Raw genomic sequence first — 51,143 nt, 5'->3', positions numbered from 1 at the left:
ATTGAGAATATAAAGAATATAATAAGTAGTGATTTAATTGCGTTTTATTTAGATAAATTTATTGTTGTAGTTTGCCCTCTAAATTAGCGAAAGAGGTTGCTGGCATATCGAAAACATGCAATTATTGTGTTTATTTGTATCTAGAGTCTTTGTACATAAGTTCTTGTTTTCGTATATGAATTATTGTGTTATTAGAATCATTACGTAACTTATATATAACTAATGCAACCAAATAGTAAATAACATTGTAATTTTTAATAGTAAACTTTACATAATATATTCTTAAGGCAACACACAAAGTAAGTCATTGTTAAAAGAAATGGGGTTTGTACTTTGATATGTTTGGTTAAGATTTATGATGTTTTGTACTATTAAACTAGAATGTTTATAATACTTCATACGAAATTCGTTTATCAAAGATTCGAATTCGCTCAGCAATAAAAAGGAACATTATGCAGATTACAAAACTCAAACCATTTACTAAACAAGATTTTGAGCAAATTGGCTTGGAATGGCACACGGACCCAGACAATACAGAATATATTAGCGATGAACTTATCCATATTAGCGAACAAGAGGCAGATGGATACTATGAAGCATGCAATGAACTCTATGATATGTACGTAGAAGCAGCACAGTATGTCATAGATAATAATTTATTCTATGAGCTGGATATACCTAATAGTTTGGTGGATTCTATTGTGCAAAGTTTCAATGAAGACGTGCATTGGCATATTTACGGACGTTTTGATTTAGCAGGTGGGCTTGATGGGCAACAAATTAAGTTACTTGAATTTAATGCTGATACACCAACTATGCTTTATGAAACTTCTGCTGTGCAATATGCGTTATTAAGGGCAAACGGTTATGATGAAAACGCACAGTTCAACAATGTGTATGAAGCAATTTCACAAAATTTTCAACGATTAATTACCTTGAGTGACGATACAAGCAACTTCAATGAAATATATGAGGGGTGGAAGATATTATTCTCTAGTATTCGTGGGAATATAGAAGAAGAAAAGACTGTGCGGTTTTTGCAGGACATGGCTAATAATGCAGGGTTGCAAACGGACTTTTGTTTTGTTGATGAAGTACAATTGAGTCCTAGCGATGGAGTATTCTTTAATAATTGTAATTTTGAATTTTGGTTTAAATTCATTCCATGGGAAAATATTGCTATCGATGAACCAGAGTTAGCTTTGATTGTTAATGATATTATGGCAAACCAAAAAGGTATTTTACTTAACCCGGCTTATACGTTGTTATTTCAAAGTAAGAGAATTTTAAAGATTCTGTGGGATTTGTATCCTAACCATCCTTTGTTGTTACAAACGAGTTATGAACCTTTGGGTAAAAAGCAAGTTAAAAAACATGCTTTTGGCAGAGAAGGAGCTAATACAAGCATTTTAGATTCTCAATGTGCACCTATTAATGCAAAAGATGGTCAATATGCCAATCACAAAGCCGTTTATCAAGAGTTCTATCCCCTTAATTCTTATAATGGCTCATTTTATCAAGCAAATGTCTTCTTTTCTTATGAATCTTGTGGGTTGGGGTTTAGAAAAGGCGGTGAAATTATGGATAATTACTCGAAATTTGTTAGCCATATTATTCGATAGTAGTGTGCTAAGATTATTGCAAATTAATATTGGATTGGTCTTAGAATCTCTATCATATTAGATATTAAGGAGAAGTAGTGCAAAGCAATGTATGTAGCACATCTATTACAGAATCTGTTTCTCAAATCATTGAAGCATTGAAGCAGGGGGCGTTACAATTAGCAAGGCTTTTGGAGACAAGAGAAATACAGTATAGTTCGCATGCTAATGCCAGTGGAGATAATCAATTGCAGATTGATATTGCTGCGGATAATCTTTTTGGAAAGATTCTTTCTAGTTTATCAATCAAGGGTTTTGCTAGTGAGGAGAGGGAAGGAGTTGTGCTTTGTGATATGACGTGTTTTCAGAAATTTGATTCTAATTTACAAAGTGATGATTCCTTGCAACGAGATAAGCAAGACAATATTTTACAAGGAGCATTATTACAAGAATTGCTTTCATCTAATGTATTGATACAGAGTAGCACCATATACACGCTAACTATGCAAGACCTTTTAGTAGCTTTTGATCCTTTGGATGGATCTTCACTTATGGACAGTAACCTTAGTATAGGAAGTATCTTTGGAATCTATGCGCATACTTTTGCTCCGCAGAATCTTATTGCCTCTCTTTATTTTTTGTATGGACCAAGACTTGAGTTGGTAGTTGCTAAAGATTCTCAAAGTTTACATTATTTGTATAACCCCAGTACAGGAACATGGCATTTTATTCAAGAATTGAAATTACAACAAAAAGGTAAAATTAATGCTACTGGAGGCACACAAAAATATTGGGACATAAAGCATTTTGAGCTTGTACAAAGTTTTTTTAGAGAGGGCTATCGATTACGTTATAGTGGTGGTATGGTTCCTGATTTGCATCAGATTTTGTGTAAAGGAGGGGGGATTTTTAGCTATCCTGCCACATCAGATTCTCCCACAGGGAAGCTTAGAAAACTTTTTGAAGTGTATCCTTTTGCGTTGATTTTTGAATATGCTGGTGGAGGAGCTATTGATGGCAAAACACGCCTGCTTGATGGAGATGTGAAAAGTATACATGAGAGTACTCCGTGTTTTTTTGGAAGTCATGAGGAGATACAACGTGTTAGAGAATTTGTATAAGTATTTTGAGAATATGAAATTTATGGTATTGTTTTTTAATCTGCATCCTTACGTTTAACAGCAAGTTTAATTTGTCTTCTTTTGATTATCAAGATAGTATGTTTTGTAGGACTCTATAAACATTGTGAATTGTTTTGTGTCCCAAGTATCACGATGCTAGTCTGTATAGAAATCTACAAAAACATTATTGGTTACTCATCGTACTTCGGGATTCCGCTTGTCGTCTTGAATGATTGACTCTTAGTCGGCATGACTACTTGGAAAAAATAAATATTAGAAAAAGATAGCCTACATGATTATAGGCTATTTGCTTGATGTTGAAGAAATGGGAGTTTAGTGTTTTCTAAAACAATTATAATTTTCTCAAGGTTATTCAATTTTATTACTGGGCAATGAAATAAGTTTTATGATTGCAGTGTTGCTTCCTCTTTACGAATTGCTTGGATGAAATCTCTGTAATGTTTATTCAGCTCCTCTTCTTGTGTTTTGAATTTTTCTTTTTCTTTACATAAGTCTTGTAGAGTGATATGCTCATTTCCGTTTTGTGCCTGCTCGATGATTTGTTCAAAGATTTTCATTTTGCAAAGAATATAAGTGAACATTTTTTGGTCAATATCTGGGAGTTTAGTTGTTGTGGTTTTTTCATTCGGGTTGTATTCGTCTTTACCGCTTCTATTAATTACTCTAGCTGGAATACCTACTGCCGTACAATTATTTGGCACATTCTTAATTACAACAGAGTTAGAGCCAATTTTGACATTTTCTCCTAAAACAATGTCGCCTAGTACTTTAGAGCCAGCTCCAATAATACTATTGTGAAGGACTGTAGGATGACGTTTGGTTTTCTCTAAGCTCACTCCGCCAAGGCTTACTCCTTGATAAATGGTTACATCGTTGCCAATTTGCGCAGTTTCACCAATTACTACACCTATGCCATGGTCAATAAATACACGTCTGCCTATGTATGCAGCAGGGTGTAAATCGATATTTGTAAGAAATTGTGCCCACCCCATGATAATTCTACCCAATAAGTGAAAGCCCCTCTTGTAAAGTCTGTGTGCAATCCTATGATGTACAATGGCAATAAGACCTGGATAATTAAAAAATAATTCTACAAAGTTGTTGTATGCAGGGTCTTTAGTTTTAGGTGTAGCAAAATCTTCTTTAATTTGAAGCCACAAATTTAGATTTTCTTTATGAAGAATATTATTTTGAGAATCTATTTTATCTGATATGATATTTTGATTGTTGATTTTTTGTTTCACTCTATACTCTACTTTGCATTTGTTCTAAAAACTTTTATTATAACTGATTCTATTGTCCATTTTTTAATAATCGATTATTTTTTGCATGATACAATCCAACATATTTTATAACTCAAAGGAGTCTAGAAGAATGAAAAAAATTGCAAATTATGTAGTTTCATATCTATTGTCATGTTGTGTTGTTACGGGGATAGCACAAGCCAGTAAGCTTACTGATATGATAAAAGAGCAAACAGGGCAAGAAACTTCCGTATTAAAAGAGCAGTCATTGCAGCAAGATCCCAATCTCAAACTCGTAACGCTTAAGGAGTCTAAGACTGGGTTTAGAGTATTGGCAGTTACCAACAAACAAGAAAGTTTTTTGCTTGCTGTTACAAGTGCTTTTTTTACTTCTAACGAAGCTGATAGAAATATAATTGTTGCAGAATTTGGATCCGTTACTAATTACAATGCGACGTTTAAAACGCGTGAAGCAGTTAAAAAAGCTATTGCTAGTCTTCCTAAAGATTCTATTATTTATTTGTCAAGCACCAATAAAAATGCAAAAAAAGTTTTTTATATTGTTTCTGATCCAATGTGTCCACATTGTCAAGAAGAGTTTAAACATATCAATGAGAGATTACAGCAAGGAGATGTACGTATGATTCCTGTAGGTTGGATGGGCAAAGATTCTGCGCAGAAAGTTGCAGAAATCTATTCGCTTACAAGAAAAGCAACGACTAATTCTGAAAAAATTAAAATCTTACAACGTATCTATAATCCCCAATATAAACCAAAGCAAATGGATACCAAAATGGTAGAAGAGGTTGTGCACAAACTTATGGGCGAAGGGAAAGTTGAAGGAACGCCATATATTATTGAAGAGGATAAATAGTGTCAAAAATCGTGGGGGTGTTAGATTATAATGTGGGTAACATTGCAAATGTCATGCGCGCTTTAGAATGTTTAAGAGTTCATCAATATATTATAAAAAGGATACAGACTACTCGAGATATTAAGAGCTGCGATAAAATTATACTTCCTGGTGTGGGTGCTTTTAAAACTGCCATGAATAATCTCACTCTCTACGATTTAGATTCTGCTCTTTTGGAATTTGCAGCAAGCGGAAAGTATTTGTTAGGAATCTGTTTAGGTATGCAGTTGCTTTTTGAAAGAAGTTATGAGTTTGGGCTGTATAAAGGGCTGGGGTTAATCAAAGGAGAGGTTGTTTATTTGGGCAATACACCATCTCTCCATGCAAATCTTACGCAAAATGATGTCTCTTGTTCCAACTTTGATTCATTGACTTTGTCAAATGATTCGTTGGTTAGTTGTCGCGTTGACAATATCTCTATAAAGATTCCGCATGTTGGATGGAATAAAAATTTTGTAACAAAAACACACAAGCTTTTATCGAATTTACAAGATGGGTTTTATCTTTATTTTGTGCATAGTTATTGTGTTGCTTGTGAGAATGACTGTGTTGTTGCAGAGTGTGAATACAATAGACGTTTCCCGAGTGTAGTAAGTAGCGATAATGTCTTAGGTATCCAACCGCATCCAGAAAAAAGCTATAAAGATGGATTACGAATCCTCTATAACTTTTTACTATTATAGAAGTAAAGTTAATTGCTCGTTGAAACTTTTGTTAAAATGCTTGAAGATTAACAAATGTTTTGTATATTATTATATTCTACAATAGGCAAGGGAGCAATATGTTGGGATTGAATCCAAAATTTGAAAAGCTTTTAAATTCTTTAAAGCAAACACATGATATAGAGGGTTTAGCCAAGCTTTCTATACGTAATATGGACGATGAAAAAGATTTGCAAGATAATAAAGCCTTTATTAATAATTCCGCGATGCCTACTTCTTCACGTATTGTTCAGAATAATCTTATGCTTGTTGCCCCTAGTTTACTTGCTGCAAATTTTTTACGATTGGAGGAAGAAATAAAAAGTGTCGTTGAGGCTGGGTGTGATTTATTGCATGTTGATGTTATGGATGGGCATTTTGTACCAAACCTTACCATTGGACCCTGTGTATTAATGGAGATTCCAAGACTTTTTAATATTCCTCTTGACATACATCTTATGGTTGAAAATGCAGATACTTTTATTGATTTGTATGCGCCTTTAAGGCCACATTTTATTAGTGTGCATGTAGAATCTGAAAGGCATTTATGTCGCATTATTCAAAAAATACGTTCTTACAACATTAGTCCTGCTGTTGCATTAAATCCCCATACGGATCCGCAGACTTTAAAATATATTCTTAATGATATTGATATGGTGCTTGTTATGAGTGTCAATCCTGGTTTTGGTGGACAGAGTTTTATAGAATCGAGTATAGAAAAAATCGTTGATTTGAAAGAATTAATAATCATGAAGAATGCAAATTGTCTTATTGAAGTTGATGGCGGCGTAAATAACCATAATATTGCAATGCTTAAAAATGTGGGAGTCGATATTGTTGTGGGTGGAAGTTATATTTTTGGGCATAGAGACAGGAAAGAAGCTATCACTTCCCTTAAGATATAATTTTTAGAGATAATCAGTTTAACGAAATGTTCACAAATCCAGCGTAAGTACTAATTATTAAGAATTTGTTTTTGTTGTAATTGTTATTCGGGTAAGTTTTTTAATTACAAGTAGTATCTTTGCCTTTGTAGCATTGCTTTCCCATTCTTTAAATGTTTTTGTTTAAAAATAAAGAATGGAATATTAATGAGCTACTTGCAAATTGAAAGCTTATTTGCAGTGTAGTATTTCTCAAAACTTTAAGGGGAAAGCAAAAAAATAGGTAAACCTTATAATTTATATCGCGCCGTATCACTGTATTTATTCTAATTAAAAGCTAACAAAATGTTGTAATGCCAAGCTTGCATGCCTTCGTATGGGCAGTTTGTAGCTCTTCTCGGTTATCGGCATTAGTCCCCAAAAAGATACAAGCCATAGCATATCCGTTGTCGCATGAGTATCTTGCAAGGTTTTTAGCCCTTTCTCTATCTCGCTCAAAACTACCATATCCTTCAAAATAAATAAGTGATAACGTCATGCAGTCAAATATATATTGCTGCTCACATTTTTTCAGTGCTATATCGTGTGCTTTTATAAATAAGTCATTGCTATTAACAATTGGAATATCTGACTGTGTTGCAAGTATTCCAAGTTTAAGGCAACTTCTGCTATCTTGCTTTTCACAAGATGTATTCAGCAATGAAACTGCTTCTTGTCTTTTTGCCTTAGAACCGTAACCATAGAATCTTTCGTGGTAAATTTCCCCTAGAACAGAACAATCAAATCCTTTAGAATTATCACAAATTTGTTTTGCGTATGATTTCCATTTATCTACATACCAAAGACCTTCTTTGAGATTATCTAGTGTATTGTATTGATTAATTCTCTCTTTATCTTGAATAATAGGAGGCTGCACTACTGTCGCTTGTTTCTTGGTGCAAGAAATATACGTTAGAGCAGATAGCATTATAAAAATTTTTATAATCAGTTGAACACGTTTCACCGCTATTTCCTTATATTGTAATTATATTGTTATTTTTCCAGAGACTTTATCGGATTTTATCATGTTTTTACTGTAATTTACAATTTAAAAATGTATTTGTTTGATTAATTATTCAATTTTACGATTAATTGAGTTTAGCAGAATATTTGTTTTGTTAAAGATTTTTAGTATTAGCATTTAACGGTGTTGTAGATTACATGAATAGATTCGGTTTATGGGCAGAAGGAAAAAGATTGTATGTCTTGTAAGTAGCGATGCGACCTCGAGCGGTACGTTCAATATATCCATTTGCAAGCAAGTAGGGTTCAATAACTTCTTCAATAGTTCCTTCATCTTCACTCATTGCAGCGGCTATTGTATTTAATCCTATGGGTTTACCATTAGCAAATGTGAGCAATTGTAAGTATTTTAAATCTATTTCGTCAAACCCCAATTCATTAACACCAAGTTCATTGAGCGCGTATTTAGTGATATTTTCATCAATAAGCGTTAAGTTATCTACTTCTGCAAAATCGCGCACTCTTCGCAGGAGTCTTAAGGCAATACGAGGTGTTCCACGGGATCGGTTGGCAATTTCATTTGCACTTTCTCTTGTAATGGAATATTTGAATTTTTTGCATGCTTGTACAATGATTTTAGCTAGTTCTTCTTGAGAATAAAACTCAAGTTTTGCGCTTATACCAAACCTATCACGCAGGGGGTTTGAAAGCATGCCAGCCCTTGTTGTTGCGCCAATAAGTGTAAAGGGCTCAAGATTGATTTTTATGGTTTGCGCGCCTGCACCTTGCCCTGTAATAATATCTAGTCGAAAATCTTCCATAGCAGGATAAAGAATCTCTTCAATGGCTGGGCTTAATCGATGAATTTCATCAATAAAGAGAATATCTCCATTGTTTAGATTTGTAAGAATAGCCGCTAAGTCTCCTGCTTTTTCTATTGTAGGGGCAGCACTTACTTTGATATTTGCTCCCATTTCATGGGCAATAATATAGCTTAGTGTAGTCTTGCCAAGACCAGGAGGTCCAAAAAAAAGGACATGATCTAAGCATTCTTTACGTTTTTTACATGCTTGAATAAAGACTTGTAAATTTTTTTTAATTTTGTCTTGTCCAATATAATTTTCCCAGCTTATAGGCCGAAGTAATGTTTCATTGGTTTCATCTTGTGTATTTTTTGTTTGTGTGATGATTCTATCGGTATTTTGATCGAGGATTGAATGTTTTTCCATTTATATCCTTATTGAATATTCCTCTATTTACGTTTTCGTACTTCTATCGCATAATACTTAGATAGGAATTATATTTGCTTGTATCGACATTATTTTTTATTATTTTCGTTTTTCAGTAATCTTCTTAACTTTACATAAAACTTCATCCATTCATCAAGCTCCATGATAGGATGCCCACCCCATTTACTTTTTGGCGGAAGGTTTTTAGAAACGGCCCCTCTTCCTGCTACTTGTGTAAAATCACCAATATGCAAATGTCCTCCTGTTCCAACTTGTCCTCCTAGCACAACATTACGTCCCATGGTTGTTGATCCTGCTAAACCCACTTGTGCAATCAATAACGAATGTTCTCCTACAACTGAATTATGCGCTACGACACAACTATGTCCTATTTTGCTCCCCTGTTTAATGCGTGTTTCTCCAAAAACTGCTCTATCAATTACAGTATTCGCTCCTATTTCTACTTTATCTTCTATGACTGTTTTGCCGCTATGTTCAATTTTTACATGCTGTCCATCTTCTGTCTGCGCATATCCAAAGCCATCACTTCCTATCACACTTCCAGCATGAATAAGAACATGATTGCCAATTTCACTGTTGTGATAGACAACAACATTAGGATAAATTTTACAATGGTCACCAATTGTAACATTGTCGGCTATTACAACATTTGGCATAATGCAAGTATGCGAACCTATCTTGACATTGCAGCCAATTGAGACATTGATACCAATATTAGCAGTTTGATGTATTTGCGAATCATTATAATCACAGCTGACAAAATCTCTTTTTGCAAAAAGTTGTGATAAAAGTGCAAATGCCAGATGTGGGTTGTCGACGACAAGCGGTTGAATATGATGAGGAATTTTATCTCGAAGAGATTCTTTAATAAAGACTGCTCCGGCTTGAGAATTTTGCAAATCTTTTGTGTATTGCGACTGATTAATATAACTTACATGTTGAGAAGTAGCGGATTCTAACGGTGCCAATCCAATGAGTTGAAAGTCTCTTTGTAAAGGCATTTTAAGTTTTATGGATGTGCCAAATGCCTTATCGATAGCTTCTGATAATAGCATGTTTTCTCCTTACAACAAGTGAAACCACTATTATAAGGAAAAACTTTAAATAGATTTAATTATTGTTCGCGGATAACTTGCTGCCTTACGATTGAACATTCTTTTAACCCTGTTACACCCTGTTCAATAAGGGAACGAATCTGTGAATTATGGTATTTGTTATGATTATAAACAACTACACATATTTCATCTCCTTCTTGTAGAAATCTTGTTTCTGCGAGGTGTGTATAGCTAGTTGCGCCAATTGCAATAAGGATTTTTGTCGGTTGATTAGTGCGCCTGATGATGTTACTAAGATTTTCAAGGACGGCATGATCTACTTGCGTATTAAGCTTTTTTGTAATCCAATTTAGCAATTTTTCATAAAAATACTTGTAATGTATGAGTTGTATATCGTCTCCGTATTGGTGTATTTCACCATCAAATAAAAGAAAAGAAGTTAAAGAATAATTATCACAGATTCCACCTTTTTGGAATCTATCAATGGGCAGCTTGTGCCCATATCCCTTTGAGCCTGCAGAAAAATTTTTTTTTTGACTGATTTTTGTTGCGTTTGCATCATTGCGAATTGAAGTATCATCGAATGCCATGAAGAACTGTGGAATAAGAGAGTGTACCTCCCCATTAGTACCATAAACTACCGTACATTCAAGTCCTATTTCTGGTTCTGCTTGCGCGTTTAGAAAAGTATCCTTTGGTAGAATGATATTGTGATTGTTAATGCAATAACGTCCAAGAAAAGTATTATCTTTAGGAATGTAGAAAGGAAATATTCCTTTTGGTGCCCCCTCCTCATCGCTTATTACTTCCTTAAAATCATTCGCTTCCCCCGCCTGTTCCAAGTGGTTAGCAAAATTACCAGCTATCCCGAATCCTAAAAATTCTTCTTGCATATTGTCTCCTTCGTCTCATTGCATGCCTAAATAGGGTAATTATATAAAAAAAATCAAATTGTAGTCTATATTGTTAAGAAAATATCGATTTTATACACTCGATTTTATATTTTCATTTATATAGTTACTTGTTGTAACTGATTTGTGTCTGATGGATGGTTGCATTGATTGATTTTTTAGGGAATGTTCTACTCTGCAAGCTATAAATTTCTGGATGGGAGTTGATTTGCTGTGTGGTAAGGAGTTTTGTTTGTTTATGATGTTGCAGAATCATATTTCTGATTCTTTCAAATTGTTTATGTAACTTAATGTGCGTTGCGTGATTGGTAAAGTTTCCGTATGATTTTTCTTGTAACATAGAAAGTTTAACTTCTGTTATATCGTGTAGTTTTGTGTAGGGTTTTGCTACGAAACCCTGTAAAGATTCGCAATCTTGGAGTCGCAATTTCTCTCTAATGGCGGCATTTTTTTGAATCATTTGATAGAGAGTTGTAGAGTGGTATTTGTTAAATTCTATACAAGCAGCATGAGAATTAAAACCAAAGGCAATTTGTTTTGCATGAATCTTAGAGCGCATAATGATGATAAGATGATAGGCAAGACTTGATGGCAGAAAGATTCTAAGCTGGTTAAGATAATAAGAATCTATAAGAATATTAGCAAATTTACGCGTAGTCGGATCCTTATCTGTAAGTTGTTTGCTAAAATCAGTAGTAAAAATTTCTTTAAAGGTTTTCATTATGAGGATAATAGCACAACTTTGTATAATGTTGTTTTGTATAATGTTGTTTTGCAGCTGTGGATATAAAAAAGATCCTTTTTGGGATAAGCCTGAAAAACCAGATGAATACTTGCTGCCTTGATATTTTCAATAAATAGTATAAATATCGAAATTAATAAATGCTAAAGTCCTAATTATTAGGGCAGTAGTTGAATCGGCAGCCTTGTTAAGGAAACATAAAATGATTAGAAATTATTGTTTTGTTTTTTCTTTTGCATCTTCAGATATGGTTTTAGCAACGTGTAAGATTTTTAGAATTTGCTCATTGGCTTTGAAACTCGCTTGAAATTCGACTCTGCGGGATAATTCATCTGTTGCTAATGGTTTTGCAAAGCTTACGCCGTTGGCACGTAGAAGTCCGATAAGCCATTCTCGTTTATTTGCAATGCTAGGAAGAGAAAAGCAGTATTTTAACACTTGGAATGCTCTTTCTTGACTTAGCTCCGCATTTCCTAGGTATCGCCTCTCTAGTGAGAGTGCACCTTCCCAATCTCTGGAAGTGTGCCCTTCTATTCGAATGTCCTCTATGAAATCACGGTATTTTTCACCATAAAGAATCTTAATATAACGTGGGAAAAAATCATCAAGAATTTTTTGGAATCTTTGTTTGACACGTTTTTGCCCAACATCAAACAGAATATCTTGTTTTTGGAATCGTATTGTTGTGTCTTCATCTATAAACGCATCCCATTTTTTTAGGTCATTTCCGAATTCCTGCATCAGATCTTTATAAAGTTCGTTTTGTAGGTTAGAATAATTCTGCGCTAAGTCCCGTATTTTGTCGTTTTGAATCTCTAACTGTTTTTTGTCATTTTCTAATGTTACCATGAAAGCAATAGCAATCATAATAAAAATCATCATGATTCCAGACATCATATCTGAAATGCTAATCCAGTGACTACTTTTATCTTCCATTAAATCTCTACTTCATTTTGAGTTTAATTGACATTGATAATATCTTTGATACGTTTCAAGAACCATTCATAATTCTTAGCAAAACTTTGTGTCATTTTTTCTAACTTGGAATCGAGTGTTTCTAAGTTATTTCCCAAGTTTTCTTGTAATTGTGAGCTTTGCTGCACTAAAGATTCTATATTCTCTTTAAAATGAACAATAACCTCATTGAGTGCTGTTTTCTGATTATCAAAAAGATTACAATTAGAATCTGTTAATGTTTTAATATTCTCTTTAATTGAAAGTATGGCATTGTTTATTTCAAGGGCAGCGTCTTTTTGATTCTTGATGTTGTTTTGCATACTGGCCTGCATAAGCTTAATATATTGGACACAAAGATTTTTGAAGTATGTATTGAGACTATCGACGTTATTCTTAGAATGGGATTCAAAGTTTTGAATGCTTTGACTAAAGTGCGTAATACTTTTACCTAGAGAATCTAGTGTTTCTTGATTGCTTTGCATGATGGTTTTAAATTGTGTGTGCAATTTATCATTTAAAGATTCAATATGAGTAGCAATATTGTCTTGATACTTTTGCATAAGTTCGGTATTTTCTTTTAGGGTAATTGCAGAGAGATGCTGATTTTCCTTATAGAATCTTTGCATTTCCTTGTATAAGTCTTGTGTTTGGTTTGTTAAATCTCGAGTAATTGCCTCACAGCTTTTTTGCACATTTTGACTGACAAGCTCAAAGTTATTTTTCAACGAATCAAGATTATTGTACATATTGTCGTAGAAAATTTTGCTTTTATTTTCTAAATTTTGCATAATTGTTTCTTGACATTTTAGTGTATTTTGCAACTTTTCTTCATAGAGCTTATTGCTTTGTGTGTGCGTATTTTCTAGCATTTGTAATAGTTCTTGGAATCTATACTGCACTTCTAACGTATTTTTGTTGAGATCGCTTGTGAGAGAATGGGTATTTTTGCTAAGGGATTCCATGATAGCATGAGTATTGTCTGAAAACTTTGTGTAGCTCGTATAGAGATGAGAATCAATTTTTTGTTGCGATTCTATAAGAGTGTTAGAGAGATTGATAGCCTGTGAGTTCAGGCTGCGCACAATAAGCGTATTGTCTTTTTCGAGCATTTCTGAAAGATTGACATAATTGTGTTCCAACATTTTGTTGAATTTGCTTAACATTTGTTGTAAATTTGTATCAAGAGATGTGGTTTGTGTTTGTAAAAATTCGTGCAGAATTTCGCCTTTTTGCGTAAGATTTTCGCGTAAAGCTTCTGTTTGAGTATTGAAGCTTTCATAGAGATTCTGATTCTGTGTTTGTAAGTTTTGCGTGAGATTTTGTGTTTGAGACATGAGGAAAGAGTCGAGATCTTTAGTATGGTTTTGAAAGGAATGTTGTAATTTCTCGTATTGCTCTTGTATGAGTTTTTGAAAGTTATTTTCTGTGTTCTGAAAGTAATGCTGTGATTCTTGCATGATGGTTGTAATGGAGTTTGTTGTCATATTATGTTGAGTTTCAAGATTATTTTTTGTAGTTTGCAACATGGATTCTATATTGTTTTTTAGAGTATTGATTTGGGCTTGCAGGTTAGTATTAGTAAGTTTAATATCAGATTCTATATTTTCTCGATAGGTTGCCTGCAAATCTTGAAGATTATCAATTGTATTTTGTGTGGTTTGCAGGCTTGCAGATTCGATTTTGTTAAGTGCAGCATTGTGGAGATTTTCTAGGTTATTGAGGTTGTCTTTCTGTGATTGCGTTAAGAAATGTTTTGTTGTTTCAATGTTTTCTTGAACTATTGCTAGAATATTTTGCTGCATGTTTGTAAGATTTTCGATGTGTGTGTTTGTGAGTTTAGCTTGAGATTCTATACTATAATTAAGTCCTTGCGTAGTCGAATCAAAATAGACATTTAAGCTTTCTTGCTGTTTTTGCATTGCAGTGTTAGAAATATTGAGAATCTTTTCTTGCAAAGTTTCATAATCTTTCATAATTATTGTTTGAAATTCTTTACAAAGATTCTCGATGCTGCTAGTTATTGTTTGATGATTTTGTGTTAAGGATTCTTGAATATTGTCGTGTATGGAGTGAAACTCTTGCTCCAGATTGTGTAGACATTCTTTGGTAAAATTTTTAAAACCTTCCGTGTTACGATGTAGTTCATCGTGAAAAGTTTGCATAGTTTTAGAAAGATTATCATTCAAAAGTTCAAATTTTTCATTATAAAGCTCATTAGATTTTTGCTGGATAGAATCCATTGACTCTAAGCTTTGTTGTGTATTTTGATAGAGTTTTTCTAACATAGAATCAGCATTTTGCTTCAAGTTATCACCGAGTAGCAATAATGACTTCGCATTCTGTTCTAAATTGTGTTGTGTATGCTGCGCTATGTCGTTGGAAAAATTTGCTGTTTGCTGAAATGATTCAAGAATTTTGGTATTTGTAGATTCAAATATTTGTGTTATTTTATGGTGAGAATCTTGTAGAGAATCTACAATGTTTTGATTCTGAACAATGAGTTTATTATTACTTTCACTCAATCTATGAAGATTATCTTCAAAAAATTCCAGCACTTTGTCTTGATATTTCTTTAGATATTCATGCAAGTCATCTTTGGATTGCGTGAGTGAAACAATAAAGTTTTTGGAGTGCTCTAAAGCCTCGAGGCTGGAATCTTTGAGACTCGCTACTGCTTTAAGTTTTTCTTCAAAACTAGATTCTAATGTAAGCAGATGTTCTAGGGCTTGTTGTAATTGTTGTTGCAAAGTGCTATTTTGTTTATTGTAAGCTTGCATTTCTTCTAAATGGATTTTGTTTGTAAGAATGGATTCTGTACTCTGCTGCATAGCGATTTGTGCATCTTTTAAGGTTTGCTGCATATCAATTAAGAATTGTGTGTTTTGTTCGATGTGCTCTTTGTAATTTTTTTGCCATTCTAAGATATTTTTAGTGGCATGATTTAGCTCTTTGAAGTTCTCTCCAAATTGTTCTTTAAGATTACTATTAAAATCACTAATGACGATTTCTAACGCCCTAATAAGCTCTTTGCTAGCTCCTAATGCAAGCGTTTCTAATGCCTTATGTAATGAAGTATCAATATCCTGTAACATGGTTTTTATATCTGTTTTAAAGTTATCTTGCTTATTGATGGTATTATGAAGTGTTTCTAAGATAGGATTGAGTTTAGTTAATTCTCGTAAATACATCAATTCATCGAACTTGAGGCTTTGATTGGCTATGAAATCTATGGGGCTATGTTCCTCTTTGACTTGTTTGCCTTTTTGATAGATGCTTAGTGCAATGGCTATCCCCATTCCTACAATTGATGTGTAAAAAGCAGTTTTGAGTCCGTCTAGTAAAGTAGGCACGGAGTCTAAGAGGTTTTTTGTATCAAATCCCAAAAGTCCAATAAAAATTCCTACAAACGTCCCTAGTATCCCGATGCTCATAATAAGAGATTTAAAATCTTTGTGTTCATTTTTAATAAAGCTTCTTAAATCCCATACAGCTAAAGCTAGCATCAGAATCGTAAAAACCACATTGATAATCATCTATCCTCTTTTGCTTATAAAGTTTCGTTTATTGTAACACGTTTTTACTAAATTCTTTAATCATGTCTTTCCCACTTTTGCAAATATTTCGTTGTATTGAGATTGTCATGTAGTATGAATTACATAGGGTTTTCTATGATATAATGAATAAATCTTTATATAAAGGGTGATTATGAGTTTCTATCAGAAAATCAAGCCAATACTTTTCAAGATAGACCCAGAAAATGCACATAATCTTATGACAAAATTCATGTTAATTCCGCCTAAAATACCCCTTTTAGAATCTTGTTTAGCAAGACGTTACTGTTCGGTTTATCAGAGTCTTACTCAAAACATTCACGGATTGCATTTTTATAATCCTGTTGGACTTGCAAGTGGTTTTGATAAAAATGGTGAATTTGTGCGAGGTATGGCGGGGATTGGTTTTGGATTTTTAGAACTAGGTAGTGTTACGCAAATGCCTCAAGAAGGGAATCCCAAGCCAAGAGTTTTTCGGCATGTAGTCGAGGAAAGTCTTCAAAATGCTATGGGATTCAATAATATTGGTGTACGAGGTATGATTGCTAATCTTAAAAAGCACTATCCTTTTAGTATTCCTTTGGGTATCAACATTGGAAAAAATAAGAATCTTGTTTTGGCAGATTCTCTTAAAAACTATGAACTGAGTTTGGAAGCATTGAAAGATTATGGAGATTATTTTACTTTCAATCTTTCTTCTCCTAATACCCCCAATTTACGTGATTTGCAAAATGAGAGCTTTGTGGAAGAGCTACTTGCTATGGCAAGAAGCATTACGCAAAAGCCACTTTTTATTAAGATTTCCCCAGATATGGAAATAGATTCCATGTTGGCAGTCTGTCAAAAGGCGATAGAATGTAATGTAAGCGGCATTGTTGCTACAAATACTACTATTGATTATGCCACTGTGAGTCATCCGATACAGAAGGACGGCGTAGGTATCGGCGGTATTAGCGGCAAAGCATTGTGCCAAAAATCTCGTGAGATATTAAGAATTTTAGCGCAGCATTTTTTTGGGAAAACAATCCTTATTTCATTGGGCGGCGTTGGCGATTCCGATGAAGTTTATAAGCGTTTGAAATTGGGTGCATCTCTCGTGCAAATTATGAGTGCTCTTGTTTATCAAGGACCATCATTAATTGCAAGAATTAATAAAGAAGTGCATCAGAAGCTTGTAGCTGACGGTTTTGCCAACATTACAGAAGTGATTGGTAAAGAGATTGCATAACGAGGTTGTTTAAAATGTTTAAAATGTGGAAGATATTATTGTTAGGAGCTATTATGAGTAGTTTAGCGATTTGTAGTGTGTTGCCGCAACATCAAGTTAAGACACTTAGCAACGGTTTGCAAATTGTTGTTATTCCGTTGCACAATAAAAGCAATGTTATTGAAACTAATGTATTTTATAAAGTTGGTTCTCGCAATGAAATTATGGGTAAAAGCGGAATAGCCCACATGTTGGAGCACTTAAATTTTAAAACAACAAAAAATTTGCGCGCAGGTGAATTTGATGAGATTGTGAAGAAAATGGGTGGAACTGATAATGCTTCTACAAGTTTTGATTATACACGTTATTATATTAAATCAAGTGCTCAAAATTTAAGCAAATCTTTAGAACTTTTTGCAGAGCTTATGCAGAATCTTGTATTTGTAGATTCTGAATTTCAATCCGAACGTAATGTGGTTGCCCAGGAGAGACTATGGAGAACAGACAATTCTCCTAGTGGCTATCTTTTTTTTAGATTCTTTAACACTGCCTATGTTTATCATCCATATCATTGGACACCGATTGGTTTTATGAATGATATACAGTCGTGGAAGTTAGAGGATATTCAGGCATTTCATAGTCTTTATTATCAACCGCAAAACGCTATTCTTGTTGTTGCAGGCGACATAGAGGCTTCCGAAGTCTTTCAACAAGCAGAAAAATACTTTGGTGGTATCAAAAATACCCATGAGATTCCGCAAGTTAATGTTACTGAACCAAAGCAGGATGGTGCTAGAGAATCGTATATTAAAAAGGATACAGGCGGGATTGAATGGCTTATGATGGGCTTCAAGATTCCGCAATTTAATCATGATGACCAAATTGCCTTGGAGGCAATTAGTGATATTTTAGGTGGAGGTAAGAGCGCGATTTTACCCACTTTGCTTACTGATAAATTGAAGCTTGCCTCTGCTGTGAATGTTTACAATATGAGCTTAATTGATGAAGGTATGTTTATTATTATTGCAACAGGGAATGCGGGCGTTAAGGCGAACGACTTAAAAGCAGCGATTCTTAAAGAGATTGAAAAGCTTAAAAGGAATCTTGTTACAGAAGACGAATTAAATAAAGTCAAGATTAATACTCGAGCGGCATTTATTTACAGCATGGAAAGTGCTAGCTCTGTGGCTGGACTCTTTGGTTCATATTTTGTACGAGGAGATATTAAACCGCTCTTGCATTATGAAGAGAATCTGCATAATTTGGATTCTCAAAAAATACAACAAGTTGTAAGAAAGTATTTTATTTTAGATAATTCCACAACACTTATTATGACTAAATAAACGTTGTTGCATGTTTGAATGCCCATCTGGCTTGTGCTACTTGTGTGAATGTGATAATTCATCATCGATAATTTGTATCGGAATAGGTTTTGTTGTGTACCCATAATAATACATCCATTCTGTGATGCTTTTATTATGGAAGCTTTTTGCATTATCATTTAATCCGAGTAGTTCAAGTTTATTTGCTAAAGCCTCTTCTTTGGTAAGTGTCAGTCGGTCTAATCCTTTTCTTTCTGCTTCTTGGAGTAATACTATTAGGTTTTGTTGCGCACTTCTATTAGCATATTGAGAGAAATGCGATTGATATTGTGAAATAGCCTGTAAGCTTAGACAAACTATCAACGAAATTACAGCAAAATGAGAAATAAATCTAATCGTTACATTATGATGTTTATTGAGTTGCAGCACGGTTGCAAAAAGTGCGATAAACAATAATATCGTTTCAAATGATACGACATTGACTCTTATTGCACTGAATCCTATGTTGCCTAGAAGTCCTGTAACAAGTAGCGAGAAGATAAAATATTCCTGTTTATTTGCAAGCTTGTTGCGAAGTATCTTATAAAAAAGCACAATGAGATATAAAACACTTATGATAATTATCCATTTGTTTAATGTGGGATTGTTAGAAAAACCGTTTATGATAGAATCTAAAAGACTTGTGTCATGTGTTCCTTCAATTTGCGCTCTGCCTCTTCCAGACAAGAGAGTAAGGATAAAGGCTAGAGGCACTAATATTATTATGAATATTATGCGAAGGAAAATCGCATGAGCAAGACTTACATTCTCACGATATTTGATAAAGTAGTATGCGAGGATAAAAAGAGACAATCCAAAGATAGGTAATGAAGAAGTTTCTGTTACAAAGCATGCAGCATAAGCTAAGAAAAATAAAACACAATATCCACTAATGCTTGGTCTAATAATATAAAACTCTTTGTTATAAAGGAAAAAGTAGGCAATAGGCAAAAAATACAATAAGGAGAATCCCGCTGTACCGACATAGGCTGCTACCGTGTTATAGTGTGCAATATATGAAAAACAATATAAACAGCATAATGAAGAAACTACGAAAATCTTTTGAAAATTTTCCCTGTGATTTAGAATCCAAACTAATAACGATACGCTTATAAAAAGCAAGAAGTAAAAAATAAGATTGAAAAAGGCACTAAAAAACTCCTGTACTCTTAGAGGTGAGAAGCCAAAGGATACGAAGAATTGCCCTAAAGGACGCATGTGAAGTGAGACAAGAATATCGACAAAATGCCTGCCACGTGACCAAAAATTCCCAATAATTTCGTATGGTTGGTAAAATACACGATGCGCATGAGCGTACGACCAATCGTCATCATATATTGAAAAAAGCACACTCGAAGAGACAATCAATAGTGCTATGAATATACAATATAATGCAAATAAGGAAGAAGAAATAAATGTTTCAAGCAAGGGACTTTGTAAATCCTTTTGAATGAATTTTGCAGAATCTATGCGCAGAGGCATCAGGGTGTAAAAAGTAAAAAATACGGCAAACATTCCTAAAACAAGTAAAATAATTATTACGTGGATAATGAATTTGTATCGTAATTTAAGGGTATAAGGAATATGCGCAATGTTTAGAGATTCTAAGTCTAGTTTTTGAAAGCTCGTGAAAATACCAAATTGCGTGTGTTTGTCGCTGTATGTTGCACGAATAAAGACTGGCATGCTTTGATAATTAGGTACAATTTGAAATATATCGCTGTGGCGGAAAAATTTATTCATCTCGATAAATTTAAACCTGTAACTATAAATTTTTATATCCGAATTATTATATAAGGCTTGTTTTTCAATATCTTTAGAAACGTCTTGTAGGGTATGCGACCATAGAGAAATTTTTTGATATAAAGAATCTGTATTGTTTTGTGGATTGTCGTTATGCAAAGAGTTCTTGCAATATTCTTGCGTATTGCTAGGGATTGTGGAGCTTTGAAAGGCAACGTTAAATTGAAATATTCTATTTTGGATTAGAGAATCTGGCGATGTAGATTCTATGCTTTTACAGAGTTCTTTGTGTGCAGCAATAGTGTTTTCTTTGTCTAAACTAATCGAGCCTAGAGCACCGTATCGAGTAGTATTGCCTAACATTGCTAAGAAGGCTAATGTTATAGCAACTATTCCTAATATTGATATATATATATATATCGTAATTTATGTTTCATATTATTCCTTTTGACAACTATAATTATCTCACTATATCACACAATATATAAATACTGATTTAAGTTTTTTTTCTATAATTCGGTTGTCCAATTTATTGAATTTTAAGGAATAAGCATGCAAAGTAAAACAAACAAGAAAGGCGGCATCACACAAATATTCGTTGATTTTATAACAAGCGAATCTTTTGGTGGGATTTTTCTTGCTATTTCTACCGTTTTAGCACTTATAGTAGCTAATTCAAGTCTCGGGCATTTCTATCATGATTTTTTTCATATGCGGTTTGGCTTTCAATTGGATACTTATTTTGTAGGTTTTTCTATTCATGACTGGATTAACGATGTGCTTATGGCATTTTTTTTCTTGTTAGTAGGATTGGAAATCAAACGTGAAATGATTTTTGGTGAGCTTAATTCCTTTTCTAAAGCGGCATTTCCTGCGATAGCTGCTGTTGGCGGTATGATAGTCCCTGGTCTTATTTATTACGGTTTAAATATAGGCACAAATTCTGCGCATGGATTTGGAATCCCTATGGCAACAGATATTGCTTTTGCCTTAGGCGTAATGATGATACTTGGCAAACATATTCCTTTAGCATTAAAGATGTTTTTAGTTACATTGGCGGTAGTTGATGATTTAGGGGCAATTATTGTTATTGCTTTATTTTATGGTGGAGACATTAGTGCATTTTGGCTAGGTGTTTCTGGCGTGATTGTTCTATTATTGCTGATTTGTAATAGCTTGGGCGTGAAGAGTCTTCTTGTATATTTATTTTTTGGGGTATTGCTTTGGTTTTCTGTGCATTTAAGCGGCGTGCATGCGACTATTGCTGCAGTTATTCTTGCCTTTTGTATTCCCGTAAAAGCGAAACGTGATTTTTCACATTTTCAAGATTCTCTTAATCATTGGACAACTAACTATGTCAAAGATTCTAAGCAAAATGTTTTATTAGATTCTGGGCAGTTACATATGATTCATGATATTCAGCAGATTGCGGTTGATGCACAGAATCCACTGTTACGTTTGGAGCATTTTCTACAACCATGGAGTGCCTATTTTATTATGCCGCTATTCGCTTTTGCAAATGCCGGAGTGAGTGTAGCTGGTAATTTCGATTTTAGTATTGATCATATTTTTTGGGGAATATTTTTAGGGTTAGTTGTAGGTAAACCGATTGGAGTATTTCTAGCTACTTTTGCCTGTGAAAAATTCGGTATTGCTAAACGTCCCGATTCTATTAGTTGGGGGCATATACTTGGTGCCGGTATGTTAGCTGGCATTGGTTTTACTATGTCTCTTTTTGTTTCGGCTTTAGCATTTGATATAGAGGAATCCAAAGAATTAGCAAAAGTGAGTATTTTACTTGCTTCTTTTGCCTCATGTGTCATTGGTGTACTTTTTCTACTCTTTTATGGAAAAGTTAAAAAATAATACTTTTATGATACAATTCAATAGTATATGTTTAAGTTATGAGGAGTTTATATGAATCAACTAGAGCCTTTTATTTCATTTGTTCCTCTTGTTGTATTAATTGTGGTTTTTTATTTTTTAGTTTTTCGTCCGCAGCAGCAACAAAAGAAACGTCATATAGAGATGGTTGCTACCCTTAGGAGAGGAGATAAGATTGTTACAAATGGAGGATTTGTATGTGAAGTTATTAAACAAGAAGCTAATTTTATTAATGTCCGTTTGGGAGATAATCAAGTGCGTTTGTCTAAGGATTATGTAGCTTATAAAATCGATGAGTTGTCTGGAGATGAAGATTCTAAATCAGATAAATAATTTACCAAAGAGAATCCATTAAGCTAGCTAAAATAGGATTTATTAATGAAATCAAGATTCATATCAATCTTAGAAGAGATATAAATGATAAAGCGCACTACTACATACAAACCATTTAATTATCGTTTGGCAGTCCTTATCTTTGCAAGTCTTTTTGCCATTATTTTTAGTATTCCTTCATTCTTTCAAGACAAGGAGACTGATAATTTCTTTAGCGATAAGCCTAAGATTACTTTGGGGCTTGATTTGCAGGGTGGCTTAAGTCTCTTGCTCGATGTTGACGTGAAAGCCGCTATTCATAGCCGTTATACCACAATTCTTACTGATATTAGATTTTATACTCAAAGAGAAAAGGTGCCCATCACTAAACTTAAATTAGATGAACATGAAGTCAGCTTTATTCTTTTAGATTCTAATCAAGCATTAAAGCTTCAAGATATTATCAAAGAGATACAGGGCGTAAAAGTAGAGCAAAATGCTAATCAATATATCCTTACTCTTAGCCAAGAAGAAGAGAAAATAATAGAGAGAAGCGCATTAGATCAAGCGATTAACACTATTCGCAATCGATTAGACAAATTTGGATTAGCAGAGCCTAATGTTTCTCGACAAGGCGTTAATCAAATTAGCGTAGAAATGCCGGGCGTAAAGACACAAGAAGAGCAACAGAGGCTCATTGAACTTATCTCAAAAAGTGCTAAGTTAGAGTTTATGGCTGTTGATGAGTCTTTAGCGAGAAGAATGGCAAATGGTGAAGCTATTACCGATGAGGAGGCTGCAAGGCATGACTCAGTGCTCATTCCTTTCGTTGAAGATATGACGGGTAATATCAAACTTCCACTTAAGGCTGTCCCCATTCTTGATGGTAGTGAATTATCAGATGCGCGGACAGCAACAGACGAGAATGGGCAACCAGCTGTAAGTTTTGCATTAAATTCTAAAGGAGCACAGATTTTTAGTGATTTTACAGCATCTAATATTAAGAATAGGCTAGCAATTGTTTTGGATAAAAAGGTTTTTTCAGCTCCTACTATTCAAACAAGAATAGGTGGAGGAAAAGGTATTATTAACGGGAATTTTACTATGCAGAGTGCCAATGATTTAGCTATTGTACTACGTTCAGGAGCACTTCTAGCACCTGTGAAAGTCGTCGAACAACGTAGTGTAGGACCTAGTCTTGGAGCAGATTCTATTCAAGCGGCTTTTATTGCCTTGATTACAGGTTTTATTTTAGTAGTAGGCTTTATGATGACGTATTATTGTGTTGCAGGGGTTTTTGCGTCATTGGTGTTGATTATTAACCTTTTATTAATTATTAGTGTCATGGCATTATTTGGAGCTACACTTACTTTACCAGGTATGGCAGGTATTGTTCTTACTGTAGGTATGGCAGTTGATGCTAATATCATCATTAATGAACGCATAAGAGAAGCACTGCGCGAAGGACAAGGCGTTATTAAATCATTAAAAGTTGGTTATCAAAATGCGTCTAGGGCGATTTTTGATGCAAATATTACTTCTCTGATTGCTTCTATTCTTCTTTATATATATGGCACGGGTACAATTAAGGGGTTTGCAATCACCACGAGCATAGGGATTCTTGCCTCTATCATTACTGCTATCATTGGTACTCATGGTATTTATTTGTGGCTAGAGAATATTATTGACAAAAACAAAAAACTATATTTTTGGTTTGGCGTAAAAGAATCAGACATTCAATTAACACAGAATAGAGTGAAGTAGCAATGGAAGTTTTTAAGCATAATAGGATTTTTGATTTTGTTTCTTGGAGTAAATATGGCTTAATATTATCTATTTTGCTTAGTGTGGTTTCTCTTTATCTTTTTTTTGGTATAGGGTTTAATCTGGGAATAGATTTTGCTGGTGGTAGCGCGGTACAGATTCAAATCAATACAGCTGCCAAAGATAGGCAAATGGATTTCTCTGATAAACAAATCGCTTTAGATTCCAAAAACATTAATTCTTCTGGTATTTTGCACGAAACAACAAACAACAATAATTCCATTATTCAAACGATAAGAGAATTGCTTGAGCAGGATTCACGTTTTAATAATGCGCAAGTTAGTAATTTTGGTAGCAACAAAGAGTTTCTTATTAAGATTCCTTTTCACTCCGATTTGCAATCTACTACATTGGCTAATAGATTGCATGAAATACTTTCACCGATTGGTGAATTTGAGATTCGTAAGCTTGACACTGTTGGACCAAAAGTAGGGGATGAATTGGCTCGCAGTGCAATTATTTCTCTTGTCCTTGCAGTGATTGCGATGATGCTCTATGTGAGTTTTCGTTATGAATGGCGTTTTGCGCTTGCTTCTATTATTGCACTTGTTCATGATGTTATGATTACTGCTGCAAGTGTCATTGTTTTTAAGATTGATTTGAATCTGGAGGTTGTTGCGGCGTTGCTCACATTACTTGGATATTCAATTAATGATACAATTATAGTGTTTGATCGAATTAGAGAAAAAATGCTGCAAGGCAAGAAGATGTCTATTGAGGAAGTAATTAATGAGGCGATTTCTCACACACTTTCCCGCACAATTCTTACTTCGCTTACAATGTTTTTTGTCGTTTTAACGTTGTATGTCTTTGGTGGAAAGATTATTGTAGGTTTTTCACTTCCTCTACTCGTTGGTGTCGTATTTGGTACTTATAGCTCTATGTTTGTTGCGCCGAAGTTGGCTATTTTGTTTGGTTTTTCGATTGAGAAATATTATGCAAGAGAGATACAAAAAGTGAAAAAGGCAGAAGAGAAAGCACGTATGAGAAAGCTTTATGAGGGAGGTAGAGTATAAACAAGTTGCACCGAGTGGTGTAAGTGATAAGATTTAATCAGTATTATTTCTAATATTATAATGTCTATTATTGGGCTTTTGATATATAAAGGAATAATTATTTAAAATTATGATTATTGTAGATTCTATGCAAACAAGAATTATTTGGTTATCTTTAAGGAACTATTAAAAATGAAAATTCAAAAATTTCATAACGCGATTCTTAATTTCAAGAGTTTAATGAAGTAATAAACAAAAAAGGTATTTTGAATCATTTGCAAATAGAGTAAGCATTATATAATGTTGTAAATAAAATAAGCAATTTTACGTAAATGGGATGGAATATTTGTATTTAATTTATAGTATAGAGATTGTAATACGGGAAAGCATTGGTTTAATAGAGCTAAAAGGTAATTTTGAATCAGATGTAATGTAGCTTATAATTACAAAGTCAAATATTTTTCTTGCGGAAATCTTTAGCCACTCAAAACCAAGCAAAATTCTTTGGTGATTCTAAGAATCGTTCAAAGAATTTATGCGCTTATTGTTAATAAACCTGTTTCTTTGCAAAAAACTGCACGTATGAATGAAGTCATGGAAGAAAGTGGAAAAGACAAAAGTAAATGTCAATAATATTTCAAGATTATTAAGTAAAATTTTATAAAATTTAATAGCCTAATAAATAATAGTTAGGCACAATAGATTTCAAATTTGCTTTACTAAAGAAAAGGCAATAATTTTTTGATTCATAATTAGGATAAGAAGTTTTATTAAGTTACCTTTTGGTTGATAGGAGAATTATTTTTAGTTCTGCTAAAATACCTTTTAAGAGAACTTAAGTATTTCTATGATACAATTTAGTAATTTACTAAACAAGGACATTAAGGATGGAAGATAAGCTCTTTACTTTTGCAGGTTTGATTAGCACCGATCATAATTTCATTACTATATTTTATACTATATTGAGTGCTTTAGTTACGTTGGGGATAAGTATATTTGCGGTTAGAAAATTGCAGGCTGTTCCTACAGGAATGCAGAATTTTTATGAATGGATCGTTAGTGGCATGCTTTATGTTGGCAAGGATACATTAGGCGATAAACTCGCAAGGAAATATTTTCCTCTAGCAGGAAGTATAGCCGTTTTTGTTTTTTATTGTAATGTTATTGGCATTATTCCAGGATTTGAAGCCCCTACATCTAGCATTAGCTTTACTCTAGTATTAGCTTTAATTGTCTTTTTTTATTATCATTTTGAAGGGATTCGTGCGAATGGATTAATTAAGTATTTTGGACATTTTGCTGGTCCAGTTAAGTTTCTTTCCCCTTTGTTATTCCCTATTGAAATTATTTCTCACCTTTCACGCATCATTTCTCTTTCTTTTCGTTTGTTTGGAAATATCAAGGGTGATGATATGTTTTTACTTGTTATGCTTGGTCTTGTTCCTTGGGTGGTGCCGTTGCTACCTTTTGCTATTCTCACATTTATGGCGATTTTGCAGGCTTTTGTATTTATGATTCTTACTTATGTTTATTTAGCAAGTGCAGTATTGTTGGAAGAAGAGCATTGACTCCTGTGAGGTATTCTACATAAATGAATACAAAATTAGAAAATAGAAAGGTCTTAGCGATACTAGATTTTTTCTATGGATTCTTTTTTGGATGTGCTATTTTTGCTGCTTCTCTTGCTTTTATAATTATTCCTTACTTTTTTTCTGCGATTTTATTGGCTGTAAGTTTGTTTGCTATTTTTATATTTCTTATGTTAATGATTAAGTATTTTCGTATGCGTATGGAACTAGCACAAATGACTTTTGATGTACAAGTAAGAATTTATGAATCCCAACAACAAATTTTGCATGCGTTAGGTGTAGATAAAGAAAAACATTTAGATATTGATAACGCAAAGGATTCTTCCTCACATTAAGCTCCGTTAATTTGTTTAGCACGGTATATATTTTGCTTGGAATCTTGAAGATTCTAATTGAAGGTCTTACTATGCGCGTAACATTTGGAACAAAATACAGTCAAATGCTTAACAATCAAGGTTCTCTTACTTCTAAACTTAACGATATGAACACCAAGATTGCAAGCGGGAAAGAGATTCAATATGGTTGGCAAAATGCAAGTGTTTCTAATCAGAATCTCAAATTGGAGTATGATGAAACGACATTGGCACAGGGTATAGAAGTGTCAAAAACCGCAGAAACCAATACTTTAAATACCGATAAAGCATTACAAGAAATGTCTATGGCTATGGTACAGTTTAAGACAAAGCTTTTGCATGGCGCAAACGATCTACATACGCCTACTTCGAGAGAAGCTTTAGCGCGTGATTTGGAAGCAACGAAAGCACATATCATTAATATTGCCAACACTTCTGTGGGGGGAAAATTTATTTTTTCCGGGAGTAAGGTAGATATTCAACCTTTTGATATGGATGGGAATTATTATGGCAATGATGAGTCTTTAAATGCTCTTGTAAGTTCTAAGAATCTTGTTCCATTTAATATTACAGGTGAAGAACTTTTTTATGGCTTTGATAACGACAAACATCGTATTATCACCACTAATGAGCGTATGCTTAATCAAACAAGATTGCATCCAGCAATTATGGATCCATCAGAGAAGCACAGCGAACCTATTGAAGTGTATTTAGACGAACATGATACCCTAAGAGACATGTTGGGAGATGATGATAATAATACCTCTAATAACGGTAAAGAATATTTTTATTTACAGGGCGTCAACAGTCGAGGGCAGAGTTTTAAAGCTAAATTTGCACTTGATGTTGGCTATTCACACCCTAATAATGCCACGAAAGTTCGAGATCTTTTAGATCGTATTGGTAAAGCCTATGGGAATACCAATAAAACGCAAGTGGTTGATGTAAGGTTAAATAAATGGGGACAAATTGAGATTAAAGATTTAAAACCAGGAAGCTCTAGCATTGATTTTCATCTAATATCAAGTAACATGGACGTTGAGAACACTGCAGAACTAGAATCTCTTGGCGCAAGAATAAAAACTTATAGCTCCCAGAATCTTATTTCAGAATTTAATACAGGTAGCCTTAAGGGAGTAAATGATTTATATGATAATCGCGTTACTCATATTCCCACAACACTTATACATAAAGATAATACGATGACTGAAATAGATTCTAAATTGAGTGATATATTTTCAACTACTACCAGATATGTTAAGATTACAGGTACTGCGCCTAATAAAGAAGATGGAACAATTGATGATAGAGAATTAGGTGAGCCTATGCTTTTTGATATAAAAGGTATGGAAGTACGAGATTTATTCCAAGCTATTAAGCAGTATTTTGGTGGGAATCTTGAAGTTGAATTAGATCATGGACATATTACTATTTATGATAAAAATGTAAGAAACAAAAGTGTAGATACAATGAAACCGCCTTTTGATGGTGAGAGGGGATTTTCTATAAAATTGGAAACATTGGATGCAAATGAACAATCCGTCAATGGTTTCACTGCTGCCCTTGGAATAAGCTATACAAAGACTGGGTTTCATCAATTGGGTTCAAAACTAAGGGGAAATATTGCACAGGTTATTTCAGGAACTTCCTATCTTGCTAATGATAATACAAAGCTGCTTGAAGTAACTGATGGTTCTCTTAATGGCAAGGTGTTTGGTTTTAAGTTTCAGGATCATAACGGTATTGAATTGCATGCTAGCCTTGCTTTCACAAAGCAGGGGACTTTTCTCGAGCTCCCTTCTCAAAAATCAGAGGCACGTACTATTAAGATTCCGTTATTTAATCCTCATGATGAGCCTCCACAAGTAACAGTAAGTGAAGGTAATAATGTTACATATAGGCAGCTTATGGATGCTATGGCAATTGCATTAAATTATAGCAATGAAGATGAGGATTCGCTTCGCGCCGCAGAGATTAAAGGTAAACCAACACAAAAAGCAAAGAACGCTTATGAAGCACTTATAGAGCGAGCAAATACTAAGATGAGTATTTATCTTGATAAAGAAGGAAAGATGGTTATTCAAGACAATATCCGTTCCCTTACAAGAATGTCTATGATGTTTTATGATAAAGATCAAGATAGTTTTAGTCCAGAATCTATTCGCAATGCAACTTCTAATGTGAGGCTTAATGCTAATGGGGGGCTTGTTGTAGATGATCCAAAGATTAATTTTTTTAAAGGATTAGATGATGCTATTCAATCTGTACGTGATGGCATATATCGTGCAGGCGCATTACATGGACAACGTTATGATGACACTATGCAGAGTATTGGATTGCAGAATAGTATTGAATTGATAGATCATTTAAGCGATCATATAGAAAAAATTATTGCTAAGAATGGCGCACATACAAGAACATTTCAGAATGCAATTACAAGAAATGAGGTTATTAAAACACAAGTAAGTGGTATTAAAGGTGAAACAATAGGTGCTGATTTAGCAGAGACTTATAACAAGTTTACAAATCTTAGCAATAACTACCAAGCCGTTCTTTCTTCTACCAATAGAATCAACGGGCTTTCACTTGTGAATTATCTTAATTAATTGCATTAAAGGTAATTATATAGTTAGCGGATCAATATCTATATCAATTGATTCAATAATTTTTTGACTAGCCTTTTGTTTTGCTTTTTGTATCGCCTTTTGCAAAATAAGCGGAGATTTTGCGCGTAAAAGTACTTGATAGTAGAATTTATTTTTGAGTTTTGCAGTATTTCTTTCGCATATTCCTACAATCTCAAAATCATAGAGCTTTTTAGCCTGTATTTCATTGAGTGAGTCTGCAAACTCACAGGCAAGTTCCCTTGCTATGTTTTCATTGGAATTTCCAAAGGTAACAAGTGCCAATCTAACAAATGGCGGATAGAGAAATTGTCGGTAGTGCAACTCATGATCGATTACCAATTTATAATCTCCCCAAAAATTAGAAATTAATTCTCGATTATGTGTTTGCACGATAACTACGCCGTTCTGTTTTCGTCCGCTTCTGCCGCCTACTTGATACATTAAAGAAAATGTTTTTTCCATAGCCCGATAATCTTGCATGGCAAGCATATAATCTAACCCCAAAATAACACTTAAGCCTATTTTGTGATAGTCGTGCCCTTTTGCTAGCATTTGTGTGCCAATCAAAATATCAATTATTCCTTTATTAAAATCACTTAATGTCTTTTCGAGTGTTTTTTGTGTAGTAATATAGTCCCTATCGAAAATGGCAATGTTTGCAGATATGTTTAATTGTTGGAATATTTCTACTAGATGATTCTTAACTTCTTCTGTTCCAAGTTGGAATCCTTCTAGCTCACTATTGCCGCAATATTCACAAGTTTTAGGAATCTTTTTTGTAAAATTACAATAATGACAGACAAGAGCATTTCTTTTCTTATGTAGGCTCAAAGTGATGCTGCAAGATGGGCACATGATTTTTTCTCTACAGTTACGACATAATAAACTTTTAAAATTTGCGCGAATGGGGACAAAAATAATGGCTTGCAATTTGTTGTGCAGTATATTTCGTAATGCTGTTATGATTGTTTCGCTTATCGGATTTTTATTGGAACAAGAATCCACTATAAGAGTATTTTGCGAATTATGAAATGTAGATTCTAGTTTAATCAGATAATTATTTTTTTGTGCAAGATAATAATCTTTTACGGCTGGTGTGGCACTACCTAATACCACTTGAACACCTTTTGTACTTAGAAAAATGGCTAAATCTTTGGCGTTATATTTAGGATGACTGTTGGATTTATATGAATCGTCATGTTCTTCATCGACGATAATTATTCCTAGATTCTGATACGGTAAAAAAAGAGAGCTTCTAGCACCAGCAATGATGCAGAATTCTCCTGAAAGTAATTTTTGTAAAACCTGTTTTTTTTGTTTTGATGTTTGTTTGCTATGCCATAATCCTATAAGATTGGGGTAGGCAGATTCCAATCTATTTTGAATTTGAGGTGTGAGTGATATTTCAGGCATGAGAAATAACGCTTGTTTGTTTTGTGTAAGACATTCGTGAATAATGTGTAGATAAATTTCTGTTTTACCGCTACCTGTTGCGCCAAAAATTAGACTTAAATTACGTTTTTTACAAAATTCTAACACCTTTTGTTGCTCTGTGGAGAGCGAATGTAGTCTATTACGCGGTAACTCATTTGTGCAAATAGATTGATTAAATTTTGCTTGTGTGATGGGGGTAAATATCTGGGCACTGATTCCTGTTGGTTGCATATAATAGTTACTGATAAAAGGTAATAAGTTTTTTTGTAAGATACTTAATTGCTCGTCTGCCTTACGTGCAGGCTTGATTTCAAAGGGATACGTACTTTCATCTTGCTGTTTTGCTATGTCTATCATGATAGCTAATCTATTATGGTTGTTTAACTTTACTTCGAGTAGATCATAACGTTCTAGGGGTGAATTAAGAGATGTTATATCAATCTTATACGTAAGTGGGAAAAGTTTTGCACCGATAATTTCAACTTGAATGAGTAAAAAGTTATTCATTAGAGATCTCATATTTAGTAAATGGATGATTATATCTTTACGTCTTTTTAGATAAAAGAGCTAAAATTAATTATTCTAAATTGATAAATTAAATCAATCTTTATACTTGCCTTATTTTAAGATAAACACAAAATATTAAATATTTTCTATAAAAGTAGAATGAATGGAAAGAAAAAAGATTTATATTCTGGTTGATAGAAGTACATGTATTTGCTAGGAGGATTTAGGTGAATTTGAGTGTCTAAATAAACTGCAGGATTCCGATAGAGAATCTCTAAAATTTTTAGAATATTGTTAATAATATAAGTAGAAAATCAATAATTTTTTGCATTTAGTTTTACATAGTTACAAGTATCTTAAGAAAAATCATGCATTTTCATAATTTTTATGTTATAAATTCTTGATAAATATAATGATTTTTTCATAATTTTCTTTAAAAGTTACATATTGTAACATAATATATGGCATTCTACGTTTCTCCATTTATTTTATATGAAATACTTTATGATAAAAATTATTTTCAAATATATTATGGGATTAATTTCATATTTATTTGTCAATTTTTTTTAAAAAGTATCAAAATTTTGTATTTATGAAGTTATAAAATAAGCTTTTTATATACTATAAAAGTGAAATAGTTAAGTCATAATTAAGCAATGACAATATAGTAAGCGTTTTTTTTTTTTTTGTTTTGAGGCATTTGTACATTTATCTAATTTTTGGGCTATACTTATTAAGATATTAAAATATTTAGGGAGTTGGATAAAGAATGTCACTAACTATTGCAAATAAAAGTTTCACTTCTCGTTTAATTGTCGGTAGTGGAAAATACAAAAATTTTCAAATAACAAAAGAAGCCACTTTGGCAAGTGGAGCAGAAATGATAACGGTGGCGGTTAGAAGAATTAATATTCTTAATAATAATACTGAAAATCTTTTAGATTACTTTAAAGGAACAAATATTTCATTTTTACCTAATTCAGCGGGCTGCACAACCGCTAGAGAGGCGGTAGCTCTTTTTTAATTAGTACGTGAAGGTACGGGTATTGATTTTGTCAAGCTTGAGATTATTGGCGATACACAAAAAACCCTATATCCTGACGTAATGGAGACGCTAGAAGCAACAAAAATTCTTGCAAAATCTGGATTCAAAGTCCTTGTTTATACTAATGATGATCCTATCATGGCAAAGAAGTTAGAAGATAACGGCGCAAGTGCTGTGATGCCTTTGGCTGCTCCTATTGGAAGTGGGCTCGGAATTCAGAATAAATACAATATCATATTTATTAAAGAGGCAGTTACGATCCCTGTTATTGTGGATGCTGGTGTAGGTTGCGCTAGTGATGCAAATATTGCCATGGAGTTAGGTGCTGATGGTGTATTGACCAATACGGCTATTGCACAAGCTAGCGACCCTGTTAAAATGGCACGAGCAATGAAACTTGCTGTGGAAGCAGGTAGATTAAGTTATGAGGCGGGACGTATTGCCAAAAAACCTTTCGCTACTGCTAGTTCGCCTTTAGATTATATGCCGGCACTTTAGATATTGCGAAGTTGACAGTTAAAGGATTGAGATATGGCATATCCATTAAATAGTGAAAATGGCTTTGATGTTTCTCTTAGATTTTGGCTAGAGCGGTTTTTTTATGCAAAGTTTATGAATCTTACTGCACATCGCGTGAAAGATAAGAGCAAATTTGCTGAAGTTGTACAAGATATTCAAAGTGGCGGACGTAATTCCATTGATGATATCCGTAAAATTTGTAAAAAAGCTAGACAAATTGGCTTATTGGGAATCAATACCTATGCTAATCCTTTATTAACGTTTTATGAATATTGTATTAAAGCTGGGTTTGCTGATATGCGAGAAATAGAAATTAACAACGTGCAGGAATTTTTGAGTATTTACACTGCCAACCTTAGCAATGCGACTATTCGCAACTATCAATTTACTTTAACGAATTTTTTTGAGTTCGTGCAAAAAAATAATGAGGTTGAAAATGGTGCCTCTCACATTTATTCTATGGAGCTTATCGGTTCTCATGCGCAAATTAAACAGGATTTACCAGAATTTTTAACTGCAGAAGAAATTGAAAGATTCTTAGAAGTTTTAAGACGTTATGATATTAAACAGAAACATGTTAACTCATTAGTAAGACTACGTAATCAACTCATTATTCTTATGATTATTTATAGTGGCGCAAGAGTAAGCGAAATTCTTGAGATTGGTTATAAAGATGTTTCTTTAGAAAGCGGCTATTATCGTTTGCGACTACGTGGCAAGGGCAATAAAATGAGAATAGTTTTTGTCCAAGCAAGTTTGATTTCCAAATATTACGATTCGTGGATTGAATTGCGTAAAAAGTTTCCTAATGTTACGGACGATATGCCTCTATTCGTTAATAGAAAGTCTAACGTTCCTGCGCAATCTTATATCTATGTAATTATTGAAAATCTTTTGTTAAGTGCAGGTATTCGTAAGGCAAAAAATGGTGCACATTTATTACGTCATAGTTTTGCTACTTTGCTTTATAGTCGGAGTAAAGATTTAGTATTAGTCCAAGAGAGTCTAGGGCATAGTAGTGTTGAAACAAGTCGCATATACACTCACTTTGATAATGAAAAGCTAAAGCATACCGCTAATATTATGGCGGATTTTAAGGGAAATAGTTAAGCCTCTATGGCAAAAAGTAAATTTTTGAGCTAGAAATTTATATGGGCATATTATTGGCAATAATATGAAGCAATATGAATGTAAAACGTTATTTAATTCAATAATTTATAGGCTTATAATATTAATATTGGAATCTCTTTGGGGTTATAACACACAATTTAGGATTGCTTGTTGGTCGGGTTGGCACGCAGAGTGCAAAATAATTCATAATACTAGCAATAATTATTATATGAAGTCCTTATTTTACAAATTGCTTGTATTCATTTAGAGGTTGATTTGGTAATTATATGAAAGATGTCAGGGAGTATGAATTTTAGATTATTTTTGCAATTTGCTAAAAATTTAACTTTGAATCAATAGATTTAAAGTTAAATTAAGGCTATTTTATGTAGAATACAGCTTTGTATTATTTAGCGGAAGTGGCGAAACTGGCAGACGCACTAGACTTAGGATCTAGCACCGCAAGGTATGGAGGTTCAAGTCCTCTCTTCCGCACCAGATTGTTTCTATGATGAATTGATTGGATATTTTTTGTAATGCGGGAATAGCTCAGTGGTAGAGCACAACCTTGCCAAGGTTGGGGCCGCGGGTTCGATCCCCGTTTCCCGCTCCATTTTAATAGTTTTTGTTGCCCAGGTGGTGGAAATGGTAGACACAAGGGACTTAAAATCCCTCGAACCTAGTTCGTACCGGTTCAAGTCCGGTCTTGGGCACCACCATTTCCTTAAGATTAAGGCGACATAGCCAAGCGGTAAGGCACGAGCCTGCAAAGCTCTGATTCCTCGGTTCGATTCCGAGTGTCGCCTCCATATTATAGTTTTGCGAGAGATGGCTGAGTGGTCGAAAGCGGCGGTCTTGAAAACCGTTGAGGCAAAACCTCCGGGGGTTCGAATCCCTCTCTCTCGGCCAGTTATGTTGAACTTCTTTATCTTCCTTATCTTTTCTTATCTGCTATTGATTGAATTTAGTTACATAATTGTAGGTTATAATTTACGCTATTCCTTTTTAATGAAATGAATCGCGTCAGTTAGAGGATATTGTTACTTTGACGTATTCACCAATAAAATAAGTTGATATATTTGAATATTTAAGGTACGTATAATGAAAAAAGTTGCATTGATTACCGGGGTAACGGGGCAAGATGGAGCCTATTTGACTGAATTCTTACTAAATATTGGTTACGAGGTGCATGGTATTAAACGTAGATCATCACTTTTTAATACGGATAGAATCGATCATTTATATCAAGATCCTCATATAAGTAACCGTAATTTCTTCTTACATTATGGTGATTTAACGGATTCTACAAATCTTATTCGAATCATACAGGAAACGCAACCACACGAGATATATAATCTTGCCGCCATGAGTCATGTAGCTGTCAGTTTTGAATCCCCAGAATATACAGCCAATGCAGATGGAATAGGCACTTTGCGTTTATTGGAAGCATTAAGAATCTTGGGCTTACAACAAACATGTAAAATTTATCAAGCTTCCACAAGCGAACTTTATGGTTTAGTGCAATCAATACCCCAAAATGAACAAACACCATTTTATCCACGTTCCCCTTATGCTTGTGCAAAGCTTTATGCTTATTGGATTACGGTAAATTACCGAGAAGCCTATAATATTTTTGCAAGTAACGGAATTCTTTTTAATCATGAAAGCCCTATTCGCGGTGAAACATTTGTAACACGTAAGATTACACGCGCTGTAAGTAGAATCGTATTGGGATTGCAAGATAAATTATATTTAGGGAATCTTTCTGCTAAAAGGGATTGGGGACATGCAAAAGATTATGTGGAAGCTATGTATCTTATTTTGCAACAGGATAAACCAGATGATTTTGTTATCGCGACAGGTGTTACTACAGAGGTACGTGAATTTGTCCGACTAAGTTTTGAAGAAGTAGGTATAGAGATTGAATTTAATGGTGAAGGTATTAATGAAAGAGCGATTGTTCGTAAATGTAAAGGTGATTTGAAATTACCTCTAGGCAAAGAGGTGGTAGCGGTGGATTCGCGATATTTTCGCCCTACAGAAGTTGAATTATTATTAGGTGATTCAAGTAAAGCGCAAAGAATCCTTGGTTGGAAGCCCAAACATGATTTGCAAGGTTTAATAAAAGATATGATGAAAAGCGATATGGAACTTATGAAAAAAGAAAAGTATATTCGAGATGGCGGGTTTCATATCATGAAGTATTTTGAATAATCAGAGAGCGAGAGGAGCGTTATTATCATTAGAAATAAAAATAGGGTTATTTCTAGTATTGCATGAATGGTTTACATTTCCTTAACATATCCTGAAAGTATTTAGAAGCTTTGGCAATAATTTCACTAGAATCTGTAAAATACAATGTTTCATAATTGTTTTCGAAAGCATTTTTGCTCCAATTCGCACTACCTAAACCAATCAATTCATTATCAATAATAATCATTTTTTGGTGCATAATTCCATTATATTTTCCATTTTTAGCAGTTTTCCCTTCTAATAAACATGTGTGAATATTTGCAAATTTTTCTAAATATCCAATAGTACTATTTTCTGTCTTTTTTTGTCCAAAGTCATAGATAATGTTGATTTTTACTCCTTTATTATTTGCCTCTCGTAGTGCTTTAGCAATTTCTCTATTAGTGAAACTATAAATCGCTATGTCAATATTTGTCTTGGCGCGCATAATAGAATGTACCAAGTCTTTAATTGCTTCTTGCTGCTCATAGGGCATAATATAAAGTTTCTCTGTGATTGAAGCAGCATTTGTAGAGCCAATGGTTAAAAATGCCGCGAATAACAAACAAAGGGTTGGTATTTTGCATGAACGCACTAAGGTTTTTATGTTTTTTTGCATTAAATTCCCTATTCCAATAGAAATTAATTTTTTTGTATTATAATATTATATGAATATTTTATCAAGATTCTTGGCTAAAAGCTAAGATTTTTCAACGAGAAGGCATAATGAAAGTACTACTTATTAATCAGAATCCTGTGATTAAAAAACTTGTAGATGTAGCAAGTAAAAAACTAAATTTAGAAGTCGAGAATCTTGCAATTATTCCTGCTGGTTTTAGTTTTAAGGATTTTATTTGTATCATTGTAGATGATGAAAATGTAAAAAAAAATCTTAATAACCTTATGTCTTTGCAAAACCATATCAAAGTTTGCCTGCTTTTTGGTCGAAAAAGCCAAGTTAATAAGAATGATTTTAACATTGCTATTCAAAAACCATTTCTTCCTACTGATATTTTAGAGATTCTTAACCAATGTTTGCCAAAAGAAGGCGAAACCAATGTATTTGATGTAGATTCTGCAATAGATTTAGATGTTAGCAGCATCGAACCGCCTCAAGCCGAAGATGTTTCTTCTTTACAATCGGTTGATGATGAAGCACAAGCGATTGTAGATAAAGAGTCCAAAGAGGGAGATGGGCTTGATGTGGATTTAGACAGTCTTGATTTTTCTGTATTAGAAGATGTAGATAGCGAATCTAATCCAGACACACAAACCGATGAGAACAATGCTAATGCCGTCGAAAACAATAGCAATGCACCACAAAGTGAAAATGATATCCAAAGTACTTCCGCCGATGATACAGTTGAATCTTCTACTGAAGATATTACTGTTGAAGACAGCAACACAAAAATAGATTTTAGTAGCGATTTGAGTGATTTGAAACCAAATACAGAAGATACTAGCCCCCTTGATTTAGCTAATTTTGATTTAGATGCTCTTGTTGATTCGTCGGCACTCAAAGCTGCAGGAATGGAAAAACCATTAGATTTACTTGAATCTGATTCTACTCTTGATGAAGAGGCATTGAAAAATGCAGAAGAAGTTTCTGATGATTTGATTTTGAGTGATGATGAGAGAGGTATGTTGCAGCCAAGTCCTAAACAATTTTTAGAATCACAAATGCAAGAAGAGTCCTCGATTCAAGAAGCTGAAGATTTGCAATCACAAGAACAATCTAAGCAAGATATACAAAACAATGATGGTGTAACATCCACTCCATTTGATGAGTTGAATGTAACAGAATCCATACAAGATTCTGATTTGCATTCTAACGAGTCGCAATCTTTGGAGAGTATTACTATACCTGCAAATGAAGCGGAAACATTAAATGATAAAAAAGAAGGCGATGAAATACAGGTAGCGGAAGATACCCACAAAATAGATACTGCTACAAATCATAATATGGATAATGTCGACGAAAAAACTAATGATGTAGATTCTACACAATCAAATTCTCTAGATACTGCTTTTGATGATCTAAGTGCGGCATTGAATGCGGCTTTTCATGATATTGACAATTTGGACACGCAACAAGCAGACAATAAGACGTCCGAAGATTCTCCTTTGGGAGAAGAACTTGCAATGAGTGCCCCCAATGAACAAGCACAATCCATTGAACCAAATGTTACTGAAGATATTAATACTGACTTAGAATCTTATGATAAAGATAATCAAGAAGAAACATTAAACGAATATTCAACTGCACAGCCAGAAGCCTTTGATGAGTTAGTGAGCGCAGATTCAAGTACGCAAGATAACGCGATAGAGGATGAGATGTCTATTTCTAACAGTAGCGATATTGCAATAGATGACATTTTGGAGGTAGATAATTTAGAAACCGAGGACACGATAGAAGCCACAGATTTGGAAAGCACAGATGACATATTCTCTGAAGAAAATAGTGTTGATGATGCTAGCAAATATGATGCAACAGATATTGAAGATTTGGCATTAGAAGACTTAGCAACAGAAAATTTAGAAACCCAGACAGAGACCAAGGATTCTCAAGAAGTCAATGAATTAATGGAAGATATTTCGACAGAAGATCTGCTTCAAGCAGAAGATGTTATGTTATCCGAAAATATTTTAAAGGAAGACACTAGCCCAACAAATAGCGATATAGATGCACAAGATATTGCATTTGCAGACAGTCAAAAATCTGAACCGCTTATAGAATCGGATATAGTAGATTTTGAAGATGATAATATTTCTATTGAGCACAATAAAGAAGACTCTATATTATTTGACGAAGAGGATATGTCCGTGCAGGAATCTCCCACACAACAAGATGAATTGCAGCTAGACAATGAATTGTTGTTACAATCAGATGAGGAGATTCAACAAGATAAAGAAATATCCAGTAACGAGTCTGATACTCATGAGATAGATTCATTAGAATTGCAAGATGTTTTGGAGGGTAACAACGAAGATGACAAACCAGCTGAAGATTCTATCAAGCAAGAATCTAGCCTATCGGATTCAGATAATTTGCAAATAAATGAAAGTGGCGCAAGTAAGATTTTTGATGAAGATACTTTAGACGAGGTTAATAACTTATTAAAAGATACCGGCGTATCCAAAGAACACATAGAAGATTCTGCGCAAGACAATGCACTTGAAGATTTAGCACTTCAACAAGATAAAGGCACTGACGACTATCAAACTATTTCAGATGTTTCTTCTAATCAGATTGATGTAACTACTCCTGTAACTCAAGATAACGCCTCTTTGGATGAAGAGAGCATTGAAAAGCTTAGCGAGTCTGCTGTCGCTAAGGCTTTGGGCGAGCAAGAATTGGTATTTGGTGATGATCCTATAAATAGTGAGCGGCAAGAAACACAGGATAACGAGCTAGCTGATTTACAATTCAGTGAAGACGAGGAATTGCTTGCTGACAAGGAAGAACACAATCAGGAGGTTTTAGAGCAATCCAATTCTGATGATTCTGTATCAAATGCTAGTTTTGTTGAGGATAAGATTGATGAGATAGATTCTATTGCGCAACAAGAGAGTGATGACAACCATAGTGAATCTAGTAATCAAGAATCAGATGTGCTAGATATAGAAGAGACAAACCTAGATACTAGAGAAGAAGAGCCTACTAATGCTCAGACGTTAAATAAAGAGGATTTATCCGTTGCCATTAATGAAATGAGTCCTCACTCTAAATACGCGACTACGGATATAGCTGATGTGAAGCAAATGGATGGTAATTCTTTTATAGATTTTCTACGTGAAGCTCCCAAAGAAAAGATTCAGGAAATACTTAAAGGAGCAAACATAAGCTTTACTGTGCATTTTGAGGATTCCCATAAATAATCTTATGGAGAAAAACTATGCCACAATCTTTTTCTGCTTTATCAAGACAAAAACCTCTTGATTCCGTTCAATTACCCTATACAATAATGATTATTTCTGGTCCATCAGGTGCCGGCAAAAGCACTTTAACTCAATTTTTACAGCAACATATTGATAATCTTTATTTTTCTATTTCTACGACAACAAGAAATATAAGACAAGGTGAGCAGCATGGTCGTGAATATTTTTTCATGTCTCAAGAAGAATTTAAGCTTAATATAGAGTTGGGCAACTTTCTTGAATATGAACAGGTTCATGGTAATTTGTATGGAACAGGCTTATCTCAATTTGAAGAAGCAATTCTTAATAATTGTTTTATTATCTGTGATGTTGATGTAAAAGGGCATAATAGTATTAAGAAATATTATCCCAAAGCGAAATCTGTCTTTATTGCAACGCAGGATTTAGAAACCTTACGGTTGAGATTATTACAAAGGCACACAGATTCTATGGAGTCGATACAAAAGCGATTGCAGAATGCAATGCAAGAGTTAAAAGAGGCTAGTACATTTGATTATTTGCTAATTAATGATAAGATAGAAGATTCAAAAGAAGCGATTTTGCATATCGCTAAAAGCATTGCTTTATTGAATCATACAGATAAGATACGGGAATTGTTAGCGAAATATTATTTATAAAGGAGTGCTGTATGGGTACTATGAGTATTTGGCATTGGTTAGTTGTATTATTGGTTATCGTTCTTTTGTTTGGTGCTAAAAAGATTCCAGAATTAGCTAAAGGATTGGGTAGTGGGATTCGTACGTTTAAAAAAGAGATCGAATCTGATGATGAGAAAAAACCACAACCAGAGGAAAATGTTACGCAAACACATGTAAAGAAAGAAGAGGGCAAACCAGAGATTATAGAGGCACAAGTAATAGAATCTAAAAGCAAGATTGCAGATACAAACTATACTCAAAAAAGTGAAAAAGTGTAATGTATTACAAAGTGAAAGCAATTCTTATTGAATGTATTAATCAATTTGTACAGACAAACGTTTCTACTTTATATAAGAACATAGGGCATATCCAAGATGTTCCATTGGGTTACCCAAAAGATAGACAACACGGACATTTTGCAACTACTATAAGTTTTGTTTTTGCAAAAAAGATACACAGAAACCCTCAAGATATTGCTAATGATATAGCTGTTTTTCTTAGAGAAAAAACACAAGAAGAGTATATTAGCCGTGTTGCAGATTCTAAAGAAACCTCTTTATTGGGTGGATATTTGCATGGGAATCCCATTCTTATTTTTGAAGAAGTTACCTCACTTGGTGGATATTTAAACTTTAAACTCTCTTTTGAGTTTTTTGAATACATGATTAATACGTCCCTTGCTTTACCACAAGACTTTGGTAGAGAAGCAAGTAAGAATCATAAGGCTTTGCTTGAGTATGTAAGTGCTAATCCTACGGGTCCATTGCATATTGGGCATGCTAGAGGTGCTATCTTTGGAAACGCCTTGCAACGAATAGGGCAGCATTTGGGATATGAAATCATAAGCGAATATTATGTAAATGATGCCGGAAGTCAAATAGATATGCTTGCTTTATCCGTGTTTAATGCTGCCGCAAATATTCTTAACCTTGCTGCACAAGAAGGTGAGGTATATAAGGGTGAGTATATAGATAGAGTTGCGCAGGAAGCTATTTCATATTTCGGGAAGCAATATTTTTGTAAAGATTTTCATTCTATTAGTCAGAATCTTGGTTTATTTGCAAAGGACATGATGCTCAAAGAGATACAATCCAATCTTAATAATGTAGGTATCTTTTTTCAAAATTTTGTCAGCGAGAAAAGCCTATACTCTAAATGGCAAGACACTCTTGCAATTCTAGAAAATAATTCTGCTTTATATAGAAAACAAGGTGCTATTTGGTTAAAATCAAGCCTCAAGGGAGATGCGAAAGACAGAGTATTGGTACGTGAAAATGGTGAACCAACTTATATGGCTGGGGATATTGTTTACCATAAAGATAAATTTGAACGTGGTTTTGATTCTTATATCAATATTTGGGGTGCCGATCATCATGGCTATATTGCAAGAATTAAAGCAAGTATTGAATTTATGAATTACGACTCTGGTAAGCTAGAAGTTTTGCTAGTGCAAATGGTTAGTTTGCTACAAGCTGGACTGCCTTATAAAATGAGCAAAAGAGCAGGAAATTTTATTCTGATGGAGGATATTGTTAATGAGATAGGGGCAGACAGTTTAAAGTTTATTTTTTTGAGTAAAAGTTTGGACACTCATTTGGAATTTGATGTTGATATTTTAAATAAACAAGATTCTTCAAACCCTGTTTTTTATATTAATTATGCAAATGCAAGAATCCATACCTTACTAGAGAAATCCACTTTTAGCAAAAGGCAGATTCTCTCCGCATCTTTGCATAATGTAGCCACGACTTTGGATTCTCAAGGGCAGTCTTCACTTAAAGAGGAGCTAGCAAATCTTATAGTTAGTGCTTTAAGTTTTTCGTATGTTGTACGTCAAAGTTATGAAGAACACGCATTGCATAAGATTTGTGAATATCTTAAGAATCTTGCTAAGCAATTACATGCTTTTTATAATGCATATAGAATCTTGCAAACGCCTTTTGAAGCGCAAATTTTAAAAGTTTTTATGCTTGTGTCATTGAGTTTTAGCACGGGATTTTCTTTATTGGGTATAACTATTAAAACAAAGATGTAATTATCATAGATATTTGAGTGTGACTCATTGTAAATGTCGCCTATGTGCGAATATAAAAGGGGTATGCAAATGAGTAATATTACAAATGGCATTGTATTTATGGTTACTTCATCATTTGGATTTGCCCTTATGATGGCTTTTGCTAAAATGCTTTCGAATCACCTACCTTCTATGGAAATTGTTTTTTTCCGTTCGTTTGTTATGGTTCTTATCGTTCTTGTTTTTTACGGTTATAACTATTCTCAACATAAATTTCCTAAGAAAAAAAAGAAAGGGGGCTGGGGTAAGTTAACTATACGTGTGTTTATGGGTGGTTTGGCGATGATGTCTATTTTTTACAATATTGCTACCATTCCTCTTGGCACGGCTACTGCTTTTGCACAGAGTGTGCCTATTTATGCTGTAATTATGGGGGTATTATTTCTTAAAGAAAGGGTAAGCATTGCTACTGTTCTAGCAACTCTTCTTGGATTTGTAGGGATATTGTTGATTAGTAATCCTGATTTTAATGGCATCAGTTGGATTAATGTGCTTGTAGGAATTTTTAGCGGCGTAAGTATGGCGGTGGCTTTTGTAACGTTGCGAACTTTGAAACCATATTTTGACAATGTTTTTTTGATATTAGCTTTTGGTGTAGGAAATGCTTTTTTAGGAATTTGCGGGATGTTTTTACCATTTGATGGAATAGGTGGATTTACTGTGCCAAATCTTTGGGAATGGTTTCTTATTGTCTGTATGGGGGCTAGCGGTACGTTGGGACAACATTTTTTGAATAAAGCATATATTAATGCGCCTGTCGGAATTGTAGCACCTATTGATTATTCTCGTATTGTTTTTAGTATTTTTCTAGGTTTCATGTTGGGAGATACACTGCCCAATCTTCTTACATCAGTTGGTATCACACTTATTATTCTCTCTGGTTTGCTTATCGCCATGCCCGCACTTCTTAGTGATTTACGTAAAATTCGTCAATCATCAATACAGAAAAAATATCCATAATGTTACGATTATTGGCGATAGTAAGGCAGTTTTTTAATGGTTTTTGTGTAGTTTATCGCAGGTTATTGCAAGTAAATACGAAGAGACTATATTTATGTATTTTAAGCAGCGTGTCCTTTGTACTAATGTTGGCAACGTTATATGAGTACTTCAGCTTTGACCCTTTTTTGTATAGCGTCAAACTATCAGGCTATACTCGAGAATTTGAAAAAAATTCCAATATAGATCCTTTTTTCCCTTTTTATAGTAAAACCGTATTAGATAGAAATAAAGAAATACTAAGTATCTTTCTAAACAATCAACAGCAATGGCATCTCAATAGTGAGGACACAATTCCTAGCAAGCTTAAAGAATCGGTATTACTTTATGAAGATAAGCGATTCTATAATCATCATGGTATAGATATACTTGCTGTATTAAGGACTATAAAAAACAATATGACACGTAGTAAAATGGCTGGAGCTAGCACAATCACTATGCAAGTCATTAAGATTCTAGAATCTAATCCGCGAACTTTTCGCAATAAACTTCGAGAAAGTATCCATGCCTTACGTTTAGAGTCGCTCTATTCAAAGGATACTATTCTCGCAATGTATCTTAATAACGTACCTTATGGCGGCAATATTGTAGGTTTTAAAACGGCTTCACTTTTATACTTCGGCAGATTGCCAAATGATATGACTTGGGCACAATCTGCACTCCTAGCAGTTCTTCCAAATCAACCTGGTGTAATAAATATTTCAAGAAATCGTTCACTTTTACAAGCTAGACGGGATGCTCTTTTGAAAAGACTTCATGAAAAAGGATTAATAGATTCCGATTTACTTCGTTTGGCATTGAGAGAGCCTTTGCCAAAAGCTGCAAAATTCCATAAAAATGTCGCACAACATCTTGCTTTACGTGTCATTAAAGAGAATAATGGACAACAAGCTATCTTGCAAACCACGATAGACAAAAAGATTCAAACACGTTTTGAAGAAAAAGCTAAACAATATCAAGTAAAGCTTGCACGTAAGGGGATTACGAATCTTTGCGCGTTATTGCTTGATACAAAGAGCAGAGAAGTTTTAGCGTATGTTGGTTCACAAGATTTTCTTGATATTGATAATTATGGACAAATTGATGGGATTCGAGCTAAACGTAGCCCGGGTTCATTATTAAAGCCTCTACTTTATGGATTAAGTATAGATTCTGGACTTATTGCACCAGAATCTTTATTGATTGATGTGCCTTTATTTTTTTCGAATTTCAATCCTAGGAATGCCTCAAATAAGCATTACGGAGTAATTAGTGCTAGAAATGCTTTAATACTTTCCCTTAATGTTCCTTTTGTGCGACTTTTGCAGGAATATGGCATGGATAATTTCTTTTATACATTGAAAGATATATTGCATTTTAGTGATGGGAATCCCGCACATTATGGTTTATCATTGATATTAGGGACAAAGGAGTTGAGTGTAGAAGATATTGCGAAGATTTATCTGGGCATCGCTAATGGTGGGGAATTTGGACGTTTTTATTATAGTTTGCCCATAGAGAGAGAAGCTACAAAGAGATTTTTAAGTAGGGGGGCTAGCTATCTTACCCTTGATGCGATAAAGAATCTCTCGCGAAGTGGTATTGAAAATTTTCATAAAGAACAAAAGATATTTTCATGGAAAAGTGGAACGAGCTATGGTAAAAAAGACGCCTGGGCTGCGGGCAGTTCACCGAAATATACACTTGTTGTGTGGGTAGGCAATTTTACAGGAGAGGGGAATGCGAATCTTTCTGGGGTAGAAAGTGCTGGAAGTTTGCTTTTTGAATTATTGGGTGAATTAAATGATACGCAACAAGAATTTAGTATCCCGCAAGATTCTATGCAAAGTGTTTTGCTTGATAAAATGACTGGATACCGATATAATCCTGAATTTTATGATTTTCATATAGAATCTTTAAAGGCTTTATTGCCCAGAGATTCTAAGCCTCTGCGAGTTTCGCCTTTCTTAAGAAAAGTGTATTTAGATAAAGGTTTGCAAAGAGAGATAGATTCTATAGACAACGATTTTGTCCGTGCAATTCCAGCCATTAGACTTTTTTTGCCAACTAATGTCCTTGATTATTATAGTGCACAAAATGTTGATATTTCCACGTTTATCACAACAAAGCAAAAAGAGAACGCGTGGCTAAAATTTATCTATCCCACTAATCATTTAAAGATTATTCAGCCAAAAGATATTGATTCAACAAAAGAAATGATTGTGCGCATCGCCAATCTCAAGAATCAGCAAGTACATTGGTATCACAACAAACAATATTTAGGGATTTTGCAAGGCAATACACAGAATCTACATTTATCTTTAGGTGTTCATGAGCTTTCTATTATTGGTGCTGATGGTAGTACGGCAAATGTGCGATTCAGTATTGAAAAGTAGTTTGATTGCCTAGCTGTTAATTTTTATATCGGAATTCATGTAGGGCTGCATATCAAAGAGGTAGGATCCAATATCTAAATGTGCGAGATTTTTAGAGAGTTTTTCTCGTATGATAAACTCTTTAAATTCTTGCAAGGCTACTTTATTCGGCAAGAGATTCTGATATGAAACAAGATTATTTTGGATAACTTTTTGAATAGCTAAGGGGTTTTGCCCCATAATAGAGGATTGTAACTTGATTGCGTGCTGTATATTTTGCTCCAATACCTCTTTTGCTTGCTGCATGGATTGCGCTATTGCTGCAACAATGGAATCTTCCAATAAATTATCACGTACCACAATATTGCAACAGGTGTGGTTTGGATAAACATCCTTGCTATAAAGGAGAGTTTTTGCGATATTACGTTGGTTTGCAATAACGCCAAAAGGTTCAGCAACTATAAAGGCATCAATCACACGATTATAGAGCGCAGCCTGCATTTCTGGAGGAGACATATCAATTGTTTGAATCTGGTGTAAATCTAATCCATGTTTATGCAAGATTCTATCAAGTAAAAAATATTGTGAAGAAAAACGTGAGGGAACAGCAATTTTTTTATTATGTAATTCCGCAGGATTTCTTACATCAGAATCAATACGTACATTTAACGATGAACCATTTGTATGGGAGTTTAATAAGAGTTTGATGGGGACATTTTGCGCTCGCAATTCCATTCCAATAGGGGCAAGCACGAATGCCATGTCAATTGCACCCGCACGTAGTGCCTCCGCTAAGTCTGCCCATTGTGAAAATTTAATTGGCACGAAGTAATATTTTGGATGGGAGAAAAATGTGCTAGCAATAATTAGCAGATGGTCAGTAATAGGGAGAAAACCGCATTTTATACCTTGTTTGAATGGCAGATTTGCAGAGGATTCAGAGATGTGTTGTGATTTTTGATGTGTATTTTTGTCATTTGCATAGAGATAATTATGTGTTCCATATAGCAACGTCAATGTAAGGCTTAAGAAATTTCTACGCGATAGAATGTTAATTGTATTTGGGGAATCTGTATTGTCCATTGAAGAGTCCATATAAAAATTTGCTAATACTTGATATTATAAATGAATAAAATAAATGTTTTGCTAATATATTAAAAAATATAATTATCTAATTTATTATTATTTGATATGTTAGTTGTAAATTACAGAATCTATATTATCTTGAAATAGCAAATGTTTATTGCAAGAATGAAAGAACAATAAACAAAGGCAGAGTTGGCTAGTGATTATGAAGTTGATTAAAAATCTTGTAAATAGAATCCCCTTACTTTTCTTGGTTTTGGCATTTGGATTCCTTGTTTGTCAAGAGTGTTGAAATGTTTGCATGATTCTTGTAATCCCATATCGCACGCTTTATCAAAATATAATTTTGCATAGCTTAAATCTTTTTTTACACCATTGCCATTACTATAGAGGACAGCTCTGTTAAAGCATGCTTTCGCATACATTCGTGAGCATGCCTTTTGAAAAAGAGTATTTGCAACAATGTAGTCTTGTTTTCCTAAATCATCACGTAGATAAAGCATTGCTAGGTTATAACAGCTTATTATGTGATTTCTTTCACAGGCTAATTGATAAATGAGTTTTGCATTATGATAATCCTTTAACGACTCATAGCTTAGGGCTAATCCAAAGCAGCTTTCCATATAGCGAGCATTACATGCTGTTTTAAAATAGCCTAATGCTTGCGATTCTTTATTCGCGAAGCTTAATGTAATGCCAATGATGTTGCATGTGAATGAATCGCAATTTTCCGGATTAGGAATCCCTAGATTCAGTAAATCTTCACACGCTTTGTTATTTTGTTGTGTACATTCTTGTAGCATGGAAATCAGTGAATCATAGGAATACTCCAATTGAGATTGGCTAGTCTTAGAATATATGCCATTGCAGAGTAGATATAAGAGTAAGCCGATGTATGAACATCGCTTAAGGAATCTCGTGCATTTAAGTAAGGAAGTTACTATTGAATAGACAATGAGCAATATTTTCATCGTTATTCCTAGTGGTATTTAGGATAAGTCTTTGCATTGTTGGCAGTAGTATTTACCTTTTTTTTGAAAGCAGCTTTCAGTCGCGCTATATATTCCACACTTTTCACAAGGAGTCAAAGGGATTTCGTTTTGTTTGTTGTTGGAACGGGAATTGTGAAATAGAGGAAATTTATATTGTGGATTTTTTAATAGTAGCAGATACGCAATAGCCACCAATACAATGATAAATAGATAAACCATCATAAACTCTTTTTACTGCAATTGGTATTTTTGAAGGATTCTGTTATATTCGTCTTCTTGTTTGAGTTCCTCAATTGCAATATTGATTTTTTCTAATAGTTCAGAATATTTTCCTTTATCAAAGGCAATGGATAATCCAGCACTACCATCTGCTTCTTGATAGAATCCTTCCAATTCCTTGTTTTCTCGAATATAACCCTTTGCTGTTGCATGGTCTGCCGCAACAACATCAACTTTATTGTTTTTAAGATTCATAATTGCACCGAAAATACTATCACTAGGCACTACTGTGAGATGATATTCTTCTTTTATTTTATTAATGGCTTGCTCTTGTACTGTGCCTATAAAGACGCCAACACGTTTACCCTTAATACTCTCTTTGTCTGTCAAGCCTGCGTTATCTTTATGTTTAAGGTAGAGCGTCTGCCCTTCATAATAGGGGATCGTGAAATCTATTTGCTTGGCACGTTCTGGCGTGGCACTCATACCAGACATAATCATATCGATTTTCCCCGCCTTGAGAGCTGGAATAAGTCCATCAAAGCTCATGTGATGCAATGTATATTGGAATCCAACTTTTTTACTAATAGATTCTAGTAAATCAATATCGAAGCCTACGATTGTATCATCTTGCTTAAATTCAAAGGGTGGATATTCAGCATTCAATCCTATGCGTAGGACGGTAGTAGATTGTTTTTGCGATTGAGAATCACAAGATATGAATAAAAAAATAAGCATATAACAAAAAAATTGTAATATTTTAGCCATAAATGTTCCTCTTCTGATGTGAAGTCAAGTAATTTATTTAATTATAATATAAAAATTTTTATAATCTACTAGCATTAAATTACGATTAAACATTTTGCATTTTTTCTTGGTGTAGACGTTTTTTTTTTTTTGTTACAATCAGTGAGTTTTCATAATGCGTGGGATACTTGTCGCAATTTGAATCTTTGGAACTCACAATAAAGGAGTAAGTTAATGAAAAAGTTTTCTCTTGCTAGTAAATTAATCATCGGAATATTAATTGTATTTATTATAACTGTTTGTGCCATTAATAGTTATAGCTTTAAAAAGATTTCTAGTAATGTATACAGTCTTTATGCAAGTATTCAAAAAGGTGTTTTGGATGCATCTTTTACTACGATAAATATTACTATGAATATCGAAGCGAAGTTATACTTGGCAAATATTGCCAAAAAGCTTGAGGAGATTGGCAGAAGCGATGTTGTTGCTCAACGTAGGGTTCTTTTTGATCTTGCCAATCTTATTTCTTATCCTGCCGTTTATGTAATTTATGAATCCGATGGAAGCACGTTAACAGAATATTTGACTAATGACAGCAATTATAAGTTTAGTAACAGTTATGATGTATTGCAGAAAGATTTGAGGCATTCGGATTATTATGTACAGACAAAAAATAACTTCTTGAACAATAATAGCAATGACGGTATTGTTACTCCTACTTATGTTAGTGAATCTGGTTTATATAAAGGACGAATGCTTTCTACCATAACCGCTCCACTTGTTTCTCAAAGCGGGCAATTTATGGGTATAGTTGCTATTGATGTGTTTGTAGGTGGTTTTCAAGAAAGATTTGAACATTTTATGCGTAAAGAGTTGCCTAGTCTTGATGTTTATATTGCAGACAGTAAGGGTAAAATATTTTCGCATAAAGACAAAAGCCTAGTAAATAGCGCAACAGAACTTCCGCAAGAAAGTGCTTTGAGAGAAGGCTTGCAAAAATCTCCAGAGGGTACAATCAATTATTTTGATACAAGTCATAACGAGAGGGTAGGGTTTTATAGACAATTTCCTTTTGGTTGGACAATTGTTGTTGCAGCTAAAAAGTCTGACTATACGGATATTATACATGAAGATTTTTTGGGCACTCTTGCCCTTTCTGTTATTGTTATTGCAATAGGTTCGAGCATTCTTTTCTTTATGATTAGATTTTTTATACCCCCCATTAAAACTATTCAGAATCTTCTCTTTAGTTTCTTCAAATACCTCAATCATGAAACCAAACAACCGCCTGTCCTAGTTCCAGTCAACTCCCATGACGAACTAGGCAATATGGCAGAAGCCATTAATGCCAACATAGAAAAAACACAAAAGAGCCTAGAACAAGATTCTCATGCAGTTTC

Annotated in this window: 39 protein-coding genes, 5 tRNA genes and 1 pseudogene; 30 read left to right on the top strand and 15 right to left on the bottom strand. The window is 34.0% G+C overall.

Features of this window, described 5'->3' with window-relative positions; translation table 11 throughout:
- Positions 1–452: 452 nt before the first annotated feature.
- Positions 453–1,622 (top strand): glutathionylspermidine synthase family protein, encoded by a 1,170-nt coding sequence (locus CQA66_RS07405; RefSeq protein WP_104763221.1) that lies wholly within the window; start codon positions 453–455, stop codon positions 1,620–1,622.
- Positions 1,623–1,699: 77 nt separating this feature from the next.
- Complete coding sequence (locus CQA66_RS07400; protein WP_115582582.1) at positions 1,700–2,722, top strand: class 1 fructose-bisphosphatase; 1,023 nt, start codon at positions 1,700–1,702, stop codon at positions 2,720–2,722.
- A gap of 404 nt (positions 2,723–3,126) precedes the next feature.
- On the opposite strand, the gene cysE is transcribed toward CQA66_RS07400, so the two are convergent.
- A complete protein-coding gene (gene cysE / locus CQA66_RS07395) occupies positions 3,127–3,927 on the bottom strand; it encodes a serine O-acetyltransferase (protein ID WP_104763224.1) in 801 nt (266 codons plus the stop codon).
- Between the two features lie 190 nt (positions 3,928–4,117).
- Here cysE and CQA66_RS07390 point away from each other — a divergent pair, with 190 nt between their 5' ends.
- The 3 genes from CQA66_RS07390 to rpe all read left to right on the top strand — a co-directional run bounded on the left by CQA66_RS07390 (position 4,118) and on the right by rpe (position 6,506).
- Entirely contained in the window at positions 4,118–4,861 is a 744-nt protein-coding gene (locus tag CQA66_RS07390) for a disulfide isomerase (protein WP_104763220.1), read from the top strand.
- Positions 4,861–5,583, top strand: a complete 723-nt coding sequence (locus CQA66_RS07385; protein WP_324843345.1) for an imidazole glycerol phosphate synthase subunit HisH — start codon at positions 4,861–4,863, stop codon at positions 5,581–5,583. Before CQA66_RS07390 ends, CQA66_RS07385 begins: the two co-directional genes overlap by 1 nt.
- Before the next feature lie 281 nt (positions 5,584–5,864).
- Entirely contained in the window at positions 5,865–6,506 is a 642-nt protein-coding gene (gene rpe, locus CQA66_RS07380) for a ribulose-phosphate 3-epimerase (protein WP_104763222.1), read from the top strand.
- Positions 6,507–6,822: 316 nt separating this feature from the next.
- On the opposite strand, the gene CQA66_RS07375 is transcribed toward rpe, so the two are convergent.
- From CQA66_RS07375 to CQA66_RS07345, 7 genes are all read right to left on the bottom strand, one after another.
- Entirely contained in the window at positions 6,823–7,488 is a 666-nt protein-coding gene (locus CQA66_RS07375) for an SEL1-like repeat protein (protein ID WP_104763219.1), read from the bottom strand.
- Positions 7,489–7,681: 193 nt separating this feature from the next.
- The gene (ruvB, locus tag CQA66_RS07370; RefSeq protein WP_104763218.1) at positions 7,682–8,716 is read right to left on the bottom strand and encodes a Holliday junction branch migration DNA helicase RuvB; all 1,035 of its coding nucleotides are present in this window, start codon (positions 8,714–8,716) and stop codon (positions 7,682–7,684) included.
- Between the two features lie 89 nt (positions 8,717–8,805).
- Entirely contained in the window at positions 8,806–9,792 is a 987-nt protein-coding gene (lpxD, locus tag CQA66_RS07365) for a UDP-3-O-(3-hydroxymyristoyl)glucosamine N-acyltransferase (RefSeq protein WP_104763217.1), read from the bottom strand.
- 59 nt (positions 9,793–9,851) lie between these two features.
- The gene (locus CQA66_RS07360; protein ID WP_104763216.1) at positions 9,852–10,685 is read right to left on the bottom strand and encodes a DUF5718 family protein; all 834 of its coding nucleotides are present in this window, start codon (positions 10,683–10,685) and stop codon (positions 9,852–9,854) included.
- 124 nt (positions 10,686–10,809) lie between these two features.
- Positions 10,810–11,424, bottom strand: a complete 615-nt coding sequence (locus CQA66_RS07355; RefSeq protein WP_104763215.1) for a hypothetical protein — start codon at positions 11,422–11,424, stop codon at positions 10,810–10,812.
- Positions 11,425–11,658: 234 nt separating this feature from the next.
- Positions 11,659–12,381 (bottom strand): OmpA family protein, encoded by a 723-nt coding sequence (locus CQA66_RS07350; RefSeq protein ID WP_104763214.1) that lies wholly within the window; start codon positions 12,379–12,381, stop codon positions 11,659–11,661.
- A gap of 23 nt (positions 12,382–12,404) precedes the next feature.
- Positions 12,405–15,935: a hypothetical protein gene (locus tag CQA66_RS07345; protein WP_104763213.1), complete on the bottom strand. Its 3,531-nt coding sequence runs from the start codon at positions 15,933–15,935 to the stop codon at positions 12,405–12,407.
- Between the two features lie 172 nt (positions 15,936–16,107).
- Between CQA66_RS07345 and pyrD the strand changes: the two genes are divergently transcribed.
- Together pyrD and CQA66_RS07335 are read left to right on the top strand one after the other, a co-directional pair.
- Positions 16,108–17,181 (top strand): dihydroorotate dehydrogenase (quinone), encoded by a 1,074-nt coding sequence (gene pyrD / locus CQA66_RS07340; protein ID WP_104763212.1) that lies wholly within the window; start codon positions 16,108–16,110, stop codon positions 17,179–17,181.
- Between the two features lie 53 nt (positions 17,182–17,234).
- Positions 17,235–18,503: a M16 family metallopeptidase gene (locus tag CQA66_RS07335; RefSeq protein ID WP_104763211.1), complete on the top strand. Its 1,269-nt coding sequence runs from the start codon at positions 17,235–17,237 to the stop codon at positions 18,501–18,503.
- A 36-nt stretch (positions 18,504–18,539) separates the two neighbouring features.
- On the opposite strand, the gene CQA66_RS07330 is transcribed toward CQA66_RS07335, so the two are convergent.
- The gene (locus tag CQA66_RS07330; RefSeq protein WP_104763210.1) at positions 18,540–20,627 is read right to left on the bottom strand and encodes a hypothetical protein; all 2,088 of its coding nucleotides are present in this window, start codon (positions 20,625–20,627) and stop codon (positions 18,540–18,542) included.
- 189 nt (positions 20,628–20,816) lie between these two features.
- Between CQA66_RS07330 and nhaA the strand changes: the two genes are divergently transcribed.
- From nhaA to flgL, 8 genes are all read left to right on the top strand, one after another.
- Positions 20,817–22,130 (top strand): Na+/H+ antiporter NhaA, encoded by a 1,314-nt coding sequence (gene nhaA / locus CQA66_RS07325; RefSeq protein ID WP_104763209.1) that lies wholly within the window; start codon positions 20,817–20,819, stop codon positions 22,128–22,130.
- Between the two features lie 51 nt (positions 22,131–22,181).
- Positions 22,182–22,481: a preprotein translocase subunit YajC gene (gene yajC, locus CQA66_RS07320; RefSeq protein ID WP_104763208.1), complete on the top strand. Its 300-nt coding sequence runs from the start codon at positions 22,182–22,184 to the stop codon at positions 22,479–22,481.
- Positions 22,482–22,565: 84 nt separating this feature from the next.
- Positions 22,566–24,224 (top strand): protein translocase subunit SecD, encoded by a 1,659-nt coding sequence (secD, locus tag CQA66_RS07315; RefSeq protein WP_104763207.1) that lies wholly within the window; start codon positions 22,566–22,568, stop codon positions 24,222–24,224.
- Between the two features lie 2 nt (positions 24,225–24,226).
- Positions 24,227–25,300 (top strand): protein translocase subunit SecF, encoded by a 1,074-nt coding sequence (gene secF / locus CQA66_RS07310; RefSeq protein WP_104763206.1) that lies wholly within the window; start codon positions 24,227–24,229, stop codon positions 25,298–25,300.
- A gap of 483 nt (positions 25,301–25,783) precedes the next feature.
- Complete coding sequence (locus tag CQA66_RS09620) at positions 25,784–25,912, top strand: hypothetical protein (protein ID WP_267892953.1); 129 nt, start codon at positions 25,784–25,786, stop codon at positions 25,910–25,912.
- A 254-nt stretch (positions 25,913–26,166) separates the two neighbouring features.
- Entirely contained in the window at positions 26,167–26,847 is a 681-nt protein-coding gene (locus CQA66_RS07305) for a F0F1 ATP synthase subunit A (RefSeq protein WP_104763807.1), read from the top strand.
- Positions 26,848–26,870: 23 nt separating this feature from the next.
- Positions 26,871–27,203 (top strand): hypothetical protein, encoded by a 333-nt coding sequence (locus tag CQA66_RS07300; protein WP_104763808.1) that lies wholly within the window; start codon positions 26,871–26,873, stop codon positions 27,201–27,203.
- A 71-nt stretch (positions 27,204–27,274) separates the two neighbouring features.
- Positions 27,275–29,827, top strand: coding sequence for a flagellar hook-associated protein FlgL (flgL, locus tag CQA66_RS07295; protein WP_104763810.1), 2,553 nt, complete (start codon positions 27,275–27,277; stop codon positions 29,825–29,827).
- A 15-nt stretch (positions 29,828–29,842) separates the two neighbouring features.
- Here the strand turns inward: flgL and priA are convergent, their stop codons facing one another.
- Positions 29,843–31,789, bottom strand: a complete 1,947-nt coding sequence (priA, locus tag CQA66_RS07290) for a replication restart helicase PriA (protein WP_158657040.1) — start codon at positions 31,787–31,789, stop codon at positions 29,843–29,845.
- Between the two features lie 769 nt (positions 31,790–32,558).
- Here priA and CQA66_RS07285 point away from each other — a divergent pair.
- The 8 genes and pseudogenes from CQA66_RS07285 (at position 32,559) to gmd (ending at position 36,677) form a co-directional block, all read left to right on the top strand.
- Positions 32,559–33,332 (top strand): annotated as a pseudogene (locus CQA66_RS07285) (thiazole synthase).
- A 33-nt stretch (positions 33,333–33,365) separates the two neighbouring features.
- Entirely contained in the window at positions 33,366–34,463 is a 1,098-nt protein-coding gene (locus tag CQA66_RS07280; RefSeq protein WP_104762198.1) for a tyrosine-type recombinase/integrase, read from the top strand.
- 413 nt (positions 34,464–34,876) lie between these two features.
- A tRNA-Leu gene (locus CQA66_RS07275) sits at positions 34,877–34,961 on the top strand.
- A 40-nt stretch (positions 34,962–35,001) separates the two neighbouring features.
- Positions 35,002–35,076 (top strand) — tRNA-Gly (locus CQA66_RS07270).
- A gap of 17 nt (positions 35,077–35,093) precedes the next feature.
- Positions 35,094–35,179 (top strand) — tRNA-Leu (locus CQA66_RS07265).
- 18 nt (positions 35,180–35,197) lie between these two features.
- A tRNA-Cys gene (locus CQA66_RS07260) sits at positions 35,198–35,272 on the top strand.
- A gap of 13 nt (positions 35,273–35,285) precedes the next feature.
- Positions 35,286–35,372 (top strand) — tRNA-Ser (locus CQA66_RS07255).
- A 192-nt stretch (positions 35,373–35,564) separates the two neighbouring features.
- Positions 35,565–36,677, top strand: a complete 1,113-nt coding sequence (gene gmd, locus CQA66_RS07250; RefSeq protein ID WP_104762197.1) for a GDP-mannose 4,6-dehydratase — start codon at positions 35,565–35,567, stop codon at positions 36,675–36,677.
- A gap of 52 nt (positions 36,678–36,729) precedes the next feature.
- On the opposite strand, the gene CQA66_RS07245 is transcribed toward gmd, so the two are convergent.
- Complete coding sequence (locus tag CQA66_RS07245) at positions 36,730–37,314, bottom strand: phospholipase D-like domain-containing protein (RefSeq protein ID WP_104762196.1); 585 nt, start codon at positions 37,312–37,314, stop codon at positions 36,730–36,732.
- Between the two features lie 107 nt (positions 37,315–37,421).
- Here CQA66_RS07245 and CQA66_RS07240 point away from each other — a divergent pair, with 107 nt between their 5' ends.
- The 6 genes from CQA66_RS07240 to pbpC all read left to right on the top strand — a co-directional run bounded on the left by CQA66_RS07240 (position 37,422) and on the right by pbpC (position 46,720).
- The gene (locus CQA66_RS07240) at positions 37,422–40,574 is read left to right on the top strand and encodes a midas domain-containing protein (RefSeq protein WP_104762195.1); all 3,153 of its coding nucleotides are present in this window, start codon (positions 37,422–37,424) and stop codon (positions 40,572–40,574) included.
- Between the two features lie 17 nt (positions 40,575–40,591).
- A complete protein-coding gene (gene gmk / locus CQA66_RS07235) occupies positions 40,592–41,251 on the top strand; it encodes a guanylate kinase (RefSeq protein ID WP_104762194.1) in 660 nt (219 codons plus the stop codon).
- An 11-nt stretch (positions 41,252–41,262) separates the two neighbouring features.
- Positions 41,263–41,550 (top strand): twin-arginine translocase TatA/TatE family subunit, encoded by a 288-nt coding sequence (gene tatA, locus CQA66_RS07230; protein WP_104762193.1) that lies wholly within the window; start codon positions 41,263–41,265, stop codon positions 41,548–41,550.
- A complete protein-coding gene (gene argS, locus CQA66_RS07225; protein ID WP_104762192.1) occupies positions 41,550–43,307 on the top strand; it encodes an arginine--tRNA ligase in 1,758 nt (585 codons plus the stop codon). Before tatA ends, argS begins: the two co-directional genes overlap by 1 nt.
- 69 nt (positions 43,308–43,376) lie before the next feature.
- Entirely contained in the window at positions 43,377–44,306 is a 930-nt protein-coding gene (locus tag CQA66_RS07220) for a DMT family transporter (RefSeq protein WP_158656983.1), read from the top strand.
- Positions 44,306–46,720 carry a penicillin-binding protein 1C gene (gene pbpC, locus CQA66_RS07215; protein ID WP_104762190.1) on the top strand — a complete coding sequence of 805 codons (2,415 nt, stop codon included), beginning with the start codon at positions 44,306–44,308 and terminating at the stop codon, positions 46,718–46,720. Before CQA66_RS07220 ends, pbpC begins: the two co-directional genes overlap by 1 nt.
- A 9-nt stretch (positions 46,721–46,729) precedes the next feature.
- Here pbpC and CQA66_RS07210 read toward each other — a convergent pair whose 3' ends face one another.
- From CQA66_RS07210 to CQA66_RS07200, 4 genes are all read right to left on the bottom strand, one after another.
- Complete coding sequence (locus tag CQA66_RS07210; RefSeq protein WP_158656982.1) at positions 46,730–47,782, bottom strand: ABC transporter substrate-binding protein; 1,053 nt, start codon at positions 47,780–47,782, stop codon at positions 46,730–46,732.
- 218 nt (positions 47,783–48,000) lie between these two features.
- Positions 48,001–48,756 (bottom strand): tetratricopeptide repeat protein, encoded by a 756-nt coding sequence (locus CQA66_RS07205; protein ID WP_104762188.1) that lies wholly within the window; start codon positions 48,754–48,756, stop codon positions 48,001–48,003.
- Positions 48,757–48,774: 18 nt separating this feature from the next.
- Positions 48,775–48,996, bottom strand: coding sequence for a hypothetical protein (locus tag CQA66_RS09180; protein WP_147289218.1), 222 nt, complete (start codon positions 48,994–48,996; stop codon positions 48,775–48,777).
- Positions 48,997–49,008: 12 nt separating this feature from the next.
- Entirely contained in the window at positions 49,009–49,764 is a 756-nt protein-coding gene (locus tag CQA66_RS07200; protein ID WP_104762187.1) for a transporter substrate-binding domain-containing protein, read from the bottom strand.
- Positions 49,765–49,977: 213 nt separating this feature from the next.
- Between CQA66_RS07200 and CQA66_RS07195 the strand changes: the two genes are divergently transcribed.
- A partial coding sequence (locus CQA66_RS07195; RefSeq protein WP_342352829.1) for a cache domain-containing protein occupies positions 49,978–51,143 on the top strand: 1,166 nt, incomplete at its 3' end.

The sequence above is a fragment of the Helicobacter aurati genome, from assembly GCF_003364265.1.
Lineage (GTDB): Bacteria > Campylobacterota > Campylobacteria > Campylobacterales > Helicobacteraceae > Helicobacter_A > Helicobacter_A aurati.
The sequence above is the reverse complement of the archived record's forward strand: the minus strand, read 5'-3'. Positions and strand labels throughout refer to the sequence as shown.

Bases quoted from the DNA above. Each gene is read 5' to 3' on its own strand.
- secD (WP_104763207.1), top strand. From the start codon at position 22,566: ATGATAAAGCGCACTACTACATACAAACCATTTAATTATCGTTTGGCA.
- CQA66_RS07240 (WP_104762195.1), top strand. From the start codon at position 37,422: ATGAAAGTACTACTTATTAATCAGAATCCTGTGATTAAAAAACTTGTA.
- CQA66_RS07330 (WP_104763210.1), bottom strand. From the start codon at position 20,627: ATGTTAGGCAATACTACTCGATACGGTGCTCTAGGCTCGATTAGTTTA.
- ruvB (WP_104763218.1), bottom strand. From the start codon at position 8,716: ATGGAAAAACATTCAATCCTCGATCAAAATACCGATAGAATCATCACA.
- argS (WP_104762192.1), top strand. From the start codon at position 41,550: ATGTATTACAAAGTGAAAGCAATTCTTATTGAATGTATTAATCAATTT.
- CQA66_RS07335 (WP_104763211.1), top strand. From the start codon at position 17,235: ATGAGTAGTTTAGCGATTTGTAGTGTGTTGCCGCAACATCAAGTTAAG.
- CQA66_RS07350 (WP_104763214.1), bottom strand. From the start codon at position 12,381: ATGGAAGATAAAAGTAGTCACTGGATTAGCATTTCAGATATGATGTCT.
- CQA66_RS07205 (WP_104762188.1), bottom strand. From the start codon at position 48,756: ATGAAAATATTGCTCATTGTCTATTCAATAGTAACTTCCTTACTTAAA.
- secF (WP_104763206.1), top strand. From the start codon at position 24,227: ATGGAAGTTTTTAAGCATAATAGGATTTTTGATTTTGTTTCTTGGAGT.
- CQA66_RS07210 (WP_158656982.1), bottom strand. From the start codon at position 47,782: ATGGACAATACAGATTCCCCAAATACAATTAACATTCTATCGCGTAGA.
- priA (WP_158657040.1), bottom strand. From the start codon at position 31,789: ATGAATAACTTTTTACTCATTCAAGTTGAAATTATCGGTGCAAAACTT.
- CQA66_RS07305 (WP_104763807.1), top strand. From the start codon at position 26,167: ATGGAAGATAAGCTCTTTACTTTTGCAGGTTTGATTAGCACCGATCAT.
- CQA66_RS07390 (WP_104763220.1), top strand. From the start codon at position 4,118: ATGAAAAAAATTGCAAATTATGTAGTTTCATATCTATTGTCATGTTGT.
- CQA66_RS07200 (WP_104762187.1), bottom strand. From the start codon at position 49,764: ATGGCTAAAATATTACAATTTTTTTGTTATATGCTTATTTTTTTATTC.
- CQA66_RS07245 (WP_104762196.1), bottom strand. From the start codon at position 37,314: ATGCAAAAAAACATAAAAACCTTAGTGCGTTCATGCAAAATACCAACC.
- yajC (WP_104763208.1), top strand. From the start codon at position 22,182: ATGAATCAACTAGAGCCTTTTATTTCATTTGTTCCTCTTGTTGTATTA.
- CQA66_RS07355 (WP_104763215.1), bottom strand. From the start codon at position 11,424: ATGAAAACCTTTAAAGAAATTTTTACTACTGATTTTAGCAAACAACTT.
- CQA66_RS07405 (WP_104763221.1), top strand. From the start codon at position 453: ATGCAGATTACAAAACTCAAACCATTTACTAAACAAGATTTTGAGCAA.
- CQA66_RS07300 (WP_104763808.1), top strand. From the start codon at position 26,871: ATGAATACAAAATTAGAAAATAGAAAGGTCTTAGCGATACTAGATTTT.
- rpe (WP_104763222.1), top strand. From the start codon at position 5,865: ATGCTTGTTGCCCCTAGTTTACTTGCTGCAAATTTTTTACGATTGGAG.
- CQA66_RS07220 (WP_158656983.1), top strand. From the start codon at position 43,377: ATGAGTAATATTACAAATGGCATTGTATTTATGGTTACTTCATCATTT.
- flgL (WP_104763810.1), top strand. From the start codon at position 27,275: ATGCGCGTAACATTTGGAACAAAATACAGTCAAATGCTTAACAATCAA.
- CQA66_RS07280 (WP_104762198.1), top strand. From the start codon at position 33,366: ATGGCATATCCATTAAATAGTGAAAATGGCTTTGATGTTTCTCTTAGA.
- lpxD (WP_104763217.1), bottom strand. From the start codon at position 9,792: ATGCTATTATCAGAAGCTATCGATAAGGCATTTGGCACATCCATAAAA.
- pyrD (WP_104763212.1), top strand. From the start codon at position 16,108: ATGAGTTTCTATCAGAAAATCAAGCCAATACTTTTCAAGATAGACCCA.
- pbpC (WP_104762190.1), top strand. From the start codon at position 44,306: ATGTTACGATTATTGGCGATAGTAAGGCAGTTTTTTAATGGTTTTTGT.
- gmk (WP_104762194.1), top strand. From the start codon at position 40,592: ATGCCACAATCTTTTTCTGCTTTATCAAGACAAAAACCTCTTGATTCC.
- CQA66_RS07360 (WP_104763216.1), bottom strand. From the start codon at position 10,685: ATGCAAGAAGAATTTTTAGGATTCGGGATAGCTGGTAATTTTGCTAAC.
- nhaA (WP_104763209.1), top strand. From the start codon at position 20,817: ATGCAAAGTAAAACAAACAAGAAAGGCGGCATCACACAAATATTCGTT.
- CQA66_RS07345 (WP_104763213.1), bottom strand. From the start codon at position 15,935: ATGATTATCAATGTGGTTTTTACGATTCTGATGCTAGCTTTAGCTGTA.
- tatA (WP_104762193.1), top strand. From the start codon at position 41,263: ATGGGTACTATGAGTATTTGGCATTGGTTAGTTGTATTATTGGTTATC.
- CQA66_RS09180 (WP_147289218.1), bottom strand. From the start codon at position 48,996: ATGGTTTATCTATTTATCATTGTATTGGTGGCTATTGCGTATCTGCTA.
- gmd (WP_104762197.1), top strand. From the start codon at position 35,565: ATGAAAAAAGTTGCATTGATTACCGGGGTAACGGGGCAAGATGGAGCC.